54 protein-coding genes and 2 rRNA genes (2 of these 56 running past the window's edge) are annotated in these 57,671 nt (G+C 51.2%); 39 read left to right on the top strand and 17 right to left on the bottom strand.

Annotated elements, in window-relative coordinates; translation table 11 throughout:
* Together ACSFXJ_RS07670 and rrf are read left to right on the top strand one after the other, a co-directional pair.
* A 23S ribosomal RNA gene (locus ACSFXJ_RS07670) occupies positions 1-670 on the top strand; it begins 2,387 nt to the left of the window's first position.
* A 64-nt stretch (positions 671-734) separates the two neighbouring features.
* Positions 735-851, top strand: a 5S ribosomal RNA gene (gene rrf / locus ACSFXJ_RS07675).
* Between the two features lie 105 nt (positions 852-956).
* On the opposite strand, the gene ACSFXJ_RS07680 is transcribed toward rrf, so the two are convergent.
* Positions 957-1,313 (bottom strand): winged helix-turn-helix transcriptional regulator, encoded by a 357-nt coding sequence (locus ACSFXJ_RS07680; RefSeq protein WP_435924583.1) that lies wholly within the window; start codon positions 1,311-1,313, stop codon positions 957-959.
* Between the two features lie 141 nt (positions 1,314-1,454).
* Here ACSFXJ_RS07680 and ACSFXJ_RS07685 point away from each other — a divergent pair, with 141 nt between their 5' ends.
* The 6 genes from ACSFXJ_RS07685 to ACSFXJ_RS07710 all read left to right on the top strand — a co-directional run bounded on the left by ACSFXJ_RS07685 (position 1,455) and on the right by ACSFXJ_RS07710 (position 11,388).
* A complete protein-coding gene (locus ACSFXJ_RS07685) occupies positions 1,455-1,808 on the top strand; it encodes a DoxX family protein (protein ID WP_435924584.1) in 354 nt (117 codons plus the stop codon).
* Between the two features lie 355 nt (positions 1,809-2,163).
* Positions 2,164-3,948 carry a cellulase family glycosylhydrolase gene (locus tag ACSFXJ_RS07690; protein ID WP_435924585.1) on the top strand — a complete coding sequence of 595 codons (1,785 nt, stop codon included), beginning with the start codon at positions 2,164-2,166 and terminating at the stop codon, positions 3,946-3,948.
* Between the two features lie 152 nt (positions 3,949-4,100).
* Positions 4,101-5,447 (top strand): hypothetical protein, encoded by a 1,347-nt coding sequence (locus ACSFXJ_RS07695; protein WP_435924586.1) that lies wholly within the window; start codon positions 4,101-4,103, stop codon positions 5,445-5,447.
* A gap of 177 nt (positions 5,448-5,624) precedes the next feature.
* Positions 5,625-7,406, top strand: a complete 1,782-nt coding sequence (locus ACSFXJ_RS07700) for a phosphatase PAP2 family protein (RefSeq protein ID WP_435924587.1) — start codon at positions 5,625-5,627, stop codon at positions 7,404-7,406.
* Positions 7,407-7,531: 125 nt separating this feature from the next.
* A complete protein-coding gene (locus ACSFXJ_RS07705; protein WP_435924588.1) occupies positions 7,532-9,043 on the top strand; it encodes a glycoside hydrolase family 43 protein in 1,512 nt (503 codons plus the stop codon).
* Positions 9,044-9,069: 26 nt separating this feature from the next.
* The gene (locus ACSFXJ_RS07710; protein ID WP_435924589.1) at positions 9,070-11,388 is read left to right on the top strand and encodes a glycoside hydrolase family 95 protein; all 2,319 of its coding nucleotides are present in this window, start codon (positions 9,070-9,072) and stop codon (positions 11,386-11,388) included.
* Positions 11,389-11,532: 144 nt separating this feature from the next.
* On the opposite strand, the gene ACSFXJ_RS07715 is transcribed toward ACSFXJ_RS07710, so the two are convergent.
* The gene (locus ACSFXJ_RS07715; RefSeq protein ID WP_435924590.1) at positions 11,533-12,948 is read right to left on the bottom strand and encodes a family 43 glycosylhydrolase; all 1,416 of its coding nucleotides are present in this window, start codon (positions 12,946-12,948) and stop codon (positions 11,533-11,535) included.
* A 346-nt stretch (positions 12,949-13,294) separates the two neighbouring features.
* On the opposite strand from ACSFXJ_RS07715, the gene ACSFXJ_RS07720 reads away from it, so the two are divergent.
* Complete coding sequence (locus tag ACSFXJ_RS07720) at positions 13,295-14,818, top strand: carboxylesterase/lipase family protein (RefSeq protein ID WP_435924591.1); 1,524 nt, start codon at positions 13,295-13,297, stop codon at positions 14,816-14,818.
* Between the two features lie 44 nt (positions 14,819-14,862).
* On the opposite strand, the gene ACSFXJ_RS07725 is transcribed toward ACSFXJ_RS07720, so the two are convergent.
* The 3 genes from ACSFXJ_RS07725 to ACSFXJ_RS07735 form a co-directional block, all read right to left on the bottom strand.
* On the bottom strand, positions 14,863-15,630 hold the full coding sequence (locus ACSFXJ_RS07725) for a helix-turn-helix domain-containing protein (RefSeq protein ID WP_435924592.1): 768 nt from the start codon (positions 15,628-15,630) through the stop codon (positions 14,863-14,865).
* Between the two features lie 121 nt (positions 15,631-15,751).
* Positions 15,752-16,375 (bottom strand): acetate uptake transporter, encoded by a 624-nt coding sequence (locus ACSFXJ_RS07730; protein WP_435924593.1) that lies wholly within the window; start codon positions 16,373-16,375, stop codon positions 15,752-15,754.
* A gap of 150 nt (positions 16,376-16,525) precedes the next feature.
* A complete protein-coding gene (locus ACSFXJ_RS07735) occupies positions 16,526-17,509 on the bottom strand; it encodes a mechanosensitive ion channel family protein (RefSeq protein ID WP_435924594.1) in 984 nt (327 codons plus the stop codon).
* 306 nt (positions 17,510-17,815) lie between these two features.
* Between ACSFXJ_RS07735 and ACSFXJ_RS07740 the strand changes: the two genes are divergently transcribed.
* From ACSFXJ_RS07740 to ACSFXJ_RS07760, 5 genes are all read left to right on the top strand, one after another.
* Positions 17,816-18,448 (top strand): TetR/AcrR family transcriptional regulator, encoded by a 633-nt coding sequence (locus ACSFXJ_RS07740; protein WP_435924595.1) that lies wholly within the window; start codon positions 17,816-17,818, stop codon positions 18,446-18,448.
* Positions 18,445-19,299, top strand: coding sequence for an ABC transporter ATP-binding protein (locus ACSFXJ_RS07745; protein ID WP_435924596.1), 855 nt, complete (start codon positions 18,445-18,447; stop codon positions 19,297-19,299). Before ACSFXJ_RS07740 ends, ACSFXJ_RS07745 begins: the two co-directional genes overlap by 4 nt.
* Positions 19,296-20,009 (top strand): fluoroquinolone export ABC transporter permease subunit, encoded by a 714-nt coding sequence (locus tag ACSFXJ_RS07750; protein WP_435924597.1) that lies wholly within the window; start codon positions 19,296-19,298, stop codon positions 20,007-20,009. Before ACSFXJ_RS07745 ends, ACSFXJ_RS07750 begins: the two co-directional genes overlap by 4 nt.
* Positions 20,006-20,731 carry a hypothetical protein gene (locus ACSFXJ_RS07755; protein ID WP_435924598.1) on the top strand — a complete coding sequence of 242 codons (726 nt, stop codon included), beginning with the start codon at positions 20,006-20,008 and terminating at the stop codon, positions 20,729-20,731. The genes ACSFXJ_RS07750 and ACSFXJ_RS07755 overlap by 4 nt, the downstream gene beginning before the upstream one ends.
* 107 nt (positions 20,732-20,838) lie before the next feature.
* Positions 20,839-21,120 carry a hypothetical protein gene (locus ACSFXJ_RS07760; protein ID WP_435924599.1) on the top strand — a complete coding sequence of 94 codons (282 nt, stop codon included), beginning with the start codon at positions 20,839-20,841 and terminating at the stop codon, positions 21,118-21,120.
* A gap of 103 nt (positions 21,121-21,223) precedes the next feature.
* On the opposite strand, the gene ACSFXJ_RS07765 is transcribed toward ACSFXJ_RS07760, so the two are convergent.
* Together ACSFXJ_RS07765 and ACSFXJ_RS07770 are read right to left on the bottom strand one after the other, a co-directional pair.
* A complete protein-coding gene (locus ACSFXJ_RS07765; RefSeq protein WP_435924600.1) occupies positions 21,224-23,587 on the bottom strand; it encodes an MMPL family transporter in 2,364 nt (787 codons plus the stop codon).
* 335 nt (positions 23,588-23,922) lie between these two features.
* Complete coding sequence (locus tag ACSFXJ_RS07770; protein WP_435924601.1) at positions 23,923-24,534, bottom strand: TetR/AcrR family transcriptional regulator; 612 nt, start codon at positions 24,532-24,534, stop codon at positions 23,923-23,925.
* Positions 24,535-24,734: 200 nt separating this feature from the next.
* Between ACSFXJ_RS07770 and sigK the strand changes: the two genes are divergently transcribed.
* A complete protein-coding gene (sigK, locus tag ACSFXJ_RS07775; RefSeq protein ID WP_435924602.1) occupies positions 24,735-25,433 on the top strand; it encodes an RNA polymerase sporulation sigma factor SigK in 699 nt (232 codons plus the stop codon).
* 52 nt (positions 25,434-25,485) lie between these two features.
* Here sigK and ACSFXJ_RS07780 read toward each other — a convergent pair whose 3' ends face one another.
* Positions 25,486-26,322 (bottom strand): helix-turn-helix domain-containing protein, encoded by an 837-nt coding sequence (locus ACSFXJ_RS07780; RefSeq protein WP_435924603.1) that lies wholly within the window; start codon positions 26,320-26,322, stop codon positions 25,486-25,488.
* A 165-nt stretch (positions 26,323-26,487) separates the two neighbouring features.
* Between ACSFXJ_RS07780 and ACSFXJ_RS07785 the strand changes: the two genes are divergently transcribed.
* The 5 genes from ACSFXJ_RS07785 (at position 26,488) to ACSFXJ_RS07805 (ending at position 30,732) form a co-directional block, all read left to right on the top strand.
* Positions 26,488-27,651 carry a Gfo/Idh/MocA family protein gene (locus tag ACSFXJ_RS07785; protein WP_435924605.1) on the top strand — a complete coding sequence of 388 codons (1,164 nt, stop codon included), beginning with the start codon at positions 26,488-26,490 and terminating at the stop codon, positions 27,649-27,651.
* Positions 27,652-27,689: 38 nt separating this feature from the next.
* The gene (locus tag ACSFXJ_RS07790) at positions 27,690-28,775 is read left to right on the top strand and encodes a Gfo/Idh/MocA family protein (protein ID WP_435924606.1); all 1,086 of its coding nucleotides are present in this window, start codon (positions 27,690-27,692) and stop codon (positions 28,773-28,775) included.
* Positions 28,776-28,863: 88 nt separating this feature from the next.
* Entirely contained in the window at positions 28,864-29,721 is an 858-nt protein-coding gene (locus ACSFXJ_RS07795; RefSeq protein WP_435924608.1) for an ABC transporter ATP-binding protein, read from the top strand.
* Positions 29,714-30,370 carry an ABC-2 transporter permease gene (locus ACSFXJ_RS07800; RefSeq protein WP_435924610.1) on the top strand — a complete coding sequence of 219 codons (657 nt, stop codon included), beginning with the start codon at positions 29,714-29,716 and terminating at the stop codon, positions 30,368-30,370. The genes ACSFXJ_RS07795 and ACSFXJ_RS07800 overlap by 8 nt, the downstream gene beginning before the upstream one ends.
* Positions 30,367-30,732: a GntR family transcriptional regulator gene (locus tag ACSFXJ_RS07805; RefSeq protein ID WP_435924612.1), complete on the top strand. Its 366-nt coding sequence runs from the start codon at positions 30,367-30,369 to the stop codon at positions 30,730-30,732. Before ACSFXJ_RS07800 ends, ACSFXJ_RS07805 begins: the two co-directional genes overlap by 4 nt.
* Before the next feature lie 483 nt (positions 30,733-31,215).
* On the opposite strand, the gene ACSFXJ_RS07810 is transcribed toward ACSFXJ_RS07805, so the two are convergent.
* On the bottom strand, positions 31,216-32,067 hold the full coding sequence (locus ACSFXJ_RS07810; RefSeq protein WP_435924613.1) for an aldo/keto reductase: 852 nt from the start codon (positions 32,065-32,067) through the stop codon (positions 31,216-31,218).
* A 172-nt stretch (positions 32,068-32,239) separates the two neighbouring features.
* Here ACSFXJ_RS07810 and ACSFXJ_RS07815 point away from each other — a divergent pair, with 172 nt between their 5' ends.
* The 5 genes from ACSFXJ_RS07815 (at position 32,240) to ACSFXJ_RS07835 (ending at position 34,921) form a co-directional block, all read left to right on the top strand.
* On the top strand, positions 32,240-32,689 hold the full coding sequence (locus ACSFXJ_RS07815; protein ID WP_435924615.1) for a MerR family transcriptional regulator: 450 nt from the start codon (positions 32,240-32,242) through the stop codon (positions 32,687-32,689).
* A 142-nt stretch (positions 32,690-32,831) separates the two neighbouring features.
* Positions 32,832-33,701 carry a YitT family protein gene (locus ACSFXJ_RS07820; RefSeq protein WP_435924616.1) on the top strand — a complete coding sequence of 290 codons (870 nt, stop codon included), beginning with the start codon at positions 32,832-32,834 and terminating at the stop codon, positions 33,699-33,701.
* A gap of 204 nt (positions 33,702-33,905) precedes the next feature.
* Positions 33,906-34,214 carry a PadR family transcriptional regulator gene (locus tag ACSFXJ_RS07825; protein WP_435925703.1) on the top strand — a complete coding sequence of 103 codons (309 nt, stop codon included), beginning with the start codon at positions 33,906-33,908 and terminating at the stop codon, positions 34,212-34,214.
* Positions 34,211-34,558, top strand: a complete 348-nt coding sequence (locus ACSFXJ_RS07830; RefSeq protein WP_435924618.1) for a DUF1048 domain-containing protein — start codon at positions 34,211-34,213, stop codon at positions 34,556-34,558. Before ACSFXJ_RS07825 ends, ACSFXJ_RS07830 begins: the two co-directional genes overlap by 4 nt.
* 9 nt (positions 34,559-34,567) lie before the next feature.
* Positions 34,568-34,921 (top strand): DUF1048 domain-containing protein, encoded by a 354-nt coding sequence (locus ACSFXJ_RS07835; RefSeq protein ID WP_435924619.1) that lies wholly within the window; start codon positions 34,568-34,570, stop codon positions 34,919-34,921.
* A gap of 31 nt (positions 34,922-34,952) precedes the next feature.
* On the opposite strand, the gene ACSFXJ_RS07840 is transcribed toward ACSFXJ_RS07835, so the two are convergent.
* Positions 34,953-35,822, bottom strand: coding sequence for an SDR family NAD(P)-dependent oxidoreductase (locus ACSFXJ_RS07840; RefSeq protein ID WP_435924620.1), 870 nt, complete (start codon positions 35,820-35,822; stop codon positions 34,953-34,955).
* 173 nt (positions 35,823-35,995) lie between these two features.
* Here ACSFXJ_RS07840 and ACSFXJ_RS07845 point away from each other — a divergent pair, with 173 nt between their 5' ends.
* Entirely contained in the window at positions 35,996-36,451 is a 456-nt protein-coding gene (locus tag ACSFXJ_RS07845; protein ID WP_435924621.1) for a MerR family transcriptional regulator, read from the top strand.
* Positions 36,452-36,556: 105 nt separating this feature from the next.
* On the opposite strand, the gene ACSFXJ_RS07850 is transcribed toward ACSFXJ_RS07845, so the two are convergent.
* Positions 36,557-37,036, bottom strand: coding sequence for a nitroreductase family protein (locus ACSFXJ_RS07850; RefSeq protein WP_435924622.1), 480 nt, complete (start codon positions 37,034-37,036; stop codon positions 36,557-36,559).
* 22 nt (positions 37,037-37,058) lie between these two features.
* Entirely contained in the window at positions 37,059-37,628 is a 570-nt protein-coding gene (locus ACSFXJ_RS07855; RefSeq protein ID WP_435924623.1) for a nitroreductase family protein, read from the bottom strand.
* Between the two features lie 303 nt (positions 37,629-37,931).
* Here ACSFXJ_RS07855 and ACSFXJ_RS07860 point away from each other — a divergent pair, with 303 nt between their 5' ends.
* The 13 genes from ACSFXJ_RS07860 (at position 37,932) to ACSFXJ_RS07920 (ending at position 51,956) form a co-directional block, all read left to right on the top strand.
* On the top strand, positions 37,932-38,408 hold the full coding sequence (locus tag ACSFXJ_RS07860) for a MarR family transcriptional regulator (protein WP_435924624.1): 477 nt from the start codon (positions 37,932-37,934) through the stop codon (positions 38,406-38,408).
* 84 nt (positions 38,409-38,492) lie between these two features.
* Positions 38,493-40,046 carry a PucR family transcriptional regulator gene (locus tag ACSFXJ_RS07865; protein ID WP_435924626.1) on the top strand — a complete coding sequence of 518 codons (1,554 nt, stop codon included), beginning with the start codon at positions 38,493-38,495 and terminating at the stop codon, positions 40,044-40,046.
* Positions 40,047-40,185: 139 nt separating this feature from the next.
* On the top strand, positions 40,186-41,451 hold the full coding sequence (locus ACSFXJ_RS07870; protein ID WP_435924628.1) for a cytosine permease: 1,266 nt from the start codon (positions 40,186-40,188) through the stop codon (positions 41,449-41,451).
* Positions 41,452-42,555 (top strand): DUF917 domain-containing protein, encoded by a 1,104-nt coding sequence (locus ACSFXJ_RS07875; protein ID WP_435924629.1) that lies wholly within the window; start codon positions 41,452-41,454, stop codon positions 42,553-42,555.
* Positions 42,548-44,101, top strand: a complete 1,554-nt coding sequence (locus ACSFXJ_RS07880) for a hydantoinase/oxoprolinase N-terminal domain-containing protein (RefSeq protein ID WP_435924630.1) — start codon at positions 42,548-42,550, stop codon at positions 44,099-44,101. Before ACSFXJ_RS07875 ends, ACSFXJ_RS07880 begins: the two co-directional genes overlap by 8 nt.
* A 116-nt stretch (positions 44,102-44,217) precedes the next feature.
* Entirely contained in the window at positions 44,218-45,051 is an 834-nt protein-coding gene (locus ACSFXJ_RS07885) for an AraC family transcriptional regulator (protein ID WP_435924631.1), read from the top strand.
* A 101-nt stretch (positions 45,052-45,152) separates the two neighbouring features.
* A complete protein-coding gene (locus ACSFXJ_RS07890; RefSeq protein ID WP_435924632.1) occupies positions 45,153-46,142 on the top strand; it encodes an aldo/keto reductase in 990 nt (329 codons plus the stop codon).
* 440 nt (positions 46,143-46,582) lie between these two features.
* Positions 46,583-47,194: a helix-turn-helix transcriptional regulator gene (locus tag ACSFXJ_RS07895; protein ID WP_435925704.1), complete on the top strand. Its 612-nt coding sequence runs from the start codon at positions 46,583-46,585 to the stop codon at positions 47,192-47,194.
* Positions 47,195-47,217: 23 nt separating this feature from the next.
* A complete protein-coding gene (locus ACSFXJ_RS07900) occupies positions 47,218-48,030 on the top strand; it encodes a pyruvate, water dikinase regulatory protein (RefSeq protein WP_435924633.1) in 813 nt (270 codons plus the stop codon).
* Between the two features lie 20 nt (positions 48,031-48,050).
* Positions 48,051-49,025: a class II fructose-bisphosphatase gene (glpX, locus tag ACSFXJ_RS07905; RefSeq protein WP_435924634.1), complete on the top strand. Its 975-nt coding sequence runs from the start codon at positions 48,051-48,053 to the stop codon at positions 49,023-49,025.
* Between the two features lie 113 nt (positions 49,026-49,138).
* On the top strand, positions 49,139-49,669 hold the full coding sequence (locus ACSFXJ_RS07910; RefSeq protein WP_435924635.1) for an RNA polymerase sigma factor: 531 nt from the start codon (positions 49,139-49,141) through the stop codon (positions 49,667-49,669).
* Positions 49,638-50,681: a hypothetical protein gene (locus ACSFXJ_RS07915; protein ID WP_435924636.1), complete on the top strand. Its 1,044-nt coding sequence runs from the start codon at positions 49,638-49,640 to the stop codon at positions 50,679-50,681. Before ACSFXJ_RS07910 ends, ACSFXJ_RS07915 begins: the two co-directional genes overlap by 32 nt.
* 87 nt (positions 50,682-50,768) lie before the next feature.
* Positions 50,769-51,956 (top strand): amidohydrolase, encoded by a 1,188-nt coding sequence (locus tag ACSFXJ_RS07920; protein WP_435924638.1) that lies wholly within the window; start codon positions 50,769-50,771, stop codon positions 51,954-51,956.
* Here ACSFXJ_RS07920 and ACSFXJ_RS07925 read toward each other — a convergent pair.
* The 5 genes from ACSFXJ_RS07925 to ACSFXJ_RS07945 form a co-directional block, all read right to left on the bottom strand.
* The gene (locus tag ACSFXJ_RS07925; RefSeq protein ID WP_435924639.1) at positions 51,941-52,837 is read right to left on the bottom strand and encodes a sugar phosphate isomerase/epimerase family protein; all 897 of its coding nucleotides are present in this window, start codon (positions 52,835-52,837) and stop codon (positions 51,941-51,943) included. The two genes, ACSFXJ_RS07920 and ACSFXJ_RS07925, sit on opposite strands and share 16 nt — an antisense overlap.
* A gap of 36 nt (positions 52,838-52,873) precedes the next feature.
* Positions 52,874-53,590 (bottom strand): rhamnogalacturonan acetylesterase, encoded by a 717-nt coding sequence (locus ACSFXJ_RS07930; RefSeq protein ID WP_435924640.1) that lies wholly within the window; start codon positions 53,588-53,590, stop codon positions 52,874-52,876.
* A gap of 9 nt (positions 53,591-53,599) precedes the next feature.
* Complete coding sequence (gene uxaC / locus ACSFXJ_RS07935; RefSeq protein WP_435924641.1) at positions 53,600-54,988, bottom strand: glucuronate isomerase; 1,389 nt, start codon at positions 54,986-54,988, stop codon at positions 53,600-53,602.
* 819 nt (positions 54,989-55,807) lie between these two features.
* Positions 55,808-57,295, bottom strand: coding sequence for a UxaA family hydrolase (locus ACSFXJ_RS07940; protein WP_435924642.1), 1,488 nt, complete (start codon positions 57,293-57,295; stop codon positions 55,808-55,810).
* A protein-coding gene (locus ACSFXJ_RS07945) for a tagaturonate reductase (protein WP_435925705.1) crosses the window boundary here: on the bottom strand, positions 57,283-57,671 show its end. It continues 1,045 nt past the right edge of the window; only the last 389 of its 1,434 coding nucleotides appear in the window; its start codon lies off the right edge, out of view — the gene reads right to left on this strand; the stop codon is at positions 57,283-57,285. The genes ACSFXJ_RS07940 and ACSFXJ_RS07945 overlap by 13 nt, the downstream gene beginning before the upstream one ends.

A 57,671-nucleotide genomic window follows, 5' to 3' on the forward strand; every position in this document is an offset into this window, starting at 1 on the left:
GGGACAGTGTCAGGCGGGCAGTTTGACTGGGGCGGTCGCCTCCTAAAGAGTAACGGAGGCGCCCCAAGGTTCCCTCAGAATGGTTGGAAATCATTCGAAGAGTGCAAAGGCATAAGGGAGCTTGACTGCGAGACTGACAAGTCGAGCAGGGACGAAAGTCGGGCTTAGTGATCCGGTGGTACCGCATGGAAGGGCCATCGCTCAACGGATAAAAGCTACCCTGGGGATAACAGGCTTATCTCCCCCAAGAGTCCACATCGACGGGGAGGTTTGGCACCTCGATGTCGGCTCATCGCATCCTGGGGCTGAAGTAGGTCCCAAGGGTTGGGCTGTTCGCCCATTAAAGCGGTACGCGAGCTGGGTTCAGAACGTCGTGAGACAGTTCGGTCCCTATCTGTCGTGGGCGTAGGAAATTTGAGAGGAGCTGTCCTTAGTACGAGAGGACCGGGATGGACGCACCGCTGGTGCACCAGTTGTTCCGCCAGGAGCACAGCTGGGTAGCTAAGTGCGGACGGGATAAGCGCTGAAAGCATCTAAGCGTGAAGCCCCCCTCAAGATGAGATTTCCCAACTAGTAAGACCCCTTGAAGACGACGAGGTTGATAGGCTGGGGGTGGAAGCACAGCAATGTGTGGAGCTGACCAGTACTAATCGGTCGAGGGCTTATCCAAAAAGATCTAAACACGCAAATGAAGTTTCGTATCCAGTTTTCAGGCGATCAAAACGCTTGAACCGTTTGGTGGCGATGGCGGAGGGGTTCCACGCGTACCCATCCCGAACACGACCGTTAAGCCCTCCAGCGCCGATGGTACTTGGACCGAAGGGTCCTGGGAGAGTAGGACGCCGCCAAGCAAAGATAAAGAGCACTACCGAGTTTTCTCGGTGGTGCTCTTTTTTTATTTTCCTTGCATTTAAATTAGGGCAATTTGGCGAAATGAGCGCAAGGACATCATTTATTTATGTGTTCACGTTTTCCGCCCTCTGCTCTTCCCCGTATAGCTCGTTTAAATGAGCGATATGGGCAATTCCCCAGTCGTTCATTGCCTGCAATAATGGAGTCATACTATGACCGTATGCCGTAATGGAATATTCGACTTTGGGAGGAATCTGGCGGTAAACCTCACGATGGACGATATCGTGATATTCCAATTCCCTTAACTGCTGAGTAAGCATTTTTTTGGTGATGTCCGGGATTGCCTTTTGAAGTTCGCTAAATCTCATGGTTCCGTTATTTAAAAGACGGAGCAGAATAACCGGCTTCCACTTTCCAATAAGGATGTCCAACGCCGTTTCAAATTTACAATAAGAAGACATACAACATTACCCTCCTCTTCACTTTCCTAAGGTTTATTTTTTGATACCATGTTTATTTAAAGTGCCTACTTCCGTATAGCTGCCCTAAAAGATAATATAAATCCGAGAGTTAGGATGCACAAGCAAAGGAGCTGACGAATCATGAATATCGCGTTATGGATCGTACAAGGGGTTTTAGGATTAGGATTTATATATTCCGGTTGGATGAAGGCGTTTCGGTATGAGAAAGCAAAAGCATCTTGGCATTGGGCTAGTGAAGTTCCGAGAGGGTTGGTTTTCTTTATCGGCATCGCAGAATTGGTCGGGGCGCTGGGGTTAATTTTGCCTCAGGCGACCAGCGTCGCGCCCGTTTTGACGCCGCTTGCCGCTATCGGGCTTGCCGCAGTCGTTCTTTTCGGGGCCATATTCCATGTTATGCGCAAAGAACACAAAGAAATCGGCATCAATATCGTATTCTTGACGTTAGCCGTTTTGGTAGCCATTGGCCGACTTTAAGTCGGACTCCACACCACAGTTCCTTTTCCCGAGCTGCGGTAGGTTACTTCTAACGAATCAAATTAGAGGTTGGCCCGATGGGGCCGGCCTCTTTTTTTGCAAACATAAATAACGACGCGTTAACATGTTATCATATTCACGCTAACAAAAGCTAATAATATCTAGTAATATTCTGGAAAATCATATATTATAAAATTGTTATTACCAGTAATATCTATTTCATGAAGAAAGGAGGAGGTAATTCGTCTAAATAGGAAAGCGCTTGCTTTATGAACGGGTCAGTCATGCATGGAACAAAATGAACACCTGGTTTCAACTTGCTCGTCGTCCAAATTTGCGAATTGGAGGTTGTGTAATGAGTAAAAAACTGTTGAAATCTTTTGCCGCCATGCTTCTTGCCATGACCGTGTTTGCTGCCTCAGCGGTTGTTCCCGGAGGGAAGACTTCCGCAGCGTCCACCCCTGTCAAGGGTTTTTATGTAAGCGGTACCACTCTTTATGATGCTACGGGCAAGCCTTTCGTGATGCGAGGAGTCAACCATGCCCACACCTGGTACAAAAACGATCTGGCCGCGGCCATTCCCGCCATTGCGGCGACGGGGGCGAATACCGTTCGGATCGTATTGTCAGACGGGGGACAATGGACGAGGGATGATCTTGCCTCCGTTGAAAATATTATCGCGCTCTGCGACCAGTACAAGCTCATTACGATGCTTGAGGTCCATGATGCGACGGGATCGGATTCGGTGACCACGCTGAATAGGGCCGTGGATTACTGGATTAGCACTAAAGACGCGTTGATCGGAAAAGAAGACCGCGTTATCGTGAACATCGCCAACGAATGGTTTGGGCCGTGGAGCTCGGAAGGCTGGGCGAACGGGTATAAGGCTGCCATCCCGGCTCTCCGCAACGCCGGCATTAAAAATACGCTCGTCGTGGATGCCGCCGGTTGGGGGCAATATCCGACCTCGATCTTCGAGAAGGGCCTGGAAGTTGCCAACTCCGATCCTTTGAAAAATATGATCTTTTCCATCCATATGTACGAGTACGCCGGCGGCAACGAAACGACGGTCAAGAACAACATCGATAACGCCCTGGCGTTGAATATTCCCGTGATCATCGGCGAATTCGGACATAAACATTCCAGCGGCGACGTGGATGAAGCTACGATCCTGAGCTATACCCAGGAGAAAAAAGTGGGCTGGCTCGCCTGGTCCTGGTACGGCAACGGCGGTGGAGTCGAGTATCTGGATCTGGCGACAGGCCCGGCAGGAAGCTTGACGGATTGGGGAAAAACCGTCGTCAACGGCACGTATGGCACGACAGCGACGTCACAACTGAACGGCATCTATACGACCCCTGGATACCAGCCGGTTCCGGATAACGGGAATCCCCCCAATCCCACCATACCGGCAGCGCCTACCGGTTTAACGGCTGCGGCCGGGGACGGGAAAGCCACCTTGACCTGGAATGCATCATCCGGGGCGACGAACTATACGGTCAAAAGAGCGACTGCAAGCGGCGGACCGTACACGACCGTTGCGAGCAATGTTACGGGCACAAGCTACACGAACACGGGGTTGACGAACGGAACCACGTATTATTATGTGGTCAGCGCTTCGAATAGCGTAGGGACAAGCGCCAACTCCGGCCAAGCCGCCGTGACGCCTCAAGCTACTCAAACGCCGAACGGCTCGCTCGTGCTCCAGTATCGCGCCGGAGATTCGAACGCGACGGATAATCAAATCAAGCCTTATTTTAATATCAAAAATAATGGAACGAGCGCGGTGAATTTGAGCAGTCTGAAGCTCCGCTACTATTTTACGAAAGAAGGAACGGAGAGCATGAACGCCTGGATCGATTGGGCCCAGGTCGGCGGCAGCAACATTCAAACTTCGTTTCACAGCTGGGCCGGCACGAATGCGGATACTTATGTCGAGCTCAGTTTCTCGGCAAGCGCCGGCTCCATTGCGGCGGGCGGACAAACCGGCGACATCCAGCTTCGGATGGCCAAATCCAACTGGTCGAATCTGGACGAGAGCAACGACTACTCTTTCGATGCGACCAAGACTTCCTATGCCGATTGGAGCAAAGTAACGCTGTATCAGGACGGAAATCTGGTGTGGGGCGTGGAGCCCTGAGTAAGCTTTAGCCGGATGTGAAATAACCTTGGTCTCTAGGAGATCAAGGTTATTTTTGTACTACTTCCGTATCTATCCATAATCTAGATATTATGGTAATCTGTCTGGGGGAACGGCGGGAAATGTAGAATAGTGAAGGAATGGTGCTCAGCATGAAAGGTTATCTAAAATCCATCAAAATAAGAGATATGGGCATGCTTGCCATCATACTCGTGATTTGTCTATCGGTTACCGGGTGCGGCTATGATAAGGCGAAGGAACAGCAGGTGAAGAAAGATCTGGCCAAGCAGGCGCAATCCTACGTCACGGAAAAGTACGGAATGAGTGATGCAAAAATCGGGGAAGTTAAATTATCTTATGGCGGCTATAACGGACCGATTCCTCAATTCAAGCGGGAGGTGCCCAAAAGCGGAGTAGTGACTTTGGAATATAAAGGCGTATCCTTTCGCGTGTTGGCCGGGCCCGTTTGGAACCGGTTTACCGACGAGTTTAAAAACGTGCTGTCGGACGATTATCAAGCCGAGGAGATCAAAGCCGATATTCGGGAACAGCTGATCGACAAATATAAAGTGACGGATGAGTACAACCTCTATAACTATCGGGTTTCCAGCGAGCAGGATCATGGCGGGCTCGATTATTTTACGCTGGAGCAAACATATGACGGTGACCTGGAGGCGTTTTTAAAAGCTCATAAGCTGGGGCTGCAGCTGGAGATTTTTTTTAAGGGGAACGAAGCGGATCAGGCGCAATATTTTGATAAAACCAAAGAACTGTTTAACCAGCTCGCAGGCCGCTTTGGTAACGCGGAGAGCGAAATCTCGCTATATGTCGGCAAGGAGGACCGATACATGGACGAACGGATGAAGGACATCCTTGATCCTCAAAATCCGATGGCAATCGACCCGATCATCTACGGCCCGGTTTATAATTACTGCAGAGTCACCGGCGAAACACATAACATGGAATACATAGCACGCATTAAGAAAGAGTATCCGGAAAGCGACATGGCCCCTTTGGAAGTGAAAGCGAACCGTTTTTCCTACGTCGATCTTGACGAAGGAATTAGCCTGGCTTCGATGGTAGATAATGTGGATTTCCTGACGAAGGAGGATATCCTTTCTTCCATTCGTCCTTTGGCGGAAGGCGATCTTTTTGATGGTGCCGATTTTAATGCACTATTGCCGAAAAGGGAACAGAGCGAAGAATTTGAGTATAAGCTGTTAAATGAAAAAGTCTACAGCGTCGGCTTCCGTGATATAGATTATAGCGATAACAGAATAAATTGGAACAACTCCATGGCTATAAAAATAAAACGTAACCTGGTACCGGAGTCGGCGGACCGGCTTTTCCTGGTTTACCAAAGCCTTGCCGGCCAAAATTCCGGGGACCTTTCGGTCCTGAACTGGTCGGAACCGTATTTCCTTGCCAGTGGCGATTCCTGGATCTCAGAGGCCTGGCCGAACGAAGAGTTTGTGATCGTTTACCGGGAGAAAAAGTAGAAAGTCAGTAAGAAGGGGATAACCTTGGTCTTATGGAGACCAGGGTTATTTTTGTACGGTCAAGCTAAAACTAACCATTTTACTTGGCGCTAACTATTTGCACGCGATGAATTAACATGTCCGATCTAAAGTTTATACGTGTATACATATAGACTTACAAGGAGGATTATACAAAACATGAAATGGTCGAAGAAAAATGCGCTCGTCGCGGCATTATCCGCATCCGTATTGCTAGGCTCCCTTGGCGGCGGGGGAATTGCGGGGGCTGTGACGCTCCCGAAGAGCGTGGTTCCGGCAGAGCCGGCGGGAGGATATTTTGTAGACAATTACAAAAATAACGTAAAAGAGAATGCGACCCCTGCTTCAAATCCGGTGATCGGCGTGCTTTCAGGGTTCGAAAAGCTGTGGACTCCCGGGAAGGAATGGGACACGGGGACCAAATTGAACGATTCGCTGCTTGACGCCAACATTCAAAAAGTCGTGGACATCACGAAGAGCCGGACCGCAGCCCAGGCGGAAGCGGCTTATTACGACGACCGCAGGCAACAAAGCTACAGCGTGATCGAAGGACTTGGACCGCTTGCCGAAATTTATCGTACCCAAGCGGGAGCAACCACGACCATCACTTCAATTCCGGCAGATGCCACGACGAAACTCTACGATGATAAAGGAACGAACGCCGGTGACCCGGATTCCTCGCTAGGCAGCATCGTAAAGCTGGTAAACACCCTGCGGGGACCTTATTCGAGCACCAATCCCGCCAAAGGATATTACAATTACCCGCGGCCTTTCCGCTGGAGCGATCGGGTCACGGTTCTGCCGACTTTGGTTCCAGCCATCAAATCGGATCCGAGCAGTGACGGAGGATTTCCGAGCGGTCATACCAATGCCGCGTATCTGGCTGCTTTTGCCATGGCATACGCCGTTCCGGAGCGTTACCAGGAGCTGTTGACCCGTGCCTCGGAGCTCGGTCATAGCCGGATTGTGGCGGGGATGCATTCGCCTTTTGATGTCATGGGCGGACGCGTGATGGCAACGGCCCTCGCTGCCGGGATTTTGAACGATCCGGAGAACAGCGGCTTGAAGGCTGAGGCTTATAAGGATGCTCATACGAAGTTGTTGACGCAAAAAGGAACGGCGACTGACCGGTATGCGGACTATGCCGCGAACAAGCGGGCATTCGCCGAGCGGCTGACCTACGGTTTCCCGCAATCCGGCGAGACCGGCAAAGCCGCCTCGGTCCCGAAAGGCGCCGAAGTGCTGCTCGAAACGCGTCTTCCTTATCTGGACAAGACCCAAATCCGCTGGGTTCTGGCGACGACCGCGCTTCCTTCCGGATATCCGGTGCTCGACGATGAGGAAGGCTGGGGACGGCTGAACCTGTTTGCGGCGGCGGACGGGTATGGCGCTTTTGCGGAGGACGTCAAGGTGACGATGGACGGCTCCAAGAGCGGCTTCCATGCCGAAGACACCTGGCGTAACGATATTTCCGGGCCAGGGAAGCTGACGAAGTCGGGTACGGGGACCTTGAACCTGGCGGGCAACAATACGTATTCTGGCGGTACGCAGCTGGAGCAAGGTAAGCTCGTAGGGAAATCACTGACCGCTTTCGGAAAAGGCGATGTTTCGAACGCCGGGGGTACGCTTGTCAAAGAGTCGGACGGAAAGTTGACCATTGAAGGGGATTTCAAACAATCCGGAAAAGGCACGCTGGAATTGACCGTCGGCAGCCAGAATGACGTGCTGCGCATTAAAGGCGAAGGGACTTACGGCGGAAAATTGCGGTTGAATTTCACGGAAAATTACATCCCTCAGGGGGTAACAACGATTATCACGGACGGCGATCCGGGGAAAAACGGGGTATTTTCATCGGTTGAAACGACCGGTTTGCCAAACGGATATAAGGTCGGACTGATTTACAACGGTCACAGCGTGCAGATTCAAGCGAAAAAGAAATAATCCGGATGGTTATGATGAGGAGGGCTTGTTGCCTGACGATGAAAGCGCTATGATATGCCTTAAAGCGGACCATTGCGTTTTTCCGCGATGTGCGCACTAGGTGTTGGGGGAGGCTGATTCGATTTATGAACAAAACGACAATTACAAATCCGGTCATTTGGGCGGATGTACCGGATGTCAGCGTCATCCGCGTGGGGACGGTTTTCTACATGGTCAGCACGAGCATGCATTCCATGCCGGGTTGTCCGATTATGAGGTCGGAGAATTTAATGCATTGGGAGATCGTGAACTATGTCTTTGAAACGCTTGAGGACAATGATGCTCATGATTTGCTTGACGGAAAGGGCATCTACGGGAACGGCTCATGGGCAGCCAGCCTGCGTTACCATAACGGGACGTACTATGTTTGTTTCTCGTGCAACGACATGAACAGGTTCTACGTTTACCGGGCGAATGACATTGAAAACGGACGTTGGGAGCGATCCGTTCTCGGCGGGCTTCATCATGACCCGGGCCTTTTGTTCGATGATGACGGGCGGGTCTACGTGTTTTACGGAAACGGCGATATCCGCATTCGGGAGCTAGCGCCGGATTTGACCGCATGGAAGCCGGGCGGCGTCGACCGCATGCTGTTCGAGACGGAGCGGGAAGGGATCGGCTTACGGGCTGAGGGTTGCCATGCTTATAAGCTGAACGGGTTTTATTATCTGTTTTTCATCGAGTGGCCGCAAACCGGCAACCGCCGACGCAGGCAGATTGTCTACCGCTCACGGGAATTGTTGGGACCGTACGAGCATCGCATCGTGCTTGACGACGACATGGGCTATCGGAACAAGGGCGTTGCGCAAGGAGGTATTGTCGACACGCCGGCGGGAGAATGGTACGCCGTTCTGTTCCAGGATCACGATGCGGTTGGCCGCGTTCCTTGTATCGTCCCGGTTCGATGGGAGGACGATTGGCCGGTATTCGGGATTGACGGCAAGGTACCGCAAACCTTCGAAGCAGAGCTGCCCGATACGACGCCGAAGCCTCTTGTCATCAGCGACGACTTCGACTATGCCGAGGATGATCTGGCGTTAAATTGGCAATGGAACCATAATCCCGACAATGAACGATGGTCGGTCACGGCGCGGCAAGGGCATCTCCGGCTGACGACGGGGCGGCCGGCCCGAAACGTCGAGTATGCCCGAAACACATTGACGCAGCGAACGGAAGGGCCGAAGTGCACGGCAATGGCGAAAATGGACTTCCCCTGCATGAAACCGGGCGACCATGCCGGACTGGTTGCCATGCAAAAGCATTTCGGCACCGTCGGGGTGCACGTTGATGACGACGGAAACCGGTACGTAGCCATGACCGCGGCAACGGAGGACGGCGAGGAAGTAACGGTCGAGCATGTTCGTTATGAGGGCACAACCATTTATTTTAGAGCCGAGTTCAATTTTGAGAACAGTGCGGATACGGTCGAATTCCATTATTCCGCTGACGGCGATAATTGGAACCCGATCGGCCGACAGCTGCGGTTGAAATATACGCTGGATCATTTTATGGGCTGCCGGATCGGGTTGTACAACTACGCGAGCAGGGAAGCGGGGGGATATGTCGACTTCGATTATTTCCGGTATGCCAAACATTAAGGAGCAGGTTTACGGGGAAGGAGGGCATGTCATCGATGATTAATCACCATTCATTGCGGTTGTGGTATCGGCGCCCGGCCGGTAGCTGGAACGAAGCGCTACCGATCGGAAGCGGGCGGATCGGGGCCATGATCTTCGGCAGGACTAAAGAAGAGTGTATTCAGCTTAATGAAGATTCCGTTTGGTCCGGAGGCCCGATGGATCGCAATAACCCGAATGCGTTCGAGCATTTGGCCGAGATTCGCCGGCTGCTCGCGGAGGGACATTTATCCGAAGCGGAAAGGCTCGCGGCCATGGCTCTATCCGGTACTCCGGAATCCCAGCGCCACTACGAGCCGCTTGGCGAGCTGCGAATCGAGGTGGGGCATCCAGAAGCGGAAGTGTCAAACTATCGGCGCGAGCTCGATCTCAAGAGCGGGACGGCTTCCGTAAGCTATTGCTGGCGCGGCGTAAGGTATGAACGCGAGCATCTGGCCAGTTATCCGGACGGCGTCATCGCGATGAGGTTATCCGCCGACCGGCAAAGCTCGGTTTCCTTCAGGCTCCGCTTTACGCGCGGACAGCAGCGGTTCCTTGACCGTTTGCATGCCGAGCCGGAGGGCCTGCTCGTGATGAAGACGGGCATAGGCGGTCCTAACGGAATTGAGGTTTGTTCGGTCATCGGCGTTCAAGCGAGCGGGGGACGCGTCAGGTCTATTGGCGAGAATCTCGTGGTAGACGAAGCGGATGAAGCGGTCATTTTCGTTGCCGCAGCGACCACTTATCGATACGGGGACGTAGAAGCCGTAAGCCGGGAAATGATACGGACGGCAAAGACAAGAGGGTATGCCGAACTGCGTGAGCGGCACATTGCAGATTACAGCCGTCTGTTCGGAAGGGTCGAACTTCATCTTGGAGAAGACGAAGGGGCCGCTTCGCTGGCAACGGACGAGCGTCTCGACGCGGTGCGGAACGGAGCCGAAGACGCAGGGGTGACGGCGTTGTATTTCCAGTACGGCCGTTATCTGCTGATTGCAAGCAGCCGGCCCGGGTCGCTCCCCGCCAACCTGCAAGGCATCTGGAATGAGCATTTCACGCCGCCGTGGGATTCCAAATATACGATTAATATCAACACGCAGATGAACTATTGGCCGGCGGAGAGCTGCAATTTGTCCGAATGCCATGAACCGTTGTTCGATCTGATCGAGCGGATGCTTCCCAACGGCAGGGAAACGTCCAGGCGGATGTACGGTTGCCGAGGGTTCGTTGCTCATCATAATACCGACTTGTGGGGGGATACGGCACCCCAGGATATCTACATGCCTGCTACGGTTTGGCCGATGGGCGCGGCATGGCTTTGCCTTCACCTATGGGAGCATTTTGCCTACACGCTTGACCGGGAATTTCTGGCGAAAGCGTACGCGACGATGAAGGAATCCGCGGTGTTCTTCCTGGATTACATGACGGAGACACCGGACGGGAAGCTTGTCACCACGCCTTCCGTATCGCCCGAGAACGTCTACCTTTTGCCGAACGGAGAGAAGGGTACGCTGTGCATTGCGCCTTCGATGGATAGCCAAATTATCCATGCCTTATTCGGGGCTTGCATCGAGGCTTCTACGAAGCTCGGGATCGACGACTCCTTCCGTGCGGTGCTTGCCGAAGCCCAGTCGAGGCTACCTGCGCCGAAGGTCGGACGTTACGGACAGCTGCAGGAATGGATGGAGGATTACGAGGAGGAAGAGCCGGGTCATCGTCATATTTCGCATCTGTTTGCATTGCATCCCGGTTCCCAAATCAAGCCTTTTGGAACGCCCGAACTGGCGAAGGCGGCCAGGACGACACTGGAGCGCCGGATCGCCGGCGGTGGCGGACACACGGGCTGGAGCCGTGCATGGATCGTGAACCTGTGGGCACGGCTTCGTGAAGGCGATCAAGCGTACGAGAACCTCGTTGAGCTCCTCCGCGACTCGACGCTGCCCAACCTGCTGGACAACCATCCGCCGTTCCAGATCGACGGCAATTTCGGAGGTACGGCCGGTATCGCGGAGATGCTGCTTCAGAGCCATGAAGGAGTTATCGATCTGCTGCCGTCTTTACCGAAGGCGTGGGTAACCGGATCCGTTAAAGGGTTAAGAGCCAGGGGCGGTTTTGAAGTGGATATCGAATGGGCCGACGGCAAACTGCATCAGGCCGTAGTGCTTGCCGAGTTCGGAGGAATTTGCCGGATCCGGGCGGAAAGCCCGGTACAAATTCAGGTTGTTACTGAAGCGGCAGTTATGGCGGTTGACATCCAAACATCAGGTAAGGTGAGTACCTTCATGGCTTCCGTTGGAACGGCTTATAAGATAACGGCTTTGTCGTGAGTGGGGAAATACGGGGTTGTTCCGCATTCAACCGAAGGTGGCGATGACCAATGGATGCTGTGGATTTCATTCGAAAATGCATGAGCGGCAGTCGGACTTGTCGGGTCCGGCTGCCGCTCGTTTTTCCGGTCAAAAGAGTCGGGGTTATTCCAAAGCGAACGAAGCCAAGCTTGCGTTGCCGATTCCCGTATAAGTGAAGTACAAGGCATGTACGCCGTCGGGTATGGCGATGTCGGCCGAATACGTTGTCCATATGTTCGTAAAGTCTACCGGAATCGATCCTAATGACGGACCGTTCCATGACGTTTTGACCTCGAAGCTGCCCCGGGCATATCCGCGAACCTTGATCATGACGCGGTTCACTCCTTCGCATCGGAAATACTTGAACCCCGCCGTGGCGGAATTCTGCATATTTGCGATGTAGCCGATCTCTTCGTCTCCGTCCTTCCCGTCCTGCGTGATTTTCGGATATCGGCCGTCCATCCAGGCACCATGCGTGCCTGTATACAGTTCATCCGTATCCGTGAACAGATGGCAGGCCAGATATGCCGGATACTCGCCGCGGCCGTCGAGCGGGCCGCCATTCGGACCGCTTGTCGTGATCTCTACCTGCGGTATGGATCCATCCTCCAGAAATGCGATCGGTTCGATGCAGCCCTGCCGGCTAAAGCTTGTACCGTTGGTGTGCCTGTGATAAAAAATGTACCATTTTCCGTCGGCTTCCACCATGCCTCCATGATTGTTTCCTCCATAGTACATAGGTTTGTCCGCCGGTTTATAGGTATCGATGTGCAAGTCGTTGTTGCTGACGATGACGCCGCGGTATTCGAAGCCTCTCGTCGGATACCGGCTGGTCGCGTAGCACAACTCGTGCATGACAATCGAGGAATAGACAAAATAATAGGTATCGCCGCGCTTTCGGATGGAAGGCGCCTCAAAAAATTCATGTCCTTCGAAGCCGGTTCCCTTGCCGTACGGTTCGCTGGGAACGATGAATACCGGCTCTTCCTCGATGGTAAGCATATCCGACCCGATCACCGTGGCCATCGCGCCATGACGCGACGTGTCGCCGAAGGCGCAGAACCCGGTATACAAGTAGGTAAGGTTACCTTCCGTCAATACGGCCGGGTCGAATTGGGGCTGGTCCCCTTCCCGTTCGCCTAACCTTGTTCCGTCCGCATGCCGCACGTAACCGTAGAACTCATACTTGCCGGCCGGGGTATCGCAGACCGCGACCGAGACGACGGACACCTTGTCCAAGACATAGTACAGATAATAACGTCCGTCCGATCCGCGGGTGACGTCGGGGGCGTAAAGACACATGCGCCCGTCCGGATTGAGCGGGTCGTCCGTTTTCTCGTAAATCACGCCTTCATACCGCCAGTCCGCCAGGTTGTCTGCGGGTGCCGACCAACAAACATAATCGTTCAGGCAAAAAACATGTCCGTTAAAACGGTCATGCGATCCATAAACGTAGACTCTGTCCTCAAACACATGCGGTTCTCCGTCAGGTACGTATTCCCAAGACGGAAGATATGGGTTTACTCCTTGTTTCTTCATCCGATGATCAACTCCCTGTCCGCGCTGTCCGGCGGGCATTATTTTGCGCGGGCAACCATCGCCCGGCATCTTTTTGTTGTCTTTATTGCTTTTGCGTGAATCTTAACGTCCGCAGGCAAAATTGTCAACGCTTTCTTTTTGTTTGGGAAGAGAAAAGATCAAATGTGGTTTATTGAATATAACTGATAATAGTTTATTTTTAAAGGATAAATACAAAAGGTTTTATTATCGTATATTATAATTGATCAATTATAAGTGAGCATACATCATTGTTTTCGGTAAGCCCGCATTCTATAATTTTGTGAAATGCCGGTAATGGACGAAAAAGAATAGGAGGCGTCATAGTATGCTTAGAGTGACCAAAGTCGAAAACGGGGTAGTTCAAGGGCTGCCGGCGGCAGATCCCCGGATTACAAGCTTTAAAGGGATTCCATTTGCCGCTCCGCCGGTCGGACAAAATCGCTGGCGTGCCCCTCAGCCGGCGAAGAACTGGGAAGGCGTGCTTAAAGCATATGAATTCGCTCCGGTTTCCATGCAGGTGAGGCAGGAAATCGACGACAACAACATTTATACCCGTGAATGGGCCGTAGAGCCCGATATCGCGATGGATGAGGATTGCTTATATCTTAACGTATGGACGCCGGCCAAACATGAAGATGAAAAATTGCCGGTGTACGTTTGGTATTTTGGCGGCGGACTTCAAGTCGGGCATACGGCAGAAATGGAGTTTGACGGCGAGCGCTTGGCACGAAGAGGCGTTGTGGTCGTCACGATCAATTACCGGCTGAACGTTTTCGGATTTTTAAGCCATCCCGAAATCACGGCGGAAGCACCGGACGCGCCGGCGAACTTCGGCCATCTTGATCAACAGGCGGCTACCCGATGGGTCAAACGCAATATTGCGGCATTTGGCGGGGATCCGGACAAGATTACGATCGGCGGACAATCCGCGGGCGGCTGGAGTGTCCTAAGCCAGCTGACGTCTCCCCAAAATGAAGATCTTTTTCAAAGGGCGATCGTGCAAAGCGGGCTTTTTACATCGCTATATCCGGGCAACGGTATGGCCCCATTTTGGAGACGTTTGACGGAGGCCGAACAGGAGGGGGTTCGATTTTTCGAATATCTCGGAATTTCCTCGCTTGCGGAAGCAAGACAGCTTGATGCGGTTTATTTGCGCGACAAAGCGGTAGAATACGGAGGGTTCTGGGCTACCGTCGAGGATGGAGCGTTTAATGTCGGCAGCCCGTTCGAATTATTCCTGCAGAACAAACGCCGGATGGTGCCGGTCATGTTCGGTCATACGTCCTCGGAGTTTCTCAGCGCTCCTCAAGTAGAAACGAAGGAAGAGCTTGCGAAGATGGCCGCGGATATGTTCGGGGACGATGCCGATATGTTTCTGAAATTGTGCGGCGCACAGGAGGGCAGCATTGAAGAGGCAAAGAGGAAGGCCGAGGTGAGCGGCATCGAGTATGCCATCCGCATTGCAGTCAAGGCGAATGCCGATACCGGCGCTGACACGCCTATGTATTATTATAATTTTGATGCCGACATCCCGGGTTGGGATCAACCGGGCACATTTCATTCCGTGGATCTCTGGTTTTTCTTCGAGACGCTAGCCAAGTGTTGGAGGCCGTTTGTCGGCAAGCACTATGATTTGGCTCGCCAAATGTGCAATTATTGGGTGAACTTTATCCGTTCCGGAGACCCGAACGGGCTTGATTCCACAGGAGAAGCGCTGCCGCAATGGGAGCCCTGCACGCCTGAAGCTCCCTACCGGATGGTGTTTGCGGACAAGGCCGAATTTTCAGAGGAACGGCCCGGCGAAATGATAGAGTTTCTTGTGCAGCAATATTTTAAGAATCGGGTATAGGAATGTTTATCGGTCACTTATCCCTAGTCTGAACCAACGCACTGTCAGTTTCTAGCTAACTTTTGAAAGCTTCTTGGCGTATGGCCCGTGATTTGTTTGAATTGTCTGCAGAAATGCTCGACATTTTGATATCCGCACCGGGATGCAACATCGGCGATCGTTTGCGCGTTATGTACCAAGTATTCTTTGGCCATGCGAATCCGGTTGTCGATAACGTCGTCCATGCAGGAGATCCCGAAGGTCTTCTTGTAAATGTTTTGCAAATAACCCGGGCTGATCTGGAGAAAGTCCGCCATTTTTGAGACCGACCAGTTGTCGCCGGGACGGCTCTGGATGGCGGTTCTTAGCCTCAACAAATTATAGTACTGGGGCGTAAGCTCGGCATGGCAGTAGGATTCAAGCAGCTTGTTGAACAGTGCCCGGAGCAAACAGTCGATGGAGGATTTTTTGTAATCCCGATGATTATTGTGTTCTGAGACCAGTAGTTCAAATAACTTGCCGCAATAGTCCGGATCGATCAAGGCAAACGGAACGCCTGCCGGAAGAGGGGATTCCGTGATATAGGGTTCGTCCGTTTCGAAGCGGATCCAATCATTGACGAATTGATCCTTCTCGCAGGCACGGTAATAGACTTTCTGCGTCGGCCGGTAAAGGACCGCGTAATGAGCGGGATAGGTCTCAAGCTTGCCGCCGACCCAGAATTGCGCCGGCGTCTTGGTGATGACAAGGAGCCAGTGATAGCCTACGGGCACATCGACGACAAAATGCTCGTTGTGTGATTTATTGCTTTCGACATAGTAAATGTCCGTCAATCGTACCCCTCCTTCTCAGACTGTCATCATTATACCACAGCATGAAATGGAGAATTTCCGAAACAAAAAGTCCGCCTGGTGCGCGTATCGGAGCGCAGGGCGGACTTTTTTGAATGAAGGTTTAGTTCCGGGCTTTAAAGATCCCGAAGGGGCGCCCGACGGGAAGAAAGACTTTCCCGAAATGGACATTCAGCACCGCTGCGCCGGCCCCGTAGAGCGATAGCAGACCGATGCCCATTTCCGCGTAAGCCGCCAGGGAATGGAAGAACTCCGGTGCGATCCCGAACGCGTCGAAAGAAAGTCCAAGAAATAGGATATCGATGAGGACGAAGATGAAAAACAACACTTTATGCGTCTCCATGGCACCGATGGTCATGAATAAAGTAAATATAAGATATCCGGCAAAGGCGAAGCCAAGCTGCTTGCCGTCGATTCCGCCTGCGAGCTGTTGGCCGAATACGCCAAGCTTGATCATCCAGCTGGCGCCCATCGCAAACCAGAAAAAGGCGTAGGCGCCAAAAGCGGTCATGCCGAACGTATTGTTATGCTTGGCATCCTGGATGCTGGCAAAGAGCTGGGCGAAGGCGCCGAGGAAGATCGCCCAGGGTATGGCGTAGCTCAAACCGTCGGTAATGCCCAGCTTTTGAGAGGAAGCGACCAAAGTAACGATGGCCAGCCCGAACAGGCCGATCCCGCTGGGATCGGCCGTGATGATTTTAACTTGCGCGTTAGTCGTATTTTGCATAGTTCCGATAAAGCCTCCAGTAGTTTCGATAGGTCATGTCCTGTGTCATTTCTCCGATACCGAAAAGACATACTGAAGTATTGTATAGGATTTGGGGTTGTCCGTACAGTGTTTCGCGTCACTTGAGCGCAAGAACTTGAAATGTTGCCTCTATGCAAATTGCCGCACTGCGCTTTTGTCCTCCTCGTACAATATCCGGTGGGTCGGATAAGCAAGCTTGACGCCTTCCTCCTCGAATATTTGCAAAAGATTGAAATTGATTTCCTGGCGGATACTCAAATGTTCAGCCCACACGGTCGTTTTCGTGAAAAAATAAAAAAAGATACCCAAACTGCCCGCGTTGAATTCATTGAATTTGACAAGCAAGGTTTGCTGATCGATGCTGGCGTGCTCCCGAAGTATGGCCTCGCAACGGGAAACGGCCGCCGCCAGCCGGTTCGGATCCGTATCAAGGGCGACGTTTAGCGTAAACGTGATCCGTCTTCTGCCCATCCGGCTCCAGTTCGTAATTGGCTCATTGGCCAGCGTGGCGTTCGGCATCGTGACGACCGCATCGGCAAAGGTGCGGATTTTTGTGCTGCGGAACGTGATATCCTCAACGAATCCTTCCACGCTGGGCGTCAGGATCCAGTCTCCCTTGGAGAAGGGCTTCTCCGTAATGATCACGATCCCTCCGAAAATATGGCTCAGCGAGTCTTTGGCGGCAAAAGCGACGGCCACGCTGCCAAGTCCCATACCCGCAACAACTCCGTTAATGCTGAAGCCCCATTCGGCGCCCACAAGCGTTACCGTAAGAACCGCGATGATGAACCGGATCACCTTGGAGAGGAAAGGGATCATCATGCTGGAATCGTCGACGTTCATCCTTTTACTGATTTCCTCCAATATAACGGATGATTTGGCGGATAAAATATAAAGGCTCCAGCCAACCAAAAGGATCAGCCCGCTGCGGAACAAACGCGTGGCAAAAAGCGACGCGCTTGCTGAGGGAGGAAGCAAATAGGAAACGGCAAGATATACGCCAATCAGCACAAAGAACAGGCGGAGCGGTCTTTCAAATGCCTTTTTCCATCGGACGAGGTTAGGCGAGTCTTTACGCAGTTTGTTGAGAATAAGAAAAAAGAGATTGCTCATCCACCTGTTTCCGATGACGAATAAAAGGACTGGAATCGCAACGATACCAATGTCGAGCCACTGGATGCCGTCCAAGCCATGAAGGGGTTGCTCCCATAACGCACGGATATCGGCCACCTCCATTCAAAAGATTTGGATTTCAAATACTAACATGCCTGCTTTGCACTTGTCAAAAAGCTAGACCGCAATGAAGATACGGATACGTACCCTTGTAAAGGTAATTCTTTACAAAGAGGGTAAAACCATTTATATTGTGAATAAATGATTATTTCATTCACATAAACACAAAAAGAGGTCGATATTCTTATGCCCAAAAAATTCTCTGAACAAGAACGAGAGTGGGTTTATCAAAAATTGTTGTCTGAAGGACGGCGCAGTTTTGAAACATTCGGCTTGAAGAAAACCAGCGTAGAAGAATTAACGAAGGCTGCCGGAATTGCGCAAGGGTCTTTTTATAAATTTTTCGGCTCAAAGGAGGAATTGTTGTTCGAAATCATTCAGGAAGACGAAAAAAAAATACGCGATATGCTGATGGAATCGTTCCATTCGGCGGAAGCAGCGACAAAAGAAGGGATAAAGCAGTTCTTACTTCAATCTTTTCAACTCATGGAGGAAAGTCCTCTGTTACGGAAGATGACTCTGAGCGGCGAGATGGAGCAACTTGCCAGAAAATTGCCTAAAGAGACGTTAGAGCAAAACTATAAAGAGGATCAAGATGCATTGATACCCCTGATCGCAATCTGGCAGGCAAGAGGAATATTGCCCGGGGTTGAAGCTGGACTCATCGTCAGCTTGATTCGGGCCATCGTATTGCTCACGATGCACAAAGAAGAAATCGGCAATGAGCGGTTCTCCGGGACGATGGAGCTTTTGGCCGAAGTGATGGCTTCAGGGATCGTCACCGCAAACATACAGCGGGAAGGAATGGGCGAGGGATGATAGAAGTCAAACAGTTGCAGTTCTCCTATCCGGATCAAAAAGAACGTACGCTGCAGGGGCTTGACTTTGCGATTCCGCAAGGTGAAGTATTCGGGTTCCTGGGTCCGTCCGGAGCAGGGAAAAGCACCACGCAAAAGATATTGATTGGCGTATTGAAATCATACGTCGGCAGCGTAAAAGTGATGGGAAAAGAGATAAGGGAAGCCGGACCGGATTACTATGAACGGATAGGGGTAGCTTTTGAATTTCCTAATTTTTATACAAAGTTTACTTCGCTTGAGAATTTAAATTTGTTCCGATCGCTTTATGCAGGGCCAACGGAAGAGCCTCAGAGGTTGCTGGAACTCGTCGATCTCGGCCATGCCGCTAACATGAAGGTTTCTCAACTGTCGAAGGGGATGAAGATGCGGCTTAATTTTTGCAGGGCGATCTTGAACGACCCGGATATATTATTTCTGGACGAACCTACTTCGGGTTTGGATCCCGTTAATGCGCAAAGAATGAAAGATTTGATTCTGGAGAGAAAGGCTGCGGGAAAAACCGTGCTCATCACGACTCACAACATGCATGCAGCCGAAGAAATCTGCGATCGTGTTGCGTTTATCGTCGATGGTCAAATCAAGCTGATCGACTCCCCACGCGAGTTAAAGCTCCGTGAGGGCAAAAGGAGCATTCGGGTGGAGTACCGGGATAAAGCTGCAATAAGACACGCGGATTACTCTCTCGATGGGCTTGGAGAAAACGAGCATTTCTTGAAATTAATGAGGGAAAACTCCATCGAAACGATTCATTCCATGGAGTCGTCGCTGGAGCGGATCTTTCTCGATGTAACGGGGAGGAAGTTGACATGAGAGCGGCCGCTGCCATCGCGTTTGATATCAAGTTCCAATGGCGACACGGGTTGTATTTTGTCTATGTCGTCGTTTGCGCATTTTATTGGACACTGTTTCATTTTATTCCGGATCGCTATTTGGAAAAGGCAACCGTATTATTGACCTTTAGCGATCCAAGCGCATTAGGACTTATTTTGGCGGGAGGCATTGTCTTACTCGAAATGGATCAGGGCATACATGATCCGTTATTCATCACGCCGATACGTATTCGGGAATACTTGGTGGCCAAGGCCGCTTCCTTATCTTTGCTTTCGCTCTTGGCAGCCTGGGTAATTCATCTGATTTCGCTAGGGGTTCCGGAATCGCCCGTCGTCTTTTCTACCGGCATTGTATTGACCTCCAGCTTCATGACGCTCTTGTCGATCGGAGTTGCGGCACGATATCGGACCATTAACAGCTTTATCCTTATGTCCCAGGTGTATACGCTGCCCTTTGTTCTCCCATTGCTTGATTTTTTGGAGGTATGGGAATCGAAGCTATTTCTGCTTTTGCCGACTGAAGGGTCATTAGTGTTACTGCAATCCGCTTCTACTCATCTTGCATTTGCGGAAATCCTATACTCCTTGTGTGTTTTGCTTATATGGAACTGCATTGTTTATATATGGGCCCGCCGTTCGTATGAGCGGCATATTTTAAGCCGGATCGGCGAGGGAAGGTCCGTAAGATGAGAAGATACAAGGCGTTACTCCTAAATGATATACGGCACACCGTCTTGGACCCGGTTCTTATGGTGGGAATTTTCGGACCGTTGGCGCTTTTGTTCATGACCCGATTCGGGTTTCCCACAGCCGACACTTGGATCGAGGGAAGATATTCGTTTGATATTGAACAATACTCGGATTTTGCCGTCACCTTTCTGGTTTCATCGATTCCAATGCTAACGGGAATGCTGACAGGGTTGCTTATGCTTGATGAGCGGGATGAGAATGTAATAGCCTACTATTCCGTTACGCCGCTAATGAGGAAAGGGTATTTGATATATAGGTTTGGTTTGCCGACCATGCTTTGCCTGCTGCTTTCCTTGCTTTATTTGTTGTTTTCGGGAATTTCAGGGTTCGGCATCGGGAGTGTGTACGTACTCTTGCTACTGGCTCTAGAAGCGCCATGCTTCGGGTTATTTCTTGCCGCTTTTTCGGCGAACAAGGTTGAGGGATTGGCTTTGTCCAAGATCGGAGGGCTTTTCATTGCCGGACCTGTCATTGCTCATTTTGTGCCCGGGGGTTGGAACGTGGCAGGCGCGTGGATTCCCACCTATTGGCCGGCGAAAATCTATTTGGCGAGCACGGAAGGGAATTTATCCGGCGCATGGGGTTACTTTATTTACGGATTGGCTTTCCATTGTCTGTTGATTTTCTTGATGTTACGCATTTTCCTAAAAAGGATAGATTAATGCTGATATATGTGAAGTATGGATTTCCGCTCATGTTACTTTCAATCCTATTGGCAAGTATTTATGTGTACCTGCGTTATTTATTTTATCAAGGAGGAATTCGATTGATGCTGACATATCAATTTGATCCGGATGTGATTCAAATCCAAGAGAAGACGAATGACAAGGACGTAGAATTCGAAATCCGTGTCGTGAAAGAAGAGGCGCTTGTTCAGGAACTTAGGCAAATTCGAAAATGGTTCGAGACCAATGATGTGCATACGGACGTTTTGTTTTACGGCTATCCTGACCGCACATTTAAAGTGATTGTACGTCATGATTATTATGTGGAATTCGTATTGGAATTGATGAAACACCGGCTTCTGCGCAGCGTGGAGTGGAAGGAGTAATCATAACGGGGTAAAAGTGTTGATTGCCTGATTACAAAAAATGAACAGGGTTCCCTTAAGAGGAATCCTGTTCATTTTTTTATAACATATCCGAAGGATTATTTTATGCATTTGTTCCTTTTTTGGCATTTAGCTCGGCAGTCAGCTTTTCGCCTTCCACATCCAGATTGGGCAGGATTTTATCCAGCCATTTCGGCAGCCACCAGGCTTTGTCTCCAAAAATGGCCATAACCGCGGGAACGAGCAGCATCCGGACAACGAAGGCATCAATCAGGATGCCTATCGCCAGAGAGAATCCAATCGGTTTAATCATCAAATCTTCCGTGAAAATAAACCCGGCGAACACGGAAACCATAATGATCGCAGCTGCCACGACAACACGGCTAGCCAAGCCGTATCCGTGGATGACGCTGTCGCTTCCCCGATGTCCATGGACGTGGGATTCACGCATGGAGGAGACCAGGAAAACCTGATAGTCCATAGCCAATCCGTACAGAATGCCTGTTACCATGATCGGAAGGAAGCTCATAATCGGACCGCCGGTATCAAACCCGAACAGTTCTTTGCACCAACCCCACTGGAAAACCGCGGTGGTTAATCCGAACGTGGCAAGAATGCTCAGCAGAAATCCGACGGTAGCCTTAATCGGCACGAGGATGGATCGGAACACGAGCAGCAGAATCAACAGCGACAAAATGACGATGATACCTATATAAATAGGGAAAACTTCTGCCAACTTGGCCGACATATCGATATTTACGGCCGTCATCCCGGTAACGCCCAAGGTAACGTTATAGTCCTGAGCCATCGGTGAATCGGGGCTCCGCAGTTCTTTTACCAGATTGCCCGTTTCGGTATCTACAGGGCCTGTCTTCGGAATGATACTGAAAATCGCGATCGTACCTTCCGGATTCATGCCGAGAGGAGAAACGACGGATACATTTTCTAATTTCTGAATGTCCTGGGCCAGGCCTCCAAGCACCTGTGGCGTGATCGTTTCAGATTCATTCTTTGGCTCAGCAACGACAACCAGAGGTCCGTTGTAACCCTCGCCAAAGCCGGCGGTGATCGCATCGTAACTTTGCCGTTTGGCCGTGTCCAGGTTTGCGGTCCCTCCCGTAGGCATCCCCAGCTTCATCTCGGTAATCGGGTAAGCCGCCGTTCCGAGAATGGCGATGACTCCGATGATGACGAGCCAACGGAATTTTACGATCCCTTGAACAAACTTGCCGCCGGTTACATTCTTTATGCCTGGTTTTAAACGATTTTTCTCACGCAATTTGCGGGAGCAGATTCGTTCTCCGACCAGACCGAGCAATGCAGGGAGCAGCGTTAAGGCAACAAGGACGTTTAGAAGAATAGTTACCGATGCTACAAGCGCCATCATGTTCAAGAAAGAAATCCCGATCACGAGCAGACCGCACAAGGCGATGATGACCGTCAATCCTGCAAAAAACACGGCGCTTCCGGCAGTGCCGACCGCTCTGGCTGCGGCTTCGCCGGCGGTAAGTCCCTGGTCAAGAATAAGCCGGCGTTGACGGTTGATGATAAAGAGGGCATAGTCGATTCCTACGGCCAAACCAACCATGAGCGCCAAAATAGGGGTGATCGAGGTCATGCTTACGAAACTGGAGATGGCAAAAGCACCGCCTACACCGATTCCGACCCCGATCAGTGCCGTCAGAATAGGCAGACCGGCTGCTACCAAAGAACCCAACGTAACGATCAGAACAATAATCGCGATAACCAATCCGTAAATTTCATTCGTCCCGATTGGAATTTCCGTACCCAGAAGTGATTCGCTCGGCAATGCCTGAATATCGGTGCCGTTTTCTGCTTCCGTAACCGCTTCTACAATCGCGTCGGAGGCACCTTCCGGCAAGGATTGCTGCTGAACCGTAAGCTGAAACTGGAATAAAGCAACACTGCCGTCATTGGCGATTAACACGCCCGGTACAGGATTTCCATCTACAATTAGCGGACCGTAGGATGGCATTTCCATTCCGGCCAGCCCGGCAGAGGCGTCCGATGTATTCCCGCCGCTGGCGGCGTCGTTGTTCTGCTGGGCTTGTCCGGCTTGGGGAGCCAAATCGCTTTGGGCTGCTCCACCCGCCGAAGCGGCCGCTGCGGCAGCCAGCTCGGCGGGATTGATCACATAATCCATATCGTAGACCTTAGCGATGGAGCCCATCATGGCACGGAGCCGTTCCGGCGTATCCAGACGTTCTCCGTCCGGTGCCGTAAATACAACGCTTGCTTGACCTCCTGATGCTTGCGGCAGCGCCGTCTCCAGTTTGTCGAGCACTTTTTGCGAAGGCGTACCTTCGAGTTTCATCTCGGAGCTTACGCTGATTCCGTTAATCCCCAGCATCGCGATGACGATACCCAGGATCAGGACCCAGCCGGCAATAAAATACCAGGGCTTCAGGTAAGCTTTTTTGCCTAATTTGTATAAAAAAGAAGACATGTATGATTTTCCTCCTGCTTGATGTTTTTCTTCTATATCTAATGATCGCTAGTAGAGCTTTGAATATTACAATGGCGGCCCCCGTCTGGTGGCTAAGGGAACTGACGACCGCTATTTCGATAAAAATAACGGATTTCAAAGTGTAACGGAACTGAGAGCTCTTATTTCTCTTCGATTGGCGTGTTTGCCCCACTTGCGACCAATAAGGTTGCTGAGTTCCGTTAGGAACGGGAAATGAGGTCAAAAAGTCAAATAGAGGCCGTGAGTTCCGTTCATGAGGCCGGGTGCGACTTGTCACCGACGAGAGACAAACAGATGTTTCCCGGATCAATCGGCTAGAAGCCGTTTCTTAAATAGTTGAACGTCGTGTCCAAGTATTCCTCAAACGTTGTTATATGAGGAGTATCGTTCATGGGTTCGTCAGTCAACTGCACCTGCAGTTTGCTTTCGATGATCGGCCGGACGGCTCCAAATACCGCTCCTACCAGCAGAGAAGTATACCCCTCGGGGTAGCGATTAAAGTATAAATGGTCCAGTGATTCCTGAGCCGCCGATTGCAAACGGTCAAAAACGCTAAGTATATAGGGTTCCAGAGAAGGATGCTGCTTGGAAAGCGACACGAGTTCCCGCAATCTACGGAGCAGGTCTGCGGTAAACTTCATACTTAACCACTGGTGCAAAGCGTCAAGCGGGTGCGTATCGGCCGTCACCTTCAAATTATCGAATTCTTCGTTGCTTTTAATGGTTAATACGGCCATGGCGACAGCTTCTTCTTTACAGCTGAAGTGATTTGCAAAAGTTCTTTTGGAGTAATGAGCCCGATCCACGATGTCGTCAATAACAAAACCGTCGATACCCCGCTCCAGTGCAAGCTCAAAAGCAGCCTGTGCCAGGGCCTGCGCGGTCTCCACTTTTTTGATATCGCGCAAATTCTGCTTGTTCATCATCAATGTTTTCACCTCGTTCCTGGGGGCGGGTTCATTAGTCTACAAATTTGGATACCAACTGGTTGCCCAAAATGCAATAATGCACTATGGGAAATAAAATGCGGAGATTTCTTTTCCCCTGTACAGGCACGACTGGGCCACGGCCTACATACAATGAACAGACCGCAGAGAAAGCACACATTCCTCAGGAGGTGTCATCAATGCCAGGCCTGTTCAGTATGATTGCTTTATTTATTAAACAACTCAGTCTCCTCGTTTCCTACGTCAAAAATAACGCTTTTCCCCAACCTCTGACCGAAGCGGAGGAAACATTATATCTTCAGCGCATGGCTGAAGGCGATCCCGTGAGCCGGAACCTGTTGATTGAGCACAACCTTAGATTAGTAGCACACATAGTAAAAAAATTCGATAACACCGGCGAGGACTTGGAGGATTTGATCTCCATCGGAACGATCGGACTGATCAAGGCCATCGAGAGCTACCGGCCGAACAAAGGCACGAAGCTGGCGACGTTTGCGGCTCGTTGCATTGAAAACGAAATCCTCATGCATCTCCGGTCGCTGAAGAAAACCCGCAAGGACGTATCACTGCACGACCCGATCGGAACGGATAAAGAGGGTAATGAAATTACGTTAATAGATATTCTCGGCACGGAATCGGACGATGTCGTGGACCGGGTCCAGCTCAAAATGGAAAAGAGCAAAATTTACCGTAACCTCGACATTCTGGATGAACGGGAACAGGAAGTGATCCGGGGGCGTTTTGGACTGGATACCGGGGGAGAAGAGCGGACCCAGCGGGAAATCGCGAAGGAGCTCGGCATCAGCCGGAGTTATGTGTCGCGAATTGAGAAGAGGGCGCTCATGAAGCTGTATCATGAGTTTTATAAGAAGAAATAATATAATAGAGAGAAGTTTCAAACAGGGACCCGCATTGCTCGCGTCCCTGTTTTCATGTTCTGGAATGATATTTCCCCGGCGACACCCCTGCGATCTTTTTGAACGTGCGGATAAAATTGTTGTAGTCATTAAAGCCCGATAAGGCGCAGGTTTCCGTAACCGTCTTGCCTTCGGTCAAATACTGCTTGGCCATGGCTACTCTTTTGATCAGGATATATTGATAAAGCGTGTTGCCGGTCTGACGCTTAAAAAGATGACTCAGATGGGACGGGTCGATCGCAAAACGGGCTGCAAGTCTGCCAAGCGAAAGCTCTGAAGTGAGATGCGCATCAATGTAATCGATCATTTCGGAGATGATCCCGTTTGCCGCAAATGGGGGATCTTGATCCAGATCACGAAACAGGGTATTCACCAGGACCAGCAATTCCGACAAATATACGATCATGAGCACATCGTTTCCGTACCGTGAAGACTTGGAAATCTCCTGCAGCCGACGGCTCATGTTTATTATGGTTGCGATCTGCTCTTCGGGTATAAGAATTGCATGATGTGTGCCGGAGCGACGATTCTGAAAACAGGCGAGCAGATTGGTGGACGAGGTAGAGAGGGCCTGAACGAGGCGATGGTTAAAATGAACGGCGATCCTCTCATAAGGAACGGCTCCATAATGACAGGCACGGTGCAGCTCACGATCATTGAGAACAAGCAGGTGGCCCCGCTGCAGACGGTAATGCGACTGTTCGGCATAAAAATCCACATCCCCGCTCAGAAACAGAAAGATTTCATAGGCGTCATGGAAATGGAAAGGTGCGCTGCGCGGTTCCGTCGTAACGGTATGCTGGACAAGCAATGAATCCTTCAAAGCCAAGTAGTAATCTTCTCGTTTCATTTGGATCGTCCTTATTGAAGTATTACAATCACACAAATTGTACAATAAACGCATGTTTTTTGCCAAATAACGCAAAGAATGCGTTTTTTTATTGATGAATAATAAACTTAGATGATTTTGAATCCATCAGATTACCTATAAAAATGAAGTTCGAGGAGGAGCAGTATGATTCGTGTAGCAATTATCGGTACCGGAAATATCTCTCTGGCCCATCTCGAAGGCTACCTTGCTTTTCCAGAGCGCTGCCGAGTTGTCGCATTCTGTGATATTTATCCCGAGAAGGCGGAACGTAAGATGTCAGAGTTCGGCCTTGACGGAGTGAAGGTCTACAGTTCCCATAAGGACATGCTCGAGCGAGAGGAATTCGACTTGGTCAGTATTTGCACTCCACCCTATACACATGCTGAGATGGCTATTGATTTTATGAAGGCTGGAAAAGATGTGCTCGTAGAAAAGCCGATGGCTGCTTCTTTGGAAGAGTGCGATCAAATGCTGGAGGCACAGAAACAAACCGGGAGGCTGCTGTCGGTTGTCGCTCAGAACCGCTTTACCAATCCTGTGATGAAGCTGAAAAAGGTGTTGGATACAGGAATGGCGGGTCGGCTTTTACATGCCCAGGTGGACTCTTTTTGGTGGAGAGGGCACTGCTATTACGATTTATGGTGGCGGGGAAGCTGGGAGAAAGAGGGCGGCGGATGTACCTTGAACCACGCGGTCCATCATATCGATATGTTGGGTTGGATGATGGGACTCCCTCGGAAGATTACTGCGGTGGTAAGCAATGTCAATCATGATAATGCGGAGGTAGAGGACATTTCTATAGCCATTATGCAATACGACAAAGGTGCGCTGGCACAAGTAACGAGCTCCGTAATCCATCACGGTGAAGAACAGCAAATCATTTTGCAAGGAGAGAAGGCTCGGATCTCTACCCCGTGGAAAGTACATGCCAGCTTATCCAAAGCGAACGGATTTCCGCAAGAGGAACGGAATCAAGCGCTGGAGAAAGAACTAACCGATTATTATGAGCAGCTTCAGAATTTAAACTATCTCGGGCATGTGGGCCAGATCGAGGATCTGCTCACTGCCCTCGAGAGAGGGACAAAACCTCTTGTTACAGGTGTAGACGGGCGGCTGACCATCGAAATGATTACGGCAATTTATAAAGCCGGATTTACTGGGGAGACGGTTGAGCTTCCTTTAAAGACAAGTGATCCTTTTTATACGGTGCAAGGTATTCAAAGCCATGTACGCCACTTTTATGAAAAAAGCGGGAGCATTGAGAATCTTCCGGATGTGGGGATTTCGGTCAGCGGCAGCGATGAGTAATCGTTTTTTCAAAATAACATTTGAATGGAGGAAGTAACATGGGAGCAAAGGATGGGATGAATTATGCGCCGAAAGGCAAACCACAGCCCGTAGTCAAACCTGGGGAGTTTTTCTTTGCAGCGATGCATCTGGATCATGGGCATATTGGTGGGATGTGCAATGGCTTGACGGAGAGCGGCGGCACTCTGAAATATGTATATGACACCAATCGAGCGAGAGGAGAAGAATTTTACAGCAGATATCCTGGTGCTGTTCTGGTGGAAAGTGAGGATCAGATATTGAATGATTCCGAGATCCGGCTGGTGGCTGGAGCCGCAATTACCTCGGAACGATGCAGTCTGGGATTGAGAGTTATGGAGGCGGGGAAGGATTATTTTACGGATAAAGCGCCCTTTACCACCTTGGAGCAGCTTGAGAGCGCAAGACAGAAAGTGAAAGAGACCGGCAAAAAATATATGGTCTACTATTCGGAGCGGATCCATTCTGAATGTGCAATTCATGCCGGGGATCTGATCGAGGCAGGTGCTATCGGCAAGGTGATTCAGATCATCGGACTCGGCCCGCACCGGTTGTCCGGCAGCAGCCGTCCGGACTGGTTTTTCCGAAGAGAAAACTATGGTGGTATTCTCTGCGATATCGGAAGTCATCAGATCGAGCAATACCTGTATTATAGCGGAGCAAGGGATGCAACCGTTGTGCGGAGCCAAATAGCCAACTACCATCACCCCCAGTATCCGGAGCTGGAGGATTTCGGCGATGCCGTTATTGTCGGGGATAACGGAACCACCAGTTACTTTAGAGTCGATTGGTTCACGCCTGACGGCCTGTCTTCCTGGGGGGACGGCAGAGCCGTTATTCTGGGAACCGAAGGGTATATTGAGTTGCGTAAATACGTGAATATTGCCGTAAAAGACACCGGGGGCGGGCATTTATTTTTGGTGGATAAACACGGCGAACACCACATTGAATGTACTGGTAAAGTAGGCTATCCCTTCTTTGGGCAACTCATTCTCGATTGTTTAAACCGTACGGAAACCGCAATGTCGCAGGAGCATGCTTTCAAAGCGGCTGAAATAAGTTTGATTGCGCAACAACATGCCGTGCGTCTGGGAGAGAAATCATGATAAAGACTCGGAACCATTGACGTTTCCAAATTTCGGTGATATATTGTGCATACACGATATGCACAATATTTTTTTTAGGGGGTATAACATGCTGGCGTTAGATGTTCGAAACATCAACAAGAAGTACCCGAATTTTGAACTAAAAAATGTTTCGTTCCAACTGGAAAAGGGTTATATTATGGGCTTTATCGGTATTAACGGTGCAGGTAAAACCACCACAATCAAATCGATTTTGAGTATGACTCATATCGATAGCGGTGAGGTTCACATCCTGGGCAGAAGCATGGCCGAACATGAGCTTGATTTGAAGCAGGACATCGGTTTTGCCTTCGGGAGCATCGATTTTTATACGCGCAGTAAAATAAAGACATTGACCGAAACCATAAAAAAGTTTTATCGGAATTGGGACGACGAGACCTATTCCTACTATCTGCGGAGATTCAAATTGGATGAAAATAAAAAAATCGCCGACCTCTCGACAGGTATGAAGGTAAAGTACAGTCTCGCCCTTGCTCTATCCCATGGGGCAAAGCTGCTTATTCTTGACGAACCGACAAGCGGGCTTGATCCGGCCTCAAGAGATGATCTGCTGGATATTTTTCAGGAGCTTATTGCAGGCGGCGAAGTGAGCATTCTGTTCTCGACGCATATTACCTCCGACCTGGAGAAGTGTGCGGATTTCATTACTTTTATCTCGAACGGACAAATTATACTTAGCTGCGAGAAGGAGGAGTTCAAGGAATCGTATCTCCTGCTGAACGGCAGCGAAAGCCAGCTGAATCAGGTGAAAGACAAGATGATTTCCTATAAAACGAATTCATTTGGTTTTACGGGCTTGATTCAAACGAGCGAATATGATCCATCTTATGGCTTGAAAACCGCCACGCCAAGCCTTGAAGATATCATGATTTATTACACGAAGAAGGAGGGTGGAATCCTTGTTTAACCTTGTAATGAAGGATATAAAGATAGGCGTACATCCCTTGTTTTTAATTATGCCATTGTTGACCGGCGCTTTAATGTTCATTCCCGGCTGGATTTACTTCATTGTCATTTTGTATTTTTGCTGGATCACGATACCGAATATGTTTAACCAGTTCCGATCGCAGAATGATTTGATGTTTACCTCGATGATGCCTGTCACCAAGTGGGATATCGTAAAAGCGCGGCTAATCGTGGTTGTTGGATTGGAGATTGCGCATATTGCGGTTGCCTTGATCTTTGGCATGATCACACTCCGCTTATATCCGAATTTGGATTATACGTTCTTCCCGCCGAATTTGGGATTCTTTGGTTTGTGCTTTGTCATGCTGGCGTTGTTTAATCTTATCTTTATTCCGATGTACTACAAGACGGCTTACAAGTTCGGCGGTGCACTGCTCTACTCCACCGTGGCTGCTACGCTGTTCGCCGGGATCGTCCAGTGGATCGGAATCCAGAGTCCCATGTTGTCTGAAATTTTCTATGGTACGGAGGGTCAAAGTGTGGCGTTCCAAGCTTATATTTTGATCGCGGGGATCGTCATATTCTTTGCACTTACCGTCATTGCCTATCGAATTGCGGCCAAGCGATTCCTTCAAGTGGAGATCCAATGAACATTGCGATCTCGAACACCTCTGAGAAACCGATATATCAGCAGCTTTTTGAGCAAATCAGCGCTCAAATTCTGAAAGGTGAGCTGGAAAGCGGCTATTGTCTGCCGCCAATCAGGCAGGCAGCCCATGAGCTGCGCGTTAGTGTCATCACCGTCAAGAAGGCATGGGAAGAACTCGAACGGTGCGGTTTGATCAATACGATTACAGGGAAGGGATGCTTTGTGGCCGAATTTTCACCCGAAGAGATGCTGCGAATACGCAACGAAATGGTTACGAAACAAATGGCTGGCGAAGTGTTTTATTACAAGTCCTTTGGTCTCACCTTGGATGAAATGATAGAACTGTTGAAAAAGGTTTATTAATGAGCCGATTTACGGGAATCTGGTTAAACGAGTTAAAATAGGCTGGAAGAGGCTACCTTTAATTTCTACATGGGGGGCTGGCGAACAAATGAAGAAGTTACTACTTCAATGGGTCATTACTCTGTCGGCACTATATTGTATAGGACATATTATATTTGATTTTAAAGAAACGCAATTGATGAGGATTCTTACCGGGGCCGTTGAAATATTGTTTTTTGGAAGCATACTTCTATATATATATTTGAAAAGGCGAGAAGAAAAGAATGGTTCCTAGGCTGCGGGAAATCGTCAAGGAGCCCGGGATCAGACAAGACGCTTTAACCCCCATCTTCAAACAAAACCATCAGAGCAGCGAAATTTCCCATCAGGGGGATCGCTGCTCTTCTTTTTTATCAGTTTCGTTAGGAATTGCCCCGTAGCATACCGCCTTTGCGGAGAGCATAATGTTCTTGGATTTCGCCCCTCATCGTTACGAGGGCGAGTCTACAAATCGACTTTCCAGTTGCCCATCATCTTGGCGACTTCGGGATCTCGGTACGATAAGAAAAGACTTTCCCGCGTATCAAGGGCGGAAATTTGTTCGACATCGTCCGTGCCCAGCTCAAAATCGAAAATATCGAAGTTTTCGACGATCCGCTCTTTACGCACTGATTTTGGAATGACAACGACTTCACGCTGAACAAGCCAACGCAACACAACCTGGGCTACGGATTTGTTGTGTTTTTCAGCGATGGAGGTCAGCACTTCGTTGCCGAACATGTTGTTAAGTCCTTCAGCGAACGGCGCCCACGACTGGTGTTGAACCCCCAGCGTTTTCATAAAAGCGGCGCTTTCCGTTTGCTGGTAGAACGGGTGCGTTTCGATCTGATTGACGGCAGGGACGATTTCGTTATGCACGATAAGGTCCATCAAACGGTCGGGCAGGAAGTTGCTGACCCCGATCGCCTTGATCTTTCCTTCGCGGTACAGGTCTTCCATCGCACGCCAAGCGCCGTAGTAATCGCCGAACGGCTGGTGAATCAGGTACAGATCGAGATAATCCAACTGCAGCTTTTTCAGGGATTTGGCAAAAGCCAACTTGGCACTCTCGTAGCCGGCATCCTGAACCCAGAGTTTGGTCGTGATGAACAGCTCCTCACGGGGGATACCGCTGCGCTTGATCGCGCGTCCGACCGCTTCCTCATTCAGATAACCGGCAGCGGTATCGATCAGGCGGTATCCGGCCATCAGCGCTTCATATACCGCATTCTCGCACTCCTCAGCATCGGGAACTTGGTAGACCCCGAAGCCGATGATCGGCATCTTCACTCCGTTGTTCAATGTTACGGTTTGCATTGTAACTCCTCCTAGGTTTTAATGTATAACGGCAAACGGCGCGTATCCCGGGAAGCGGGTGTTGAAGCGGGTATTCCGCTTACGGCCGATTTGCATTACGATAAGCTTAGAACCTTCGTGTTACACGAAGTCAAGCCGTCTTTAAAAAATTATTTTCCTAGGAGGATTTCACATGTATACGGTCAAAGAAGCCGCCCAGATCACGGGACTCACCGAGCACGCCGTGCGCTTTTATACGGATAAAGGCCTGGTGCCAAGCGTACAGCGCAATCAAAACAACATCCGGATGTTCGACGAAGAATCGATCAACTGGCTGCATGGCGTCAAATGCCTCAAGCAATCCGGAATGCCGATTGAAGTCATTAAAATGTACGTCGACCTCTGCCTCGAAGGGGACTCGACGATTCCGCAACGCTACGCACTTATGATGGAGCATAAAAAAGCGGCGCTCATAAAGCTCGAAGAAGCGAAACGGCATATTGCCCATTTGGAACAAAAAACCGCCCTATATCAAGCCATTCTGGAGCATCGCTCTCCAGACACGACCAATCCCGCCAACTGGGACAAAATCCAGCATATGCATAGTGACGTATTTTACTCGCCATCTGTTCGGAAGGCGTGAGTTAGGAATCGGACGATGTCGTGGGCCGGGTTGTGGGCTTCATTTGCGTTTTTTGTGAAAAATATTATAGACTAATTTTTATCAGATTTATTTAAGCGATTAAATAATGTATGGGTTCATTCATTCTGGAAGGGGAAATTAGATGAATAAAAGCAAACCAAACTCAAGAATTCTGAGAATAATATCCAGAGGATTATTGATTATTATAGGGGCTCTCGTTGCAGCGTACGGCCTGGAAGCCGTGTTAATACCCAATAATGTATCGGATGGCGGCGTGACAGGCCTAAGCATCGTCGGTTCGGAGCTGTTTGGATTACCGTTAGGACTGCTGATTGCCGTAATTAATATTCCTTTTGTATGGCTGGGTTATAAACAAATTGGTAAAAGCTTTGCTTTCTATTCCATTCTCGGTATTGCCTCGTTAGCGGTCGGTACGATTCTTATGCATCATATACCGACAATTATTCAGGGGGACACATTATTAGTTACCGTTGTTGGCGGGATTATCATCGGTTTCGGAATGGGTTTGGCCTTGAGAAACGGCGGGGCATTAGACGGGATCGATATGTTGGCTGTATTGCTGTCAAGAAAGTTGCCTTTTGGGACAAGTGACTTAATTTTATTTTTAAATGCGTTTGTCTTCGTTATTGTTTCGACAGTATTCGGTTTACAAGGGGCCATCCTTTCGGCGCTCGCTTATTTTATCGCATCCAAAGTGATACATATTGTGGAAGAAGGCTTGAGCGGATCGAAGACCTTTAAAATCATTACCACCCAACCCGAAAAAATGGTGGAAACGATCCGTGACCGGTTAGGACGCGGTGCAACCTATACGGATGCCTACGGCGGTTATACCAACGAACAATTCAAAGAAATCACTTGCGTCATTAACCGTCTGGAAGACAGCAAGATCAAACAAATCATTCAGGAAATTGACCCGAATGCCTTTGTGGTGGTCTATGATGTAGCCGAGGTTAAAGGCGGCAATTTCAGAAAGAAAAATATACACTAAAGTCTAAATAACGCGTTGGCGGAGAAAATAACGATCTCTTGCCAGGGCGTTTTTTTAGAATGATCTTGCAAATCGCAACTTACGCTTAGAGCACTGCCATTGACAAATTCTCTACTGCGTGTTACTTTATAGCTGTAGTATGTATCACTTTATACCGGTGATACTGAATAGCAAGGAGTGAATGTATTGGAAAACTTAACGGAAATGCTCAAAGGGGTGCTTGAGGGCTGCGTCCTTGAAATCATAAGCCGCAAAGAAACCTACGGCTACGAAATCACGCGGCGGCTGAACGCTCTCGGCTTCACGGACGTTGTGGAAGGCACCGTCTACACCATCCTGGTCCGGCTCGAAAAAAACAAGCTGGTGGAGATCACCAAAAAGCCGTCCGACATGGGACCACCGCGCAAGTTTTTTATGCTTAACGATGCGGGACGCGAGGAACTCCGGAAGTTCTGGGAAAAGTGGGAGTTCGTATCCTCCAAAATTAACGAGCTAAAGGAGAAAACGCCATGAATTTTTGGGAAAAAATCACCGGCAGCGATATGACAAAAGAAATGAAAGCTTTTGAATTGCGTGCCAAACAGCTGCCGGCGGATTATCAAGCCGCATGGGAAGAAATGAATGCCCACCTTTGGCCTCACTCCGATTTCACCGGCCGCAACCTTATGCCGATTCTTGACGGCGTGCTCGGCCTGCTCGAAGAATCGGCGGCGGACGGTCAGCGAGTCAAAGAGGTTTTGGGTGACGACATTAAAGGCTTCTGTTCAGCATTGGCCGGTGAAGAAGGGGCAAAGACTTTTCGCGACAAATGGCGTAAGCAACTCAATGACAATATCGCCAAAAAATTAGGCAAATAGGAGGAGCAAATGAGAATCAAAGAGATCATCGAAGGCAAAAAAGAGTGGCGCGCACATGTGGCGCGCGTCAAAGCGCTCCCGCAAGATTACCGGTTCGTTTATAAAGAAATTCAAAAATATCTCTTTAAGGTCGGCCCTGTCGAGCTAACCGAGGGAACGGGTTTGCTCTCGGGAATCGTCGATCTTTTTGAAGAGGGCGCGGCCTCGGGAAAAGGCGTACTTGAAGTGACGGGCAAAGATGTTGCGGCTTTCTGCGACGAGCTCATCAAAGATTCAAAAACTTACGCGGACATCTATCAGGAATCCGTTAACCATGAAGTTAACAAGGCCATAAAAAAGGCTACGGATAAAGCAAAAAAGTAATCTCCACCAGTAACGGAATTCCCCTTTTAGGTTAAAGTGATGAGGAATAATCCTGTTGCAAAAATTCGTGTTCATAAATCGCTTGAACCCTTTCCAATACGTTCCGCGCCTGATCCATAAATTTTAATTCCGAAACCTGTCCCGTAACCAAAAACACGCCGGTCTTATTCCGGTGTTCCCCGAGCGCCCCTTCATGCAGCTTGTTGGCTCCGTGTGCGGGCGGCGAGAAAAATAGCATCATCAACCATTTAACCACAAGGGGGAGACCGGAGTTTTTTCCTTTTCTTAGCGTATTGTTGCCGCCTGGATCAACGCTGCGGATCAGGATATCGTCCTTGGCAAGCTCCGGCGCGATCGCCTGAGTCCATAGCGAAAGAGCTAGCTTTGAGGTGGCGTAAGGACCAATCAGCTTGCGGAAGGTTTTGGGATGTTCCAGGATTTCGACCGAAAACTCCTTCGTATATTTTGACGCTGAAGATGAGGTGTTGATGACCGTTTTTAAGCGACCGTTTTTTAGGAGTTCCTTCAACTCCATCAGAACGATATACGGAACGACCGTCAACAGCTCATAATGCTTCTCGCGACCTTGTTTCGTATAGCTCAGCTCGGGGAAGGATCCCCCGGCGTTATTGAACAAAATATCGATCCGCCGCTCCTTGCCTTTGATTTCTTCCAAAGTCCGTTTCAGGCTGGCAAAGTCGGCAAGATCCGCGGTTTTATAAATTCGAAGCGATCCGCTCCTGATCGCATTCCGGATACTCATATCGTCCTCCGGAAAGTCGGAACGGTTCAATGCGATCACCTGCCAGTCCTCCGCCAGCAACTTCCGGGTTAATTCCAGCCCGATCCCGGCGCTTGCGCCTGTAATCAAAGCGATATGTTCATGCGGGTTCTTTTCCATTGTGCATCTCCTTCTGATAACTTGATATTTCTTCGATAGCGCACATTCTATCTCTTGGAGTCGACTCCAAGTCAATGCGCAAAAACAAAGTTTTTTTCAAGAATAAGAGACTTGACTTGGAGTAAGCTCCAAGATGTATAATGCACGAAAAGCAATCCCCGGGAGGGAGCAGGGTGGAAGAAGAGCAAACCTTTACGATAAAGCAAGCCGCCGAGCAAACCGGAATGACTGAAGATACGATCCGTTATTACGAAAAGATCGGGCTTTTGCCTCGTGCGGAGCGAAAGGACAACGGACACCGCATCTATCGGCAGGAGGGCATAGAAACGATCCGGCTGATCGCATGCCTGAAAAAAACGGGGATGCCGCTAGAAGAAATGCGGCCTTTTTTGGAGGTCTCCATCGATACCGATCCCGCGGAATATCCCGAACTGGTGGAACTCTTAAGGAACCACCGGGAGAATATTGTCAGCCAAATCGCCTCGCTGCAGCAGGTCGTTGATTTTATCGACATGAAGCTGGAGGAGGGAAGATACCGGCGGGACTGCCCGGATGGAGAAACGAAAGCAGAATCCGTCTCACCCGTTGAGATGAGTTATTTTTCCGTGTCGGCTAAAGCGGGCAAGTAACCCGCCTCCGTAAAATAAGCTTGCAATAACAAATGAGAAGGTGTTCGATCTGCTTATCGGCCGGTCGGTGCTGAATTATGACATCGTGGCGTGCTGTGTGTGGCATCAGCATTCCGTAATGCGAATCCTAAATGCTTCTTCTTTAGCCGTGTCCGCGATGTTCGTGTCACCGATATCAAGAATTGCGGCTATTCGTTCGCTATCCCGGATTCCTAACCTTTGGCGCGTGGAGTCTTCGTGTATCCAATCCTCCATACAAACCGACATGGCGAGGTTTTGGTCCAAACCCAGCAATCTTATATTTTGAATCAAGCAGTATACTGCGGCCAAATCCTCCTCCTGCTTGTGCATGTCGCCAACGGCATCCGCGATAACGACGAGATGGGCGGGGGCTTCATGATGAAGCGGCAGCGCTTCTTTTCCAAGTTCACCTTTCACGAACAGAAATCGCCAAGGCTCTCTCAAGCCGTCATTCGGTGCCCAGACAGCCGTTTCCAACAGTTGAAGAATTCTTTCGGGTTCAATTTTATTCTGATCAAAACGATCGGGTGGACAACTATTCCTTAATAAACTCGTTATGGACATGCCATTCTCCCCCTCTTTTCCATTAAATTTGCGGCCAGCAAAGCCACTTTTTTGCGGCAGGCGTGCGGTTTCGGGGGCGAGGAGCTTTTTCGATGAAACCGAAGGGCAATATACCGACCAAGCGCTCACGTTCCGTTATGCCAAGTTGTTCGAGTAAAGGCTTCGAATACAAAATCTCATCCGTTCGCCAAAACATGCCTATGTCATTCTCCCAGGCCAAAAGCTGCAAATTTTGCAGGAAAAAGCAAGCATTCGCATACCGCATATCTTTCTGCTGAGGCGAATCATGATTTTCTACGACAACGGCAATAAGACCCGGAACATTGGAAAAGTACTTCGCCATCGTCTCCTTCAAGGGGCGGGGGACCAGTTTTCCTATGGGGGTGGCCGCAAAGGAATCCATCATGTAACGCGACAACCGATCCTTCGATTCGCTTTGCAACGCTAAGATAAGCCGCATGGCTTTCAGCATTTGAGGGTCGCACAAACCCGCAGCCTGTTCAAATAACTCGTTTATAAGGTGATCCGGCACAACTTGATCGGTGAACTTTCGTATGCTTCTGCGCTCTTTGATCGTAGATTCCACACTCATTTACACTCCCGCCTTCCAACTAAAATGGTAAAATGGTTGCCTTGAGCAGTTTGTTCATTTAAGGATCGGATTCGATTGTTTCATAAAGAACGATTGTTATTTCCTTTAATCAAAGGATAATTGCAATTACATATATCGATATTGTTTCATATGAAACAATATTATTGTACTAATTACTCTTAAAAGAGTCAACCAGTGAGGAATCATCCATGTTTATCCGTAGATAAAAGGCATTGCTCTATTGTTTCTCGGGAAATAATCTATGATATAATGAGAAAAATGAACCGAGGAGCCGGCATGATCATGGGTACTTCCAATCGAAACAAAACCGCAATTCATGAATGTTTCATTCAGTTCCTTCAGCAAAAAGAGCAATATGAAGCCCGAATCACCGAAACTTATCTTGAGGATATTCGCAAGCACATGGATATGGAGTTCAACCTGAACATGACGGAACTGCACACCATTTCGTGCATCGGAGAGCAGGAGCCGATCAACGTCACTTCCATCGCGGAAAAAATAAAGTTAAGCAAAGGGAACACCTCCAAAATCGCCAAAAAATTACTCGAGGCTGGTTGGGTGCGTAAAGCCCAGCTCAACGACAACAAAAAGGAAGTATATTTCCGGCTCACGCCCGCAGGGAAAAAGCTATTCGCCGCTCATGACGATCTCCATAAGAAGGAAGAGCAAAGAATGTACGAATTTTTGGAAAGATACGACGAAACCGAGCTTGAATTTATCAAACGGCTGTTCGAGGATTTAAGCGACTTCTATCGATAGAACCGGCGGTTACAAGACAAGAATAGGCATCCCTTTTTGACGGGATCCTAACTTTTATTTGAACAAGAAGAAGTGGTGAATCATATGGGGGTAACCGTTAAAGATATTTTGCAATTGCCTTCGTTCCGGGGCGCTAAGGTGTTGACCGGCAGGAACAGCCTTCATCGTACCGTCTCTTCGTTATCCGTATTGGAGGTTTCCAACGCCGATTTTTCTTCGAAAATCGTTCAAAACGTTCAACAAGAATGGTATGCGGAAGAAATCGTGATCAGCTCGTTATATTCCATCAAGGATAATGTGGAAAAACAGTGCGAAGCGATTCAATACCTGATTGATCTCGGGGAAGTGGGGCTGATTTTGTATTATGTCGGAATTATCATTCCGAAAGTGCCGGAGGAAGTGCTGCGATTAGCCGAGTCCCAAAATTTTATTATCATCTGTATGCCCGAGAACGATTTTTCCCTGCGCTATAATGAAGTGATCTATGAAGTGATGGAAGCGATTGTCCTGGACAATCAAACGATCAATGATAATTTTGTCAATGAGTCGCTGGAAAAAGTGTCGTTCCTGCCGGAGCATTCGCGAAGCGTGGAAATCATGCTGAAATTGCTATCCGACCGTTTGAAGGCCAATATGGTGCTGACGAACGCGAAGCTGGAGATCGTGAATCAAGTCATGTGGCCCCGCAACTCCACTTTGGACGTCGGGAAAATTATTCAAGCAAACCGTTCCGACGACGGTTCCTGTTTTGTTGGGCATAGAACCCTTCGGCAAAAAAACGGGGAGGTTCTCCACCTTTTTTTAATCAAAGAAAATGCGAAGCTGCCGGGGAAGACCGTCGACAAAATCGGCGAGGTCGTGCAGGTGGCCATCAATTTGTGGGGAGACAAGCATAACGAGGTCAGCGAATACGCTTTAGTCAAGGCGATCATCAATGACGAAAGCGAAAAGATGCGGAGGCTGGCCCATCTGCTGCATATCGACGTCGCGTCGATCCAGATGATGTGGCTCGTCTATATCCAGGATTTATCGGAGGAAAAACGCATCAGGGAGGAACTGGCTGAGCATCTCTCCAAATATTATAAAACGGCGGTCATTCAAACGGTCGACCGTTGCGTCATCGTGTTGTTGGGCAATTGCTCCTACAAATATAATGAGGTTGAAGTGGCCGAAGAGTACGTCGAAACGACGAATTTCTTATCCTCCATATCCGAAATGGTATATGCGCCAAGAATGAGGAATACGACGGATGTGCGCAGAATGTATCAGCTCGTGAACCAGGTCGGGAAGAAAGTGCATCTGATTTATCAACAGCGAAAATGGTTTACCGCCGCGGAAATCCGCTCCATGAAGCGGGCGATCGACTTGAGCGTGCAAGGGGAAGAAGTCATTGAAGAATGGATGTCGGTGATCGCTCCTATTCTGGACGACCCTGAGTCGGTGAGAACATTAACGATTTTTCTTCTGGATGCGAAGGGAAATTTTGATGACTGTGCCAAACTTCTCTTTGTCCACAAAAACACCGTGAAGTACCGCATCAAAAAAATCAGCGAGCTGTTGGGCTACGATATCACGATGAATTCCGAATTTTACGATGTGTATCTGGCCTGCATGATCTATCGGTTGATCAATAACTAAGTCAAAGAATCCGAATGCTTGTCGAAAACGACAAAAATTCGGATTTTTATTTTTATTTCCGAAAAAGACGCCTGCTCCCTCATCTTTTACAATAAGAAAAATAGTTTTAGTCAATCGATCGAAACGGGAGGCGAAAGGGATGGGCAATCAAGAGAAAAAACAGTCTTGGTTCACGCTGGGCATCGTTTGGGCCGGAGCCATGATCAGTATTCCGGGCCTTCTCGTAGGGAACACGCTGATCACGGGGATGAGCTTATCCAAGACATTGACGGTCACCCTGATCGGGTATGCCGTTATCGTGGCCTTGATGATTTTGCAGGGCATTCAAAGCACGGATTTAGGAAAGTCGACCGTCCAGGTCGCAAGTCAGGTGTTCGGCAAAAAAGGATCGCGCACGATTCTCTCCATTATTTTGACCGTTGCCTGCCTTGGCTGGTTCGGGATTCAGGCGAATGTATGCGGAGCGGCGCTGGCGAATTTGCTGGCCGAGTCCGGCGTTCATATGCCGGTTCCGGTAGCGTCTCTGATCAGCGGTTTGGTGATGGTCGTTTCCGCGATGTACGGAATCAAAGTACTGCGCGTGCTCAGTTATATTGCGGTGCCTTTACTGGTCGTGCTTTGCGTGTATGGTTTGGTCCAGGCGCTGCATGGAGAAACACTGCAGGTGATTTCGAATTACAGACCGGAGCAGGATTCGAGCTTTATGGACGGGCTGGCGGTCACCATGGGTTCCTTTGCGCTTGGTGCGGTCATTGCCGGCGATTATTCGCAATTTTCCGGCAAGCGTTCCGATGTGTGGAAGGCAGCCATCTTCGGCATTATACCGGCTGGCCTACTGATGATTAGCGTAGGCGCCGTCTTAACGCTGGCTTACCAAACGAACGATGTCGCGGCCGTCTTTTTGAAGATCGCCACTCCGTTCATCGGCGGGGTCGTTTTGATTCTGGCGGCCTGGAAGACCAATATGGTCAATGCCATCTCGGGCGGGTTCGCGCTGGTCAATGTTTTTAATGTATCCAAGGAAAAGGAAAAATGGGCGGTGGGCGTGGCCGGACTGATCGGGACGGTGCTTGCGGTCATCGGCATTTTGGATTACTTTACGCCCGTGATGTCCGTATTATCGGCCATGGTACCGCCTGTCGCTGGCGTCATGATCGCTTCCTATTGGGTCGTGAACAAGGGGGATAAGAGGCTTTGGAAGGAAACCGAGGGCGTGAACCGCTTAGGCGTCTATTCCTGGCTGATCGGTTCGGTCATTGCCTGCCTTCCGGTCGTGTTATCCTTTTTCCCGAGTTTGCCGCAAGTGTCCAATCAGCCCTTAATCGGCATTGTCATTTCATTCGTCTTGTACATTGCCGGCTACCGGCTAACTGCTTCAAAGACTGTCATATTGGAGGAACGATAAATGAGATATTTAGATAAAGCCGCCATTGAGCATATTTCGATCGGAGCCGCATTCCTGGGAACGGGAGGCGGCGGAGACCCTTACATCGGTAAACTGATGGCGATTTCGGCCATTGAGAAGAATGGTCCCGTTAAATTATATTCCGTCGACGAAATCGGCGACGAAGACTTTTTTATTCCGGCTGCGATGATGGGAGCCCCTTCCGTTTCCGCGGAGAAATTTCCGAACGGAAGCGAGTTCGTGAAAGTATTTCAAAAACTCGCCCAGTACTTGGGAAAAGACAAAATCGCGGGCACGTATCCGATGGAAGCGGGCGGCGTCAATTCGATGATTCCGATCGTGGTCGCGGCGCAGCTCGGTTTGCCGCTGGTCGATTGCGACGGCATGGGCAGAGCCTTCCCCGAACTTCAGATGGTGACGTTCAACCTGGACGGGATTTCGGCAACGCCGATGGCCATTACGGACGAAAAAGGGAATATCGGTATCTTCGAAACGATCGATAACAAATGGACGGAACGGTTGGCCCGGGCAGCCACGGTGGAGATGGGGGCCAGCGCTCTGGTGAGCCTGTATCCGACGACCGGGGCGCAAATGAAGAAAAGCGGGGTCCATCATATCGTGACCTTGTCCCAACAAATCGGGGAGATTATTTCCTCGAACCAGAGGGATGCAAAAGAAAAACTGCAGGAGCTTTTGACTTTGGTAGCCGGTTATGAGCTTTTCCAAGGGAAAATCGTCGATGTGATCCGGGAAACCAAGGGAGGATTTAATCTCGGCAAAATGAATCTGGAAGGCATCGAAGCCCATAGGGGCGGAAATATGCAGGTTCATTTTCAAAATGAGAACCTCGTTGCGGAAAGGGACGGACAGGTTGTCGGGATGACCCCGGATTTGCTCTGTCTGGTCGATTACGAAACCTTGCTGCCCGTGACGACCGAGAGCCTGAAGTACGGCAAACGCGTGCGTGTGATCGGTCTTCCCGCTCATGAAAAATGGAGAACGGAGAAGGGGATCGAGACCGCGGGGCCAAGGTACTTTGGATATGATTACGATTATGTTCCGATTGAAGAACTGGTAAAAAAGGCGGGTGCTGATCATGTATAGAATCGGGATCGATGTAGGCGGGACGAATACGGACGCCATTATTTTGGACGAGCATCATCAATTGGTTCACTCCGTAAAATCACCGACAAGTCTGGATATTAAGACGGGGATCGAAACATCCCTCAGGAATTTGCTGCAAGAATCGAAAATCGACAAAACCAAAATTACGCATGCGATGCTAGGCACGACGCAATGCACCAATGCGATCGTGGAACGCAAGAAGCTGGCCAAGGTCGGCGTTATTCGCTTAGGTTACCCTGCCACGGCTTCCGTCGCTCCGTATACGGCCTGGCCTGAAGACATGATCGAGAAGTTGTCGGGCAACTACGCCCTGGTTCGCGGCGGATACGAATACGATGGTCAAGTTCTCGGCGAAGTCGATGAGGATGAGATCCGGACGCTTTTGGCCGATTGGCGGGAAAAAGTCGAGTCCATCGCCGTTATCGGCGTATTTTCTTCCATCAAGAACGATCAGGAGCTGAAAGTCCGCGATCTTATTCACGAGACATACGGAGAAGCGTATCCGGTATCCTGCTCTTCCCTGATCGGTTCGGTAGGGCTCATCGAACGCGAGAATGCGACCATCTTGAATGCGGCCTTGTGCAAGGTGATCGAGACGACGACGCAAGGTTTCGTAAACGCCTTGGAGGAAGAAGGAATTACGGATGCGGCCGTGTATTTATGCCAAAACGACGGCACATTGATGTCCATCGATTACGCCAAACAGTTTCCAATCCTCACGATTGCCTGCGGGCCGACAAACAGCATTCGCGGCGCGTCGTACTTGGCGCAGATCAAGGATACGATGGTCCTTGACGTTGGCGGTACGACCTCGGATATCGGGGTACTGCAGGACGGATTCCCGAGAGAGTCGTCGGTTGCCGTTGAAGTCGGCGATATCCGCACCAATTTCAGAATGCCGGACATTATTTCCGTCGGCCTCGGCGGAGGCAGCATTATCCGCGTGAATGAACAGGGCAAAATTACCGTCGGACCCGACAGCGTGGGATACAGAATCGGCGAGGAAGCGCTCGTCTTCGGCGGAAGCACGCTTACGACCACCGATATCGCCGTCCGGTTGGGGATGGCCGATGTAGGCGACAAGAGCCTGGTGTCCCACATTGAGGAGGAATTCGCTAAAGCGGTGCAGGCCGAAATTTCCGCCATCGTCGAGCAAGCGATCGATAAAATGAAAACATCCTCGGAGGACGTTCAGCTCGTTCTCGTGGGCGGCGGCAGCATTATTATCCCGGATTCGATCCGCGGGGTAGCCGGTATGATCAAAACGGAAAACGGAGGTGTGGCGAACGCCATCGGGGCGTCGATTTCCCAAATCAGCGGGCAATATGAACAGATTTATATTTATGCGCGGGAACCGCGCGAGGCTTCGTTGAAAGATGCCGAGCAAAAAGCGGTAAATCAGGCCGTCTTGGCCGGAGCCGATGCCGATACGATCGAATTGGTCGAAGTGGAGGAAACCCCGCTCGCTTATCATCCCGAGAATGCGACGAGATTAAGAGTAAAAGTCGTCGGTAAAATGAAATAGAGGCAAGGTTCTAAAAGGTCTCCCGAAAGTTCGCTCCGCGAATTTAGGGGAGGCCTTTTCGGCTTGATTCATGTGATACAATAGCAGCGAATGCTGTTTAAGGGAAGGTGTTGCTTGTGCCGGCGATATTCCATCATAATCCGGACCGCCCGTTTCGCGAAAGCCCCGAGCTCTATGTATGTTATTGGGGAAAAGAAAGATGCGCCCCGCTCCATTCCTTCGGTCCGGGGGTACGCGATATTTATAAAATCCACTTTATTCACGCGGGACGGGGAGTCGTGCGTGCCGAAGGCGTCACGCATGAATTGACCGCCGGACAGGCTTTTCTCGCCTACCCCGAACGGGTGATATTTTATCAGGCCGACGGAACCGACCCCTGGACGTATTCCTGGATCGGCTTCTGCGGCGACCAGGTTGAAGATATTTTAAGCCGGACACGGCTCAGCCCGACGAATCCCGTGTTTCCGATGGATACGCGGTTGATGCCGCAGCTGTACGAATTGCTGAACGAAGCGGAGGACAACGCGGCGACCCGGGATTTGCGCCTCCAGGCACTACTGCACGAGTTTTTGACGAGGTTGGTGGAGCTTGCTCCGGCATCGGGTCGGCTCGCGTCGGCGCGGGTTCAAGCCAAGGAATCTTACATTCATCGCTGCCTCGATTTCCTGCACGGCCATTACAGCGAGGAGATCACCGTAGGCCAGCTGGCCGCGATCGTGGGGCTGGACCGCAAATACTTGTCGTCCCTCTTTAAACAGGCTACCGGGCTTCCGCCGCAACAATATTTATTGCATTACCGGATGGAAAAAGCCTGTGCGCTGCTCAGAAAGGGTCATTATTCTATCGGTGAGGTGGCCCGTTCGGTCGGATATCAGGATGCGCTGCTGTTCTCCAAAATGTTTAAAAAATCGGTCGGCGTCTCGCCCTCCGATTATCGTGATTTTGTTTAAAAAAAGACATCATGCCATATATACCATCCTTATTGCTATAGGTGTGCCGCTTTAATTGTATTATATTTGACACATCTCAACTTAAGGAGGAACAAGCACTGATGTATCAAGCAGCCGACAATAGATATGAAACCATGACATACAACCGCTCGGGACGGAGCGGGTTGAAGCTGCCGGCCATTTCGCTGGGCCTGTGGCATAATTTCGGAGGCATCGACGTGTTCGAGAACGGGCGCGCTATGCTCCGGAGAGCGTTTGACTTAGGCATAACCCATTTTGACCTGGCCAACAACTACGGGCCGCCGGCGGGATCGGCGGAAGAGACGTTCGGACGTCTGCTCCGGGAGGATTTGCGTCCGTACCGCGACGAGATCATCATCTCGACCAAAGCGGGGTATTACATGTGGCCGGGACCTTACGGAGAATGGGGTTCGAAAAAATACCTGGTATCCAGCCTCGACCAAAGCCTGAAGCGGATGGGTCTGGAGTATGTCGATATTTTTTATCATCACCGTCCGGATCCGGACACCCCGTTGGAAGAAACGATGGCCGCGCTGGATCTGATCGTGCGCCAAGGGAAAGCCTTGTACGTCGGACTCTCCAACTATAGTCCGGAGCAGACGCTGGCGGCTTCCCAAATCCTCAAGCGGCTCGGAACGCCGGCGGTCATTCACCAGCCGAGCTACTCGATGATGAACCGCTGGATCGAAGAGGGTTTGCAGGACGTGCTTGAGGAAGAGGGCATCGGTTCGATCGTGTTCTCGCCGCTGGAGAAAGGCATCCTGACCGACCGGTACCTGAACGGGATCGCGAAGGATTCCCGCGCCGCCGGGCCTAGCGTTTTCCTGCGTCCGGAGGATTTGAACGAGGAGCGGATCGCGAAGGTGAAGCAGTTGAACGATATGGCCGCCGAAAGAGGACAGAAGCTGTCACAGATGGCTTTGGCCTGGGTGCTCCGCGGCGGCCGGGTCACCTCGGCGCTGATCGGCGCCAGCAAGACGAGCCAAATCGAAGACGCGGTCGGCGCGTTAAGCAGCCCGTCGTTCACCGATGAGGAACTGCGCAAAATCGACGGGATTTTGGGTTACTAACCCGTCCAACCCGCATCCTTTCTTTGAAAGGGGCGGGTTGTTTTTTTTGTTGTACCGGCTTGATTGGAAAAATTCCAACCAGATTGAAGAATTACCCTGGTTTGAGTTCGAAATCGGACGATTTTATTGGAAATTTTCCAACGAGCGTGATCGAAACCGCCTCTTGGAGCGGAAATGGTTGTATTTTTTCCAATCAAGACACAATAATTGCCCAGGGGTATTCCCTTAAAAGGTCATATTTCACCCAATAAACCACTCCATTCGAAAAATAATACGTATTAATTATTGCAATATGATTAAATATGACGTACTATATATCCAGAATTAATTACCATATCGGGAAAAGAGAGAGGAGGAGCCGTCTGACGCAGCCGCCGCAAGCGGCGTGTAAATCCGGAAACGGAGGGATTGATATCAAGCTAACGCCACGCCAATCGGAAATTGTGGAAATCGTGAAAAAACATGCCCCCATCACCGGCGAGCAGATCGCGGAAATGCTGAATTTGACCCGCCCGACGATCCGTTCGGATCTGTCCGTTCTGGTGATGCTCGATTATATCGACGCCAAGCCGAAGGTTGGGTATTTTCTCGGAAAAAGAGCCCAATCGGAAAACGGAAACAAGCTTCGTTTGCTGGATATGAAGGTCGGCGACGTTCATGGCGTACCGGTGGTCGTCCGCGAAACGACGACGATCCAGGAAGCGGTCGTCACCTTGTTTCTTGAAAATGTCGGGCATCTGATCGTTACGGATGAGGGCGGTCTGCTGACGGGGATCGTTTCCCGCAAAGATTTGCTGAAGGTCACGCTCGGGAACGCCTCGGCCTCAACGATGCCGGTGAGCTTCATTATGACGAGGAAGGCCAACATGATTACCGTTTCTCCCGACGACACGGTACTCGAGGCGGCACGGAAAATCATCGCCCACCAGATCGACAGCTTGCCTGTCGTGGTGCCGTCGCCAAACGGCGAAGAAGGGGAATGGAAGGTCGTCGGACGCATTTCCAAGACGAATATCATTAAAATGCTGCTTGAAATGTTGGCTGAGGAATAGAGAAATAAAACGGGAGGAATGGGATGAACCGGGAGCAGGCGCACTTCATAACAATTTGCTCGGACTCGGTCGGGGAAACCGCGGAGGCGGTCGTCCGGGCCACGCTCCGGCAGTTCGAGCTTCAGGATACGGAAATCAAGCGCGTGATGAATGTCCGCACGGAAGACGAAATCAGCGAAGTGATGGAGGAAGTTCATCGGCGCGGCGGATTCGTTGCATACACGCTTGTCCAGCCGGAGCTTAGGGAAGCCATTCGGGAAGAGGCGGTCAGGCTGGGCGTTCGCGCCGTCGATGTGATGGGGCCGATGATGCAGGCTTTTATCGATACGTTCAACGATACGCCGAAGCGGCTGCCCGGTTTGCTGCACCGGCTGGACGAGGATTATTTTCGCAGGGTGGAAGCGGTGGAATTCGCCGTCAACAATGACGACGGGAAAGATGTAGGCGCCATTTTGAAAGCCGATCTTGTGTTGCTCGGGGTCTCCCGGGTATCCAAAACGCCGCTGTCGATATTTTTGGCCCACAAAGGGCTTAAGGTCATGAATTATCCCGTCGTTCCCGAACTGGCGCCACCGACGCAGCTCGGGGAAGTCGGCAGTTCGAAGCTGGTCGGCCTGACGATCGACGCGGAGCAGCTGGTGAAGATTCGGGCCGAGCGGCTCAAATCGATGGGACTGCCCGACCAGGCACAATACGCTTCTTTGGACCGGGTACGGCAGGAGCTGGATTATGCAAGGGATCTTTACCGGTCCCTGGGTTGCCCGATCATTGACGTGACGGGAAAGGCGATTGAGGAAACGGCCGTTTTGATCATGAAACAAATCAAACACAGATAATTGGAGGGAGAGGGAGTACGATGGAACGCCATATTGCTTTGGAATTAGCTCGAATTACGGAGGCGGCCGCGCTGGAAGCGGCTTGCTGGACGGGAAGAGGCGACAAGCACAGCGCCGACGAGGCCGCCACGGTAGCGATCCGGAGGCTGTTTCATTCCGTAGACATGGACGGTACCGTCGTCATTGGCGAAGGGGAGATGGATGAGGCGCCGATGCTGTATATCGGGGAAAAAGTCGGCAACCGCCGCGGCCCGAAAATCGATATCGCCGTCGATCCGCTGGAAGGCACCGAGACGGTGGCAAACGGGCTCAACAATGCCATTTCCGTGATCGCCGCCGCACCGGAAGGGAATTTGCTCCATGCGCCGGATATTTACATGGCGAAGCTGGCGGTCGGTCCCGCGCTAGCCGGCCATCTTTCCCTGAACGATCCGATTGAAGTTACGCTGGCCAAAGCCTCGAACATCTTGCAAAAACCTTTGTCCCAAATGACCGTGTCGATCCTGGACCGCGAGCGTCACCGGGACATGATCGCCGCCCTGCGGGAAGCCGGTGTCCGGATCAAGCTCCTTGGACACGGCGACGTGATGGGAGCCATCGAGGCCGCGGTGGAAAGCGAAGTGGACATGTATGTGGGCTCCGGCGGCGCGCCGGAAGGCGTACTGGCCGCGGCGGCGCTGAAATGCCTCGGCGGAGAAATGCAAGGGCGTTTGATGCCGGATACGCCCGAGGATTTTGACCGGTGCAGAAAAATGGGCATGGATGATCCGCAAAAGACCCTCTATATGGAAGACATGGTCGGCCGGGGGAACGTGCTGTTCGTCGCGACCGGTGTCACTCCCGGCGACTTGCTGAGCGGCGTCCGTTATTTGCCGAACCGCAAAGCCGAAACACATTCGGTCATTATGCATTCGTTGAACCGGACGGTCAGCTATTTGCGGACGATTCACCATTTGGCCGGAGCGATGGACGGGATCACCGAGGCGGCGATGTAGCCCGACGATTCGATACGGCAATAAGCGAAAAGCACTCGATTTTATCGGGTGCTTTTTTCTTCATATAAGATATTTTTCAACGGCCAATCGTGTTCTATATAGGAGGTGAACTCATGGGCAACCGGTCATGGAGGCGCACGGACCAAGAATTTGCGGAGATCTATCGGCGGAACGTCGACACGGTGTACAGGCTGTGTTACATCCTTTTGAAAAATACCGCGGATGCGGACGATGCCGTTCAATCCATATTTTTAAAGCTGCTGAATGACGATAAACCGTTTTACGACCGAGAGCATGAAAAGGCATGGCTGATCGTGACGACGAAAAATTACTGCAAGGACGTTTTAAAAAGCTGGTGGAAATCGCGGCGGACCGATGTGGACGTTTTGCCGGAAAAAACGGTTTGGGAAAACGAAGAGCATCAAGGAGAGATCCTTGAAAGGCTGCTTTCGCTTCCCGACAAGTACAAAACGGTCCTTTATCTTTATTATTACGAGGGGTATTCCGTCAAAGAAATTTCAAGGCTGCTGAACCGCAAGGAAAGCACGATACAAACGCAATTGGCGAAAGGGCGCGAACGCCTGAAGGCTGATTTGAAAGGAGGGGGACGCGTTGACAGAGAACCGTCTCAAGGGACTATTTGAAGCGCTGGGGCCGAATGAGGAGCATAAGGAAAAATTATGGCAGGAAATAACGGCAAAAAAAGGGAGACAAACGAAATCAACAAGAAAGCAGATTCCTACCAGGCCTTTTAGAACCGCAATGCTGGGCGTGATCGCGATGCTCTGTCTGGCAACAACAACGGCATACGCGGCCGCTTTTTTAGGACTCGACGTCAAGTTTCTGAATTTTCTAAAACCGGTTGATGGCGAGCAGGAGCGTTATTTGCAAAATGGCGCTTATGTCGTGGACAAGCAGGTGGTGAACGAGAACGGAACCCTTGAAGTCAAACAAGTGATCGGCGACAATCATTTGGTCTATATATTGATGGAATTCACGGCTCCGGAAGGGACGGTTTTGAATGCGGAGCGGTATCGTTTTGAAGGGCATTTGGACTTTGATGCGGCGGGTTCTTACAGTGCCGGCGTCGGGTTCGAATCCCTGGAGGATGAGAATCCGGACGACAATAAGATCAGCCTGGTCATGAGTTATTTATTGACGGACAAATCGATTATAGGGAAAGATGTTCAATTGCTCGTCCGCAACCTGGAAGGGGCGGGGGCTTTTCCCGACGAGTTTGAAACCGTCATTTCAGGTTCTTGGAAGACCAAGTTCAAGATGGATTTTCAGGATATCTCGACGGCTCATCAACTGAATGAGAATATTTCGTTATATGGCTATAAAGCCAAGCTAACCTATATTGCGATCTCGCCCATTTCCGTAACTTTAAAAATGGAGAGCGCTCATGCAAAAGAGATATCGGAGGCGGCCAGCCGGTCAGAAAAGGAAGTCGGATTAAACGAAACCTCGGATACTTATCCGGTCACGCTGAATTACAAAGACGGAACCCGGGAGACGACAACGCTTTTTACGGGGATGGCACAAGCGGATTTTATCAATAACACCATTACGATCATTAAGACTTTTACGCCGATCATCCATGACAAGGAAATTGATTCTGTCGCGTTTTTCGATACCGTCATTCCAATGCACTGAGGCCATGGGCGGCGTCGCCTGCTTGCCCCGAACCCTTCCGGAGGGTTATCATGAAATTCATAATGATAGAACGAAGGGAATGGGAAGATGTTGAGCGATGCATGGAAAGAACAGCTGGAGAGTGTGACGGAAAAGATGATTCAAATCCGGCGTCAACTTCACCGTCGTCCCGAGTTGGCGGGGGAAGAGACGGAAACGACGCGCCTCATACGGGAACAATTGGAGGAAGCGGGGGTGCGGATCGCCTCGGAATATCCGCTTGCGACCGGTCTGGTCGCCGAGATCGGCGGATACCTGGACGGCCCGGTCGTCGCGCTGCGGGCGGACATCGACGCGCTGCCGATCCAGGAGCAGACGGATTTGCCGTACGCGTCCGAGGTGCCGGGGAAAATGCATGCCTGCGGACATGATTTCCATACGGCGGCGATGATCGGCGCGGCCATACTGCTCAAGGAGAGAGAGCAGGAGCTTCAGGGCACGGTCCGGCTGCTGTTCCAGCCGGCGGAGGAGAACGCGACGGGAGCGAAACAGGTGGTCGCGAGCGGAGCACTGGGGGGCGTGCAGGCCGTGCTCGGCATGCACAACAAGCCCGATCTGCCGGTCGGCACGATCGGGATTAAGCCCGGCCCGCTGATGGCGGCGGCCGACGGCTTTGTGGTGGAGCTGGCCGGTGTGGGCACCCACGCGGCCGTTCCCGATGCGGGCGTGGACCCGATCGTGGTCGCCGCACAGATCGTATCGGCGCTGCAGACGATCGTCAGCCGTAACGTCAGCCCGTTGGAGAACGCCGTCGTAAGCGTGACGCAAATCCACAGCGGAACGGTGTGGAACGTGATCCCGCAGACGGCGATGATGGAAGGAACGATCCGCACCTTCGACCTGAAGACGCGGGAGCGGGTGATGGAGCGTTTCGCCTCCATCGTGCAGGGCGTGGCGACGGCATTGGGCGCCAAGGCCTCGCTCCGCTGGGTGGAAGGGCCGCCGCCGATCGACAACGACGGCGAACTTGCGGAGCTCGGCTGGGAGACCGCGACCGAGCTGGGGTATAATCCGGTCACGCCGGCATTGTCCTCGGCGGGTGAAGATTTCGCTGTCTACCAGTTGACGGTCCCGGGATTATTCGTCTTCATGGGTACCGCGGGAACGCAGGAATGGCATCACCCCGCGTTTACGCTCGACGAAAACGCCCTGCCGGTGAGCGCGGCTTATTTTGCCCGCCTGGCAGAGCGTACGCTTGAACGGTTGGCCGCAGCTCCGGGTCAGACTTCGGAATAAAGCTGCTGCAAAAATGCGATGCTGTCCCTCATATGCTCCTCCGGCGTGCTCTCAAGAATGCCGTGAATATGAGGGCGATCGTATTTCATATACCTGAGAATCGGACGGAAATGCAGCCGTCCTTGACCGACGGGGACGATTTTGATTCGTCCCTGTTCCACGATAAAATCCTTCAGATGGATGACCGCGATCCGGTCTCCGAGCAGTTCGATGGCTTCCTCGAAAATGGCATCCTGCCGTAAATAATTGGCCGGCGACATCAGATTCGCGCAGTCCAATATGATTTGCAAATTGTTGGACGGGATTTCATCCAGCAGCCGCCTCGCCAGAGGCGCGGTGTACAGCGGATGATTCTGTCCGGCTTCAATGCCGACCGTGACCCCGAACCGTTCCGCCTCGGCAACCATTTCTCTTACAGAGACGATGACGCGCTGAAAAGCTTCCTCCGTAAAATTGTCCGGCGTATATCCTTCCCCGACGCTTCCCGTTTCCGTTCCGACCAGACTGGCTCCGAAATCCTTGGCCAGCCGCAGGTGGGTTTTGAATTCCTCGAGTGCTTTGGCCCGTTTTTCCAAGTTCGAGGCGGTGATATTGACGTAACATCCAAGCACCGCGATATGGATGCCGGCTTGCCGGAACGCCCCGCCGTAGTAAGCGGCCGTTCCCGGGCTTAACCCGGCTAGTCTCGGCGCGCTTTCGGGAAACGATTTTTTGACCGCGAACTGGATATGCGAGAACCGGTGCTCCTGCAGTTTGCCGATCAGGCGATCCAGCGGCATCCCGGGAAAATCATGGGTCCGGACGCCAAGATGAAGCGGAGGGGATCCCGGTGCCGGTGCAGGTGATTGCATGGCATCTTCCTTATGTGGATCAAGAATCATATCGCTATCGCAACTCCTTCTCCTTCTATTCGCTTTTTATTCCGACGAAGTCCCCTTCATGTATTGTCGTAATCCGCGCAATTCTTCGAATACGGATTGCTTGATCGCCAACGCGACCAGCCTTGCGATATGCCGGGCCCCGGTATCCGAGAAATGGGTGTCGTCTCGGATGCCGTCCGGATAATTCGGGTGAACCCGCTCAGGAAGGTGCATGAACAGGTGGCGGGAACCGTCTTCGCCGAGCGCCTTGTAAAGCTGCTGGGAAGCCGAGAAAATATCCAGCAGCGGAACCCGTTCCGCCGCGGCCACTTCCTTCATGACCTCCGGGTAAGGCCCCACGGCGAGCGGATCCAACTCCCCGTTCGCATCAAATTTGCGGCGGCTGACGGAGGTCAGCAGCACCGGCGTCCCGCTGCCACGACGGGCGGCTTCGACAAACCGGAGCAAATTGCTCCGGTAAGCCCCGTCCGGGTCGGCGTAGCGGGCCGGGTCCTCCTGCTTGCCGTCATTGTGCCCGAACTGAATGAACAGGTAATCGCCCGGCTGGAAATCCTTCGCGATCGCTTCAAGCCGCCCCTCCGCCAAAAAAGACTTGGTGCTGCGCCCGTTGATCGCCCGGTTATCGACGCGGACGGAAGGGGAGAAGTAGTCCCCCAGATATTCGCCCCATCCGGTCATCGGCTTTTCCGAAGCTCCCTTGAGCGCGGCTGTGGAATCGCCCGCAATGAATACGGTACATGATGACATCGTCATCGTAACCTCCTAGAATCCGAAGTAGTTGGCGGCGTTGTTGTAGGAAATATCCTCGACCATCCCGCCGAGAAGCTTATCGTCATCCGGTGCTTCGCCGCGCTCGACCCATTCGCCGATCAGTTCGCAAAGGACGCGTCTGAAATACTCGTGGCGCGTATAGGACAGGAAGCTGCGCGAATCGGTCAGCATGCCGACAAAGCCTGAGAGCAGGCTGTGCTCGGCGAACAGGGAAAGCTGCTCGCGCATGCCGCTGCGCGTATCGTTGAACCACCAGCCGGAGCCGAGCTGCAGCTTGCCGGGGGTGTCTTTTTGGAAGCAGCCCATCAAGGTGAGCAGCGCAGGGTAATCCTTCGCATTCAAGGAATACAGGATGGTCTTCGGCAATCCGGATTCGCTTTCGGCCCGGTCCAGCAGTTGAGACAAGGATGCGGTGAGCGGCAGGTCGTTCAGGGCGTCATAACCGGTGTCCGGCCCGAGCTTGCGGAGCATGGACGTATTGTTGTTCCGGTAGGCATGGATATGCAACTGCATCGTCCAGTTTTTCTCCCGGTACATGCCGATCAAAGCGGTCAGAAGCTCGGTCCGGTAAACCGTGATCTCTTCTTGCGAAAGCGTTTCTCCGTTGAGTCTTTTCCGGAATGCCGCTTCGGCTGCGGAAGCATCTCCCGCTTGATAACGGAGCACGTCAAGAGCATGATCGGACAGGCGGCAGCCGTTGTCATGGAAATAATCGACCCTGGACTGCAGCGCGGCCACAAGCTCGCCGTACGAGGACACCGTCTGACCGGAGGCTTCTTCCAGCCGTTTCAGCCAGTCGGCAAACCCCGGCGCGTCGATATTCAGCGCCTTATCCGGCCGGAAGGTCGGCAGTACGCGGAAATCCCGCTCCTCCTCGCGAAGCAGCTTGTGGTATTGAAGGTCGTCCGCAGGATCGTCGGTTGTGCAGACCAGCTTCACATTGGAGTTTTTTATGATGTTGCGGCGTCTAAAGGCGTCATCGGCGAGTTTACGGTTCACTTCTTCCCAGATGCGCGGGGCGGTTTCTTCATTCAGCAGTTCGGTCACGCCAAAAAAACGCCGCAGCTCCAGATGCGTCCAGCTGAACAGCGGATTGCCGACCGTTCTCGGAACGGTTCTCGCCCAGGCGAGAAATTTATCGTAATCGGAAGCGTCGCCCGTAATATGGGACTCGGGGACACCGTTCGCGCGCATCAGCCGCCATTTGTAATGGTCCCCGTACAGCCACGCTTCGGTCAGGTTTTTGAAGGGCTTGTTTTCATAAATTTCCTTGGGGTCGAGGTGGCAGTGATAATCGATGATCGGCATCTTGCTTGCGTGTTGATGGTACAGCGTTTGAGCCGTTTTGGTGGACAGCAGAAAATTGTCGTTCAAAAACATGAGCGTCAGGCTCCTTTATTAGTCAGATTGAGATTGTGCGAACTAACGGAACTCACAGACGTTATTCCTTGAAAATAGACTGATTTCAATTTCTAACGGAACTCACAGCCCTTATTTGCCTGCTGAAGGTACATTTTCTCGCTGATCGGGGCAAATAAGGGCTCACAGTTCCGTTAATTCCGCAAAACGCTTATTTTCGGTCCAATAGCTTCCCTGAGTTCCGTTACAAATTCTCACTAGGTCATTTTCGTTCGTTTAATTTTCAGCCTATAGGCACATCCATTTTAAGCACTACTTACGAGCGGAGTATCCACGTTTTTGATGTAAACAACACATACCACGCACAACATGTACATCAGGCGCACCAGTCGCACCCCGCATATCATGTATTTCGGTCAAACTAGTCACACCCCGCACACCGAGTACATCAGGCGCATCAGTCGCACCCCGCACACTTCATGTACATTAGGCACCCCAGTCGCACCCCGCACATCAAGTACATAAGGCACACTAGTTACACCCCGCACATTAAGTACATAAGGCGCACCAGTCGCACCACGCACATCAAGTACATCATCAGGCACACTACTCACACCCCGCACACCATGTACATCAGGCACACTACTCACACCCCGCACACCATGTACATCAGGCGCACCAGTCATACCGCGCACACCATGTACATCAGGCACACTAGGCCACACCCCGCTACGGCATTCAACATTCCAGCACATCCTGCTACGGCGTACAAGAGGGTCGCGGCGGCGCATTTCGGGCCAAATTCATATAAGCTCACGAGGCGGCGCTAGTGTCATCTCTTTACAACGTCACGCCCGTCTTGAAAATGGCCAGTTCACGCACTTCATTCTGCTCGTTCCGCGTTTTTTGCCCGCTGGCGACGGCGATAATATAATCGATGAATTGCTCCAGCACTTCGTCCATCGGGGTTTCCAGCAGCGGTCCGGCGTTAAAGTCCATCCAGTGCTTTTTGTTTTCGTACAGTTCGTTGTTCGTCGCGACCTTGACGGTCGGCACGAAGCTGCCGAACGGCGTGCCGCGGCCGGTCGTGAACAACACGAGCTGGCAATCCGCGGCCGCGAGGGCGGAGGAGGCGACAAGGTCGTTGCCCGGGGCTTGCAGCAGGCTAAGGCCTTTTTTGCGCAGCTTTTCGCCGTACTGCAGCACGTCCACGACCGGGGCCGTTCCCGCTTTTTGCGTGCAGCCGAGCGATTTGTCCTCCAGGGTGCTGATGCCGCCCGCCTTGTTGCCCGGCGAAGGATTCTCGTACACCGGCTCTCCGTAAGACAGGAAGTACTGCTTGAAATCGTTGATCAGGCGGACGATATCCTCGTATACTTCCCGGCTTTCCGCGCGAGCCATGAGCATTTTCTCGGCGCCGAACATTTCGGGCACTTCCGTCAGCACGGTGGTCCCGCCCTGGGAGATCAGGAAATCCGAAAATGCGCCGAGCAGCGGGTTGGCGGTAATGCCGGAGAAGCCGTCGGAGCCGCCGCATTTCAGGCCGACATTGAGCTCGCTGATCGGCACCGGCTCCCGCCGGTCATCCTTCGCGGCCTCGAAAATTTCCTCCAACAGCGCAAGACCCGCTTCGACCTCATTGCCGACCTCCTGGGCGACGAGGAATTTTACGCGGGACTCGTCATAATCGCCCAGCATGCTTCGGAATTCGGCGACGATATTGTTTTCGCAGCCGAGCCCGAATACGAGCACTCCGCCCGCATTGGGATGATTTACGGCATCCAGCAAAATGCTCCGCGTCATCCGGTGATCATCGCCGAGCTGCGAACAGCCGTATGGATGCTTAAGCACCGTCACGTTGTCGAAGGTTCCGAGATCCGGATGCATCGCCTTGAACTCGTTAATCATGATTTCGGCGACGCCGTTGACGCAGCCGACGGTCGGAACAATGTACAGATCGTTGCGGATGCCGACTTTCCCGTTCGCCCGCCGGTATCCATCGAAGGTCAGATTCCGTTTCGGATAGGTGACCGGATGCAAATCAGGCACGTATTCGTACTCTTCCTCGCCGGAGAGATTCGTTTTCAAGTTATGGGTATGCACATGCTCTCCAGGAAAAATATCCGTCAACGCATGGCCGATAGGGTACCCGTATTTGGTGACGACGGACCCGGCGGCAAATTCGGTCAAAGCGATTTTATGCCCCCGCGGGATGTCCTGTTTTGCGGTCACTTGAATACCACTGATTTCCACCGTCTCTCCGGCGTCGATCGGGCGCAGGGCTACGGCCACCGTATCCCTGGCGTTCATTTTCATCAATCTCCGCATGCGATTTCCCCTCCAATGCTCTGTTCCAATGCGGCCCGGCTGCCCGATTCCTCAAGCTTGAGCAATCCGGCTTCCACTTCACTTAAAAGTCCCGGCACCCCGGTTAAATCTTCTCCCCACAGGTCGGCATTCCGGAGAACGACGGAAACCAACGTTTCGGGCTCCTTCCAGGCTTCGTCAAACACGGCAAGCACTTCCGGCCCGTCCTGGCGCTTCAGGCGGTCTCCCCGGTAACCGAGCAGCAGCGCGGCAAACGAGAGCGTCATCAGCTTCGGCAGTTCCCCGCGTTCACGCTGATAACGAAGCAGGACAGGGAGGAGGCGGGTTTTGAATTTGGAAATGCTGTTAAGATAAATGGAGTTCAATTCATGACGGA

It is taken from the genome of Paenibacillus salivarius (assembly GCF_051307165.1).
Lineage (GTDB): Bacteria > Bacillota > Bacilli > Paenibacillales > Paenibacillaceae > Fontibacillus.

Bases quoted from the DNA above. Each gene is read 5' to 3' on its own strand.
- ACSFXJ_RS07780 (WP_435924603.1), bottom strand. From the start codon at position 26,322: ATGAAACGAGAAGATTACTACTTGGCTTTGAAGGATTCATTGCTTGTC.
- ACSFXJ_RS07705 (WP_435924588.1), top strand. From the start codon at position 7,532: ATGAACAAAACGACAATTACAAATCCGGTCATTTGGGCGGATGTACCG.
- ACSFXJ_RS07790 (WP_435924606.1), top strand. From the start codon at position 27,690: ATGGGAGCAAAGGATGGGATGAATTATGCGCCGAAAGGCAAACCACAG.
- ACSFXJ_RS07805 (WP_435924612.1), top strand. From the start codon at position 30,367: ATGAACATTGCGATCTCGAACACCTCTGAGAAACCGATATATCAGCAG.
- ACSFXJ_RS07850 (WP_435924622.1), bottom strand. From the start codon at position 37,036: ATGTCCATAACGAGTTTATTAAGGAATAGTTGTCCACCCGATCGTTTT.
- ACSFXJ_RS07840 (WP_435924620.1), bottom strand. From the start codon at position 35,822: ATGGAAAAGAACCCGCATGAACATATCGCTTTGATTACAGGCGCAAGC.
- ACSFXJ_RS07810 (WP_435924613.1), bottom strand. From the start codon at position 32,067: ATGCAAACCGTAACATTGAACAACGGAGTGAAGATGCCGATCATCGGC.
- ACSFXJ_RS07680 (WP_435924583.1), bottom strand. From the start codon at position 1,313: ATGTCTTCTTATTGTAAATTTGAAACGGCGTTGGACATCCTTATTGGA.
- ACSFXJ_RS07750 (WP_435924597.1), top strand. From the start codon at position 19,296: ATGAGAGCGGCCGCTGCCATCGCGTTTGATATCAAGTTCCAATGGCGA.
- glpX (WP_435924634.1), top strand. From the start codon at position 48,051: ATGGAACGCCATATTGCTTTGGAATTAGCTCGAATTACGGAGGCGGCC.
- ACSFXJ_RS07735 (WP_435924594.1), bottom strand. From the start codon at position 17,509: ATGAGCAATCTCTTTTTTCTTATTCTCAACAAACTGCGTAAAGACTCG.
- ACSFXJ_RS07925 (WP_435924639.1), bottom strand. From the start codon at position 52,837: ATGATTCTTGATCCACATAAGGAAGATGCCATGCAATCACCTGCACCG.
- ACSFXJ_RS07760 (WP_435924599.1), top strand. From the start codon at position 20,839: ATGCTGACATATCAATTTGATCCGGATGTGATTCAAATCCAAGAGAAG.
- ACSFXJ_RS07865 (WP_435924626.1), top strand. From the start codon at position 38,493: ATGGGGGTAACCGTTAAAGATATTTTGCAATTGCCTTCGTTCCGGGGC.
- ACSFXJ_RS07795 (WP_435924608.1), top strand. From the start codon at position 28,864: ATGCTGGCGTTAGATGTTCGAAACATCAACAAGAAGTACCCGAATTTT.
- ACSFXJ_RS07745 (WP_435924596.1), top strand. From the start codon at position 18,445: ATGATAGAAGTCAAACAGTTGCAGTTCTCCTATCCGGATCAAAAAGAA.
- ACSFXJ_RS07910 (WP_435924635.1), top strand. From the start codon at position 49,139: ATGGGCAACCGGTCATGGAGGCGCACGGACCAAGAATTTGCGGAGATC.
- ACSFXJ_RS07835 (WP_435924619.1), top strand. From the start codon at position 34,568: ATGAGAATCAAAGAGATCATCGAAGGCAAAAAAGAGTGGCGCGCACAT.
- ACSFXJ_RS07695 (WP_435924586.1), top strand. From the start codon at position 4,101: ATGAAAGGTTATCTAAAATCCATCAAAATAAGAGATATGGGCATGCTT.
- ACSFXJ_RS07860 (WP_435924624.1), top strand. From the start codon at position 37,932: ATGGGTACTTCCAATCGAAACAAAACCGCAATTCATGAATGTTTCATT.
- ACSFXJ_RS07690 (WP_435924585.1), top strand. From the start codon at position 2,164: ATGAGTAAAAAACTGTTGAAATCTTTTGCCGCCATGCTTCTTGCCATG.
- ACSFXJ_RS07900 (WP_435924633.1), top strand. From the start codon at position 47,218: ATGAACCGGGAGCAGGCGCACTTCATAACAATTTGCTCGGACTCGGTC.
- ACSFXJ_RS07715 (WP_435924590.1), bottom strand. From the start codon at position 12,948: ATGAAGAAACAAGGAGTAAACCCATATCTTCCGTCTTGGGAATACGTA.
- ACSFXJ_RS07920 (WP_435924638.1), top strand. From the start codon at position 50,769: ATGTTGAGCGATGCATGGAAAGAACAGCTGGAGAGTGTGACGGAAAAG.
- ACSFXJ_RS07770 (WP_435924601.1), bottom strand. From the start codon at position 24,534: ATGATGAACAAGCAGAATTTGCGCGATATCAAAAAAGTGGAGACCGCG.
- ACSFXJ_RS07825 (WP_435925703.1), top strand. From the start codon at position 33,906: ATGCTCAAAGGGGTGCTTGAGGGCTGCGTCCTTGAAATCATAAGCCGC.
- sigK (WP_435924602.1), top strand. From the start codon at position 24,735: ATGCCAGGCCTGTTCAGTATGATTGCTTTATTTATTAAACAACTCAGT.
- ACSFXJ_RS07720 (WP_435924591.1), top strand. From the start codon at position 13,295: ATGCTTAGAGTGACCAAAGTCGAAAACGGGGTAGTTCAAGGGCTGCCG.
- ACSFXJ_RS07890 (WP_435924632.1), top strand. From the start codon at position 45,153: ATGTATCAAGCAGCCGACAATAGATATGAAACCATGACATACAACCGC.
- ACSFXJ_RS07785 (WP_435924605.1), top strand. From the start codon at position 26,488: ATGATTCGTGTAGCAATTATCGGTACCGGAAATATCTCTCTGGCCCAT.
- ACSFXJ_RS07830 (WP_435924618.1), top strand. From the start codon at position 34,211: ATGAATTTTTGGGAAAAAATCACCGGCAGCGATATGACAAAAGAAATG.
- uxaC (WP_435924641.1), bottom strand. From the start codon at position 54,988: ATGTTTTTGAACGACAATTTTCTGCTGTCCACCAAAACGGCTCAAACG.
- ACSFXJ_RS07685 (WP_435924584.1), top strand. From the start codon at position 1,455: ATGAATATCGCGTTATGGATCGTACAAGGGGTTTTAGGATTAGGATTT.
- ACSFXJ_RS07765 (WP_435924600.1), bottom strand. From the start codon at position 23,587: ATGTCTTCTTTTTTATACAAATTAGGCAAAAAAGCTTACCTGAAGCCC.
- ACSFXJ_RS07710 (WP_435924589.1), top strand. From the start codon at position 9,070: ATGTCATCGATGATTAATCACCATTCATTGCGGTTGTGGTATCGGCGC.
- ACSFXJ_RS07700 (WP_435924587.1), top strand. From the start codon at position 5,625: ATGAAATGGTCGAAGAAAAATGCGCTCGTCGCGGCATTATCCGCATCC.
- ACSFXJ_RS07820 (WP_435924616.1), top strand. From the start codon at position 32,832: ATGAATAAAAGCAAACCAAACTCAAGAATTCTGAGAATAATATCCAGA.
- ACSFXJ_RS07740 (WP_435924595.1), top strand. From the start codon at position 17,816: ATGCCCAAAAAATTCTCTGAACAAGAACGAGAGTGGGTTTATCAAAAA.
- ACSFXJ_RS07755 (WP_435924598.1), top strand. From the start codon at position 20,006: ATGAGAAGATACAAGGCGTTACTCCTAAATGATATACGGCACACCGTC.
- ACSFXJ_RS07870 (WP_435924628.1), top strand. From the start codon at position 40,186: ATGGGCAATCAAGAGAAAAAACAGTCTTGGTTCACGCTGGGCATCGTT.
- ACSFXJ_RS07940 (WP_435924642.1), bottom strand. From the start codon at position 57,295: ATGCGGAGATTGATGAAAATGAACGCCAGGGATACGGTGGCCGTAGCC.
- ACSFXJ_RS07815 (WP_435924615.1), top strand. From the start codon at position 32,240: ATGTATACGGTCAAAGAAGCCGCCCAGATCACGGGACTCACCGAGCAC.
- ACSFXJ_RS07730 (WP_435924593.1), bottom strand. From the start codon at position 16,375: ATGCAAAATACGACTAACGCGCAAGTTAAAATCATCACGGCCGATCCC.
- ACSFXJ_RS07930 (WP_435924640.1), bottom strand. From the start codon at position 53,590: ATGACGATGTCATCATGTACCGTATTCATTGCGGGCGATTCCACAGCC.
- ACSFXJ_RS07855 (WP_435924623.1), bottom strand. From the start codon at position 37,628: ATGAGTGTGGAATCTACGATCAAAGAGCGCAGAAGCATACGAAAGTTC.
- ACSFXJ_RS07880 (WP_435924630.1), top strand. From the start codon at position 42,548: ATGTATAGAATCGGGATCGATGTAGGCGGGACGAATACGGACGCCATT.
- ACSFXJ_RS07875 (WP_435924629.1), top strand. From the start codon at position 41,452: ATGAGATATTTAGATAAAGCCGCCATTGAGCATATTTCGATCGGAGCC.